The organism is Achromobacter sp. ACM04, from assembly GCF_014851465.1.
In the GTDB taxonomy this organism is placed as follows: domain Bacteria; phylum Pseudomonadota; class Gammaproteobacteria; order Burkholderiales; family Burkholderiaceae_B; genus Achromobacter; species Achromobacter aegrifaciens.
In genome coordinates, this window is the sequence record NZ_JACUZS010000001.1 from 785,636 (window position 1) to 843,306 (window position 57,671).

At 66.0% G+C, this 57,671-nt stretch carries 44 protein-coding genes (2 of these 44 running past the window's edge); 30 read left to right on the plus strand and 14 right to left on the minus strand.

What is annotated here, in order from left to right; translation table 11 throughout:
* On the plus strand, positions 1 to 64 hold the end of the coding sequence (locus IB259_RS03785; protein WP_054454785.1) for a tripartite tricarboxylate transporter substrate binding protein. 923 nt of this gene lie to the left of the window's left edge; only the last 64 of its 987 coding nucleotides appear in the window; its start codon lies off the left edge, out of view; its stop codon occupies positions 62 to 64.
* A 33-nt stretch (positions 65 to 97) separates the two neighbouring features.
* A complete protein-coding gene (locus IB259_RS03790) occupies positions 98 to 1,078 on the plus strand; it encodes a tripartite tricarboxylate transporter substrate binding protein (protein ID WP_244300399.1) in 981 nt (326 codons plus the stop codon).
* 21 nt (positions 1,079 to 1,099) lie between these two features.
* Here the strand turns inward: IB259_RS03790 and IB259_RS03795 are convergent, their stop codons facing one another.
* The 6 genes from IB259_RS03795 to IB259_RS03820 form a co-directional block, all read right to left on the minus strand.
* Positions 1,100 to 4,189 (minus strand): efflux RND transporter permease subunit, encoded by a 3,090-nt coding sequence (locus tag IB259_RS03795; RefSeq protein ID WP_175213278.1) that lies wholly within the window; start codon positions 4,187 to 4,189, stop codon positions 1,100 to 1,102.
* Positions 4,186 to 7,266, minus strand: a complete 3,081-nt coding sequence (locus tag IB259_RS03800; protein WP_192327569.1) for a multidrug efflux RND transporter permease subunit — start codon at positions 7,264 to 7,266, stop codon at positions 4,186 to 4,188. The genes IB259_RS03795 and IB259_RS03800 overlap by 4 nt, the downstream gene beginning before the upstream one ends.
* Positions 7,263 to 8,429, minus strand: a complete 1,167-nt coding sequence (locus tag IB259_RS03805; RefSeq protein ID WP_192327572.1) for an efflux RND transporter periplasmic adaptor subunit — start codon at positions 8,427 to 8,429, stop codon at positions 7,263 to 7,265. The genes IB259_RS03800 and IB259_RS03805 overlap by 4 nt, the downstream gene beginning before the upstream one ends.
* Before the next feature lie 104 nt (positions 8,430 to 8,533).
* Entirely contained in the window at positions 8,534 to 9,211 is a 678-nt protein-coding gene (locus IB259_RS03810; RefSeq protein ID WP_192327575.1) for an N-acetylmuramoyl-L-alanine amidase, read from the minus strand.
* A gap of 224 nt (positions 9,212 to 9,435) precedes the next feature.
* Positions 9,436 to 10,209: a hypothetical protein gene (locus IB259_RS03815; protein ID WP_175180849.1), complete on the minus strand. Its 774-nt coding sequence runs from the start codon at positions 10,207 to 10,209 to the stop codon at positions 9,436 to 9,438.
* A gap of 14 nt (positions 10,210 to 10,223) precedes the next feature.
* On the minus strand, positions 10,224 to 10,787 hold the full coding sequence (locus tag IB259_RS03820; RefSeq protein ID WP_054454773.1) for a hypothetical protein: 564 nt from the start codon (positions 10,785 to 10,787) through the stop codon (positions 10,224 to 10,226).
* A 370-nt stretch (positions 10,788 to 11,157) separates the two neighbouring features.
* Here IB259_RS03820 and IB259_RS03825 point away from each other — a divergent pair, with 370 nt between their 5' ends.
* Positions 11,158 to 12,003: a DUF4189 domain-containing protein gene (locus IB259_RS03825; protein WP_192327580.1), complete on the plus strand. Its 846-nt coding sequence runs from the start codon at positions 11,158 to 11,160 to the stop codon at positions 12,001 to 12,003.
* A 57-nt stretch (positions 12,004 to 12,060) separates the two neighbouring features.
* On the opposite strand, the gene IB259_RS03830 is transcribed toward IB259_RS03825, so the two are convergent.
* Positions 12,061 to 12,726, minus strand: coding sequence for a hypothetical protein (locus tag IB259_RS03830; protein ID WP_192327584.1), 666 nt, complete (start codon positions 12,724 to 12,726; stop codon positions 12,061 to 12,063).
* A 301-nt stretch (positions 12,727 to 13,027) separates the two neighbouring features.
* On the opposite strand from IB259_RS03830, the gene IB259_RS03835 reads away from it, so the two are divergent.
* The 6 genes from IB259_RS03835 to IB259_RS03860 all read left to right on the plus strand — a co-directional run bounded on the left by IB259_RS03835 (position 13,028) and on the right by IB259_RS03860 (position 23,586).
* Positions 13,028 to 13,495, plus strand: a complete 468-nt coding sequence (locus IB259_RS03835; RefSeq protein ID WP_192327587.1) for a YMGG-like glycine zipper-containing protein — start codon at positions 13,028 to 13,030, stop codon at positions 13,493 to 13,495.
* Between the two features lie 99 nt (positions 13,496 to 13,594).
* Positions 13,595 to 14,263: an RNA polymerase sigma factor gene (locus tag IB259_RS03840; RefSeq protein WP_054454765.1), complete on the plus strand. Its 669-nt coding sequence runs from the start codon at positions 13,595 to 13,597 to the stop codon at positions 14,261 to 14,263.
* Positions 14,260 to 15,312 carry a FecR family protein gene (locus IB259_RS03845; RefSeq protein WP_192327590.1) on the plus strand — a complete coding sequence of 351 codons (1,053 nt, stop codon included), beginning with the start codon at positions 14,260 to 14,262 and terminating at the stop codon, positions 15,310 to 15,312. Before IB259_RS03840 ends, IB259_RS03845 begins: the two co-directional genes overlap by 4 nt.
* 120 nt (positions 15,313 to 15,432) lie before the next feature.
* Positions 15,433 to 17,907 (plus strand): TonB-dependent siderophore receptor, encoded by a 2,475-nt coding sequence (locus IB259_RS03850; RefSeq protein ID WP_192327593.1) that lies wholly within the window; start codon positions 15,433 to 15,435, stop codon positions 17,905 to 17,907.
* A gap of 70 nt (positions 17,908 to 17,977) precedes the next feature.
* Positions 17,978 to 19,849 carry a PepSY domain-containing protein gene (locus IB259_RS03855; protein WP_192327596.1) on the plus strand — a complete coding sequence of 624 codons (1,872 nt, stop codon included), beginning with the start codon at positions 17,978 to 17,980 and terminating at the stop codon, positions 19,847 to 19,849.
* A gap of 263 nt (positions 19,850 to 20,112) precedes the next feature.
* Positions 20,113 to 23,586, plus strand: coding sequence for an autotransporter outer membrane beta-barrel domain-containing protein (locus tag IB259_RS03860; protein ID WP_192327599.1), 3,474 nt, complete (start codon positions 20,113 to 20,115; stop codon positions 23,584 to 23,586).
* A 78-nt stretch (positions 23,587 to 23,664) separates the two neighbouring features.
* Here IB259_RS03860 and IB259_RS03865 read toward each other — a convergent pair whose 3' ends face one another.
* The 4 genes from IB259_RS03865 to IB259_RS03880 form a co-directional block, all read right to left on the minus strand.
* A complete protein-coding gene (locus IB259_RS03865; protein WP_192327602.1) occupies positions 23,665 to 24,333 on the minus strand; it encodes a response regulator transcription factor in 669 nt (222 codons plus the stop codon).
* Positions 24,334 to 24,429: 96 nt separating this feature from the next.
* On the minus strand, positions 24,430 to 27,702 hold the full coding sequence (locus IB259_RS03870) for a hybrid sensor histidine kinase/response regulator (RefSeq protein ID WP_225596770.1): 3,273 nt from the start codon (positions 27,700 to 27,702) through the stop codon (positions 24,430 to 24,432).
* 17 nt (positions 27,703 to 27,719) lie between these two features.
* Entirely contained in the window at positions 27,720 to 28,934 is a 1,215-nt protein-coding gene (locus IB259_RS03875; RefSeq protein WP_192328845.1) for an EAL domain-containing protein, read from the minus strand.
* Positions 28,934 to 31,759 (minus strand): ATP-binding protein, encoded by a 2,826-nt coding sequence (locus tag IB259_RS03880; RefSeq protein ID WP_192327605.1) that lies wholly within the window; start codon positions 31,757 to 31,759, stop codon positions 28,934 to 28,936. The genes IB259_RS03875 and IB259_RS03880 overlap by 1 nt, the downstream gene beginning before the upstream one ends.
* Positions 31,760 to 31,883: 124 nt before the next feature.
* Between IB259_RS03880 and IB259_RS03885 the strand changes: the two genes are divergently transcribed.
* Positions 31,884 to 32,798 carry a hypothetical protein gene (locus IB259_RS03885; RefSeq protein ID WP_192327608.1) on the plus strand — a complete coding sequence of 305 codons (915 nt, stop codon included), beginning with the start codon at positions 31,884 to 31,886 and terminating at the stop codon, positions 32,796 to 32,798.
* Between the two features lie 43 nt (positions 32,799 to 32,841).
* Here the strand turns inward: IB259_RS03885 and IB259_RS03890 are convergent, their stop codons facing one another.
* Positions 32,842 to 33,747: a LysR family transcriptional regulator gene (locus tag IB259_RS03890; RefSeq protein WP_192327611.1), complete on the minus strand. Its 906-nt coding sequence runs from the start codon at positions 33,745 to 33,747 to the stop codon at positions 32,842 to 32,844.
* A 137-nt stretch (positions 33,748 to 33,884) separates the two neighbouring features.
* Between IB259_RS03890 and IB259_RS03895 the strand changes: the two genes are divergently transcribed.
* Positions 33,885 to 35,108, plus strand: a complete 1,224-nt coding sequence (locus IB259_RS03895) for an FAD-dependent monooxygenase (RefSeq protein WP_192327614.1) — start codon at positions 33,885 to 33,887, stop codon at positions 35,106 to 35,108.
* A gap of 22 nt (positions 35,109 to 35,130) precedes the next feature.
* Here the strand turns inward: IB259_RS03895 and IB259_RS03900 are convergent, their stop codons facing one another.
* Positions 35,131 to 36,216: a calcium:proton antiporter gene (locus tag IB259_RS03900; RefSeq protein ID WP_054454757.1), complete on the minus strand. Its 1,086-nt coding sequence runs from the start codon at positions 36,214 to 36,216 to the stop codon at positions 35,131 to 35,133.
* Between the two features lie 116 nt (positions 36,217 to 36,332).
* On the opposite strand from IB259_RS03900, the gene IB259_RS03905 reads away from it, so the two are divergent.
* From IB259_RS03905 to IB259_RS03925, 5 genes are all read left to right on the plus strand, one after another.
* Positions 36,333 to 36,803 carry a low affinity iron permease family protein gene (locus IB259_RS03905; protein ID WP_082401036.1) on the plus strand — a complete coding sequence of 157 codons (471 nt, stop codon included), beginning with the start codon at positions 36,333 to 36,335 and terminating at the stop codon, positions 36,801 to 36,803.
* Positions 36,800 to 37,882: a flavodoxin family protein gene (locus IB259_RS03910; protein WP_054454755.1), complete on the plus strand. Its 1,083-nt coding sequence runs from the start codon at positions 36,800 to 36,802 to the stop codon at positions 37,880 to 37,882. Before IB259_RS03905 ends, IB259_RS03910 begins: the two co-directional genes overlap by 4 nt.
* Before the next feature lie 40 nt (positions 37,883 to 37,922).
* Complete coding sequence (locus tag IB259_RS03915) at positions 37,923 to 38,189, plus strand: hypothetical protein (protein WP_119451151.1); 267 nt, start codon at positions 37,923 to 37,925, stop codon at positions 38,187 to 38,189.
* An 84-nt stretch (positions 38,190 to 38,273) separates the two neighbouring features.
* Positions 38,274 to 38,480, plus strand: coding sequence for a hypothetical protein (locus IB259_RS03920; RefSeq protein WP_125470364.1), 207 nt, complete (start codon positions 38,274 to 38,276; stop codon positions 38,478 to 38,480).
* A 130-nt stretch (positions 38,481 to 38,610) separates the two neighbouring features.
* Positions 38,611 to 39,372, plus strand: a complete 762-nt coding sequence (locus tag IB259_RS03925) for a hypothetical protein (RefSeq protein ID WP_310535635.1) — start codon at positions 38,611 to 38,613, stop codon at positions 39,370 to 39,372.
* Positions 39,373 to 39,375: 3 nt separating this feature from the next.
* On the opposite strand, the gene IB259_RS03930 is transcribed toward IB259_RS03925, so the two are convergent.
* Positions 39,376 to 40,626: an NnrS family protein gene (locus IB259_RS03930; protein WP_192327621.1), complete on the minus strand. Its 1,251-nt coding sequence runs from the start codon at positions 40,624 to 40,626 to the stop codon at positions 39,376 to 39,378.
* Positions 40,627 to 40,860: 234 nt separating this feature from the next.
* Here IB259_RS03930 and IB259_RS03935 point away from each other — a divergent pair, with 234 nt between their 5' ends.
* From IB259_RS03935 to IB259_RS04000, 14 genes are all read left to right on the plus strand, one after another.
* A complete protein-coding gene (locus IB259_RS03935) occupies positions 40,861 to 42,138 on the plus strand; it encodes a nitrate/nitrite transporter (RefSeq protein ID WP_225596771.1) in 1,278 nt (425 codons plus the stop codon).
* A gap of 10 nt (positions 42,139 to 42,148) precedes the next feature.
* Positions 42,149 to 43,537: a NarK family nitrate/nitrite MFS transporter gene (locus IB259_RS03940; protein WP_054454746.1), complete on the plus strand. Its 1,389-nt coding sequence runs from the start codon at positions 42,149 to 42,151 to the stop codon at positions 43,535 to 43,537.
* A gap of 154 nt (positions 43,538 to 43,691) precedes the next feature.
* Positions 43,692 to 47,432 carry a nitrate reductase subunit alpha gene (locus IB259_RS03945; RefSeq protein ID WP_119451154.1) on the plus strand — a complete coding sequence of 1,247 codons (3,741 nt, stop codon included), beginning with the start codon at positions 43,692 to 43,694 and terminating at the stop codon, positions 47,430 to 47,432.
* Positions 47,429 to 48,994: a nitrate reductase subunit beta gene (narH, locus tag IB259_RS03950; RefSeq protein WP_175160663.1), complete on the plus strand. Its 1,566-nt coding sequence runs from the start codon at positions 47,429 to 47,431 to the stop codon at positions 48,992 to 48,994. Before IB259_RS03945 ends, narH begins: the two co-directional genes overlap by 4 nt.
* A gap of 14 nt (positions 48,995 to 49,008) precedes the next feature.
* Positions 49,009 to 49,656, plus strand: coding sequence for a nitrate reductase molybdenum cofactor assembly chaperone (gene narJ, locus IB259_RS03955; RefSeq protein ID WP_192327623.1), 648 nt, complete (start codon positions 49,009 to 49,011; stop codon positions 49,654 to 49,656).
* 19 nt (positions 49,657 to 49,675) lie between these two features.
* Positions 49,676 to 50,359: a respiratory nitrate reductase subunit gamma gene (gene narI, locus IB259_RS03960; protein WP_054454742.1), complete on the plus strand. Its 684-nt coding sequence runs from the start codon at positions 49,676 to 49,678 to the stop codon at positions 50,357 to 50,359.
* A gap of 22 nt (positions 50,360 to 50,381) precedes the next feature.
* Positions 50,382 to 51,143 (plus strand): peptidylprolyl isomerase, encoded by a 762-nt coding sequence (locus IB259_RS03965; RefSeq protein ID WP_054454740.1) that lies wholly within the window; start codon positions 50,382 to 50,384, stop codon positions 51,141 to 51,143.
* Positions 51,140 to 52,138, plus strand: a complete 999-nt coding sequence (moaA, locus tag IB259_RS03970; protein ID WP_119451156.1) for a GTP 3',8-cyclase MoaA — start codon at positions 51,140 to 51,142, stop codon at positions 52,136 to 52,138. The genes IB259_RS03965 and moaA overlap by 4 nt, the downstream gene beginning before the upstream one ends.
* 1 nt (position 52,139) lies before the next feature.
* Positions 52,140 to 52,799, plus strand: a complete 660-nt coding sequence (locus IB259_RS03975) for a carbonic anhydrase (RefSeq protein ID WP_054454736.1) — start codon at positions 52,140 to 52,142, stop codon at positions 52,797 to 52,799.
* Complete coding sequence (gene mobB, locus IB259_RS03980; RefSeq protein WP_082401034.1) at positions 52,796 to 53,293, plus strand: molybdopterin-guanine dinucleotide biosynthesis protein B; 498 nt, start codon at positions 52,796 to 52,798, stop codon at positions 53,291 to 53,293. Before IB259_RS03975 ends, mobB begins: the two co-directional genes overlap by 4 nt.
* 79 nt (positions 53,294 to 53,372) lie before the next feature.
* On the plus strand, positions 53,373 to 55,310 hold the full coding sequence (locus IB259_RS03985) for a type IV pili methyl-accepting chemotaxis transducer N-terminal domain-containing protein (protein WP_054454726.1): 1,938 nt from the start codon (positions 53,373 to 53,375) through the stop codon (positions 55,308 to 55,310).
* A gap of 11 nt (positions 55,311 to 55,321) precedes the next feature.
* Positions 55,322 to 55,993, plus strand: a complete 672-nt coding sequence (locus IB259_RS03990; protein WP_088140396.1) for a response regulator transcription factor — start codon at positions 55,322 to 55,324, stop codon at positions 55,991 to 55,993.
* A gap of 78 nt (positions 55,994 to 56,071) precedes the next feature.
* Complete coding sequence (locus IB259_RS03995; RefSeq protein ID WP_192327626.1) at positions 56,072 to 57,088, plus strand: peptidase U32 family protein; 1,017 nt, start codon at positions 56,072 to 56,074, stop codon at positions 57,086 to 57,088.
* Positions 57,085 to 57,671, plus strand: partial view of a U32 family peptidase gene (locus IB259_RS04000; RefSeq protein WP_175181062.1) — the 5' portion only. Its footprint extends 307 nt past the window's final position; the window shows 587 of its 894 coding nt (coding positions 1-587); the start codon lies at positions 57,085 to 57,087; the stop codon falls past the right edge of the window. The genes IB259_RS03995 and IB259_RS04000 overlap by 4 nt, the downstream gene beginning before the upstream one ends.

A 57,671-nucleotide genomic window follows, 5' to 3' on the forward strand; every position in this document is an offset into this window, starting at 1 on the left:
CCAGGAAGAACAGAAGAAGTGGGCGCGCCTGATACGCGAAGCCGGCATCCAGACCGCCGCCTGACGCGCGCCGCAGACCATACCAGGAGACAAATCCGTGAAGCATCTTTTAGGAATTGCCGCGCTTGCCTGCGCTGTCGTGGCACAGCCCGCGCTGGGCAGTAGCGGGTCGCAATGGCCCGAACGTTCCATCCGTCTGGTCGTACCGTTTCCCGCAGGCGGTCCGACCGATATCGCCGCGCGCGTGGTCGGCAAGGCGCTCTCCGACCGCTTGGGCACGCCTTTCGTCATCGAGAACAAGGCCGGCGCGCATGGCTTCATCGGCGCAGGCGACGTCGCCCGCAGCAAGCCGGACGGATACACGCTGATGATGGCCAGCATCGGCACCATGGCGATCAATCCGGGGCTCTATCCCGACATTCCCTACGATGCGAACAAGGACTTCACGCCCCTGGCGCTGGTCCTTACGGTGCCCATCGCAGTCGTGATCAACCCGCAACAGATGCCGGCGCAGACCGTGGGCGAGCTCGTGGACTACCTGAAAGCCCACCCAGATCGCGTGAACTACGGCTCGGCGGGGAATGGCGGCTCTTCCCATCTGGTGCCGGAGTATTTCAAGTACAAGACCGGCACCTCCATGACCCACATTCCCTACAAGGGCTCAAGCCCGGCAGTGACCGATCTGGTGGCGGGTCAGGTCCAGGTCATGTTCGATACGCTGCTGACCAGCACGCCTTTCGTGAAGGCCGGCAAACTGCGCATGCTGGCTGTCACGACAGCGCAGCGGCTGCCGGACTATCCAGAAGTGCCAACCATGGCCGAGGCCTTGGGCGCGCCGGATTTCGAAGCGTCGTCCTGGTTTGCGATGTATGCGCCGGCAGGCACGCCGCAGGCGGTGCAGCAAAAGTTGTCCCTGGCCATCAACCAGGCCCTGGGCGACGCGGCGGTGAAGCAGCGCTTGGCTGAACTGGGCGCGATTCCGGCAGGCGGCACGCCGGGCGAACTGGCGGACTTCCAGCGGGCTGAGCAGCGCAAATGGGCGCAGGTCATCAAGGCGGCGGGAATACTCCCGGACTGACCCTGCAGGCTGGGCCATGCGTCAGGCCTCGGGGCCAGGACGCAGCCGGCCAGCCTTCCACTTCAACCGCAGCCTCTCCAGCGCCAGATACACGATCGGCGTGGTGTACAGCGTCAAGAACTGGCTGATCATCAGCCCGCCGACGATGGCGATGCCCAGCGGGCGGCGCAGCTCGGAGCCTTCGCCCATACCCAGCACCAGGGGCAGGGCGCCCAGCAGCCCCGCCAGGTTGGTCATGACGATGGGCCGCAGCCGCAGCATGGCGGCGCGGTGGATGGCCTGTTCCGGCGTGAGCCCTTCGCGCCGTTCCAGGCTGAGCGCGAAGTCGATCATCAGGATGGCGTTCTTCATGACGATGCCCACCAGCAGGAACAGTCCCAAGAGCGCGATCAGCGTGAATTCGATGCCGGCCAGGCGCAGCGCCAGCAGCGCGCCCACGCCGGCGGACGGCAAGGTCGACAGGATGGTGAGCGGATGCAGCGGGCTTTCGTACAGGATGCCCAGCACCAGGTAGATCGCTACCAGCACCGCCAGGATCAGCCAGGGCTGGTCCTGCAGGCTTTGCTGGAAGTTGCGCGCATCGCCGCCCAGGCGGGTCTGGATGTACGAGGGCACCATCAGCTCGGCCATGGTCTTGTCGATGGCGGCCAGGGCCTGTTGCAGCGATACGCCCTCGGCCAATGAAAAGCCCACGCCCACGGCGGCGAACAGGCCGTCATGGAACACGCGGTCGTTCACCAGGCCGTAGTCATAAGTGGCGAAGGCCGTCAGCGGCACGCGCGTGCCGTCGGCGGCGACCACCTGCACCTGCTCCAGCACCTCGGGGTCCTCGGTGTAGCGCGGGTCCAGCTCCAGCACCACGCGGTACTGGTTCATGGCGTCGTACAGCGTGGCGACCTGGCGCTGGCTGAACGAGTTGCTGAGCACGCTGCTAATGGTGCCCATGTCCACGCCCAGGCGCTGCGCGGCGGCGCGGTCTATGTCGATCACGACCTGCTGGGTGGCGCCGTCGCCTTCCGCGTCGACGTCGCGCAGTTCGGGGATCTCCTGCATGGCCTTGGAGATCTTGCGCGACCATTGCCGCAGCGCCGGCACGTCGCTGGCCATGATGGCCAGTTCATGGTCGCCCGAATTACCGAACCCGCCGGGCATGCGCAGGTCCTGGTCCACGTTCAGGAAGAACATGCCGCCCGGCACTGCCGGCGCATTGGTGCGCAGCCAGTTGATGACCTCGGTCGACGATTCCTGGCGTTCGGCGGCGGGCTTCAGGCGGATCAGGAACAGGGAATTGCTGATGCCCAGGCTGCCGCCGTTGTAGCCGATGACGTCCTGCACCGCCGGATGCTTGAGCACCAGTTGGCGGTACTGGTCGATCTTGGGCTGCATGACCTGGAACGAGAAGCCGTCGTCGCCGCGCACGAAGCCCACCAACTGGCCGGTGTCCTGCACCGGCAGGAAGCCCTTGGGCGCCTGCACGTACAGGTAGACATTCAGCCCTACCACGCCGGCCAGCAGCAATAGCGTCAGGCGGGCATGGCCCAGCACCCGCCACAGGGTGTTGCCGTACCAGGCATGCAGGCGTTCGAAGATCGCCTGCATGCGCGATGGACGCGCGTTCGCCATGTGCGCGGCGGGAACGGCGGGCCTGAGCCAGCGGGCGCACAGGCTGGGGATGATGGCGACCGAGACCACCAGCGAGATGACGGTGGCGGCGACCAGGGTGATGGAGAACTCGCGGAACAGCCGCTCGACCAGGCCGCCCATGAACAGGATGGATACGAAAACCACGCTCAGCGCCACGGTCATGGCCACCAGCGTGAAGCCTACTTCGCGCACGCCGCGCAGCGCGGCCTTGCGCGGCGAGAGGCCGCGCTCGATATGGCGCGAGATGTTCTCCAGCACCACGATGGCATCGTCCACCACCAGGCCGGCCGCGACGATCAGCGCCATCAGCGACAGATTGTTCAGCGAAAAGCCCCACAGGTACATGACGGCGAAGGTGGCGATCAGGCACACCGGAATCGCCACGCTGGGAATGGCCGCAGCCCGTGCATTGCCCAGGAACGCCCACACCACCAGGATCACCAGCGCGGTGGCCAGCCCCAGCGTGATGTGCGCTTCGCGCAAGGTGGCGTTGATGCCAGGCGAGCGGTCCAGCGCCACGGTCAGGTCCACGTCGGCCGGCATCAGCGCGCGCAGGCCGGGCAGGGCCTGGTTGATGGCGCCTATGGTTTCGATGATGTTCGAACCGGGCTGGCGGCTGATTGTCAGGACCACGGCCGGGTTGCGGTTGTGAAAGCCGCTGCTGTAGCGGTTTTCGACGGAATCGCTGACGCGTGCGATCTGCGACAGCCGGATCACGGCGCCGTCCTGGTGGCGCACGATCAGGCTTTCGTAGTCCCCCGCGGCGCGGGGTTGTTCGGGCGTACCGACTTCCCAGCGCCGGCTGGCGGAATCCAACTGGCCTTGCGGCCGCATGGGCGCGGCGTCGGCGATGGCCTGGCGCACTTCATCCAGCGCCACGCCATAGTGGGCCAGGGCGTTGGAATTGACCTGTACGCGCACCGCGGGCAGGGAGCTGCCGCCCATGGTTACTTCGCCCACGCCGTTGATCTGCGATATCTTCTGCGCCAGCACGGTCGAGCCCAGGTCGTAGAGTTCGCCCGCGGGACGGGTGGGCGAACTGAGCGCCAGTGCCATGATCGGCGCCTGGGACGGGTTGACCTTGCGATAGCTGGGATTGCCGGGCATGCCGGCGGGCAACTCGGCGCGGGCCGCGTTGATGGCCGCCTGCACGTCGCGCGCGGCCTCGTTGATGTCGCGATCCAGGTCGAACTGCAGCTGTACGCGGGTCGCGCCCTGGTTGCTGGAGGACGTCATGGCGCTGACGCCGGCGATGCTGCCCAGCGCGCGCTCCAGCGGCGCGGCCACGGTGCTGGCCATGCTTTCGGGACTGGCGCCCGGCAGTTCGGCGCGCACCTCGATGGTGGGAAAGTCGACCTGGGGCAGCGGCGCCACGGGCAGCAGCCGCCACGCGACCGCGCCCAGCAGGGTCAGCGCGATCGCCAGGAAGATGCAGGCGGTCGGGCGGTGCAGCAAGGCGCGGATCATGGCGCCGGGCCTTCAACCCCGGGCTTGGCGGCCGCGGCGCTGGGGCGCTGGCCCAGGCGGTGGAAGAACAGGTACACGACGGGCGTGGTGAACAGGGTCAGCACCTGGCTGACCAGCAGCCCGCCCACCATGACCCAGCCCAGCGGTTGGCGCAGTTCCGCGCCCGAGCCCGTGGCCAGCATCAACGGCAGCGCGCCGAACAGCGCGGCCAGCGTCGTCATCAGGATGGGACGCAGGCGCAGCAGCGCGGCTTCGCGGATGGCGGCCTGCGGCGCCAGGCCGCGCGAGCGTTCTGCCTCCAGGGCAAAGTCCACCATCATGATGCCGTTCTTCTTCACCAGCCCGATCAGCAGGATGATGCCGATGACGGCGATCAGGTCCAGCGGACGCCCGGTAAGCAGCAGCGCCAGGAAGGCGCCCACCGCGGCCGAGGGCAGGGTGGACAGGATGGTCACCGGGTGGATGGCGCTTTCATACAGCATGCCCAGCACCAGGTACATGGTGACCACCGCGGCCAGCATCAGCCACAGCGTGTTCGACAGCGAGGCCTGGAAGGCCGCGGCAGCCCCCTGCAAGCGCAGCTCCACGCTGACCGGCATGCCGATCTCCTGCCGCGCCGATTCGATGGCTGCGATGGCCTCTCCCAGGGAGCCGCCGGCGGGCAGGTTGAAGGACAGATTGACCGCGGGGAACTGCGACAAGTGGTTCACTGCCAGCGGCGCCGCGCGTTCGCTGACGGTGGCCAGCGCCGACAGCGGGATCGCCTGGCCGTCCTCGGTCTGCAGATGGATGCGTTCCAGCGCGTCCGGGTTCAGCGCCAGCTTGCGGTCCACTTCCAGCACGACCCGGTACTGGTTGGACTGCGTGAACAGGGTGGCCACCTGGCGCTGCCCAAAGGCGTTGTAGAGGGTCTGCGCCACGTCGTCCATGGTCACGCCCAGGCGGGCGGCGGCGTCGCGAGAGACCTGCAGGTAGGCCTGGCGGCCGTCGCCTTGCAGGTCGGTGGAAACGTCGGCCAGCGCGGGCGACTGCGCCAGGCGTTCGGCCAGGGCATGGGTCCAGCGCGCCAGCAGCGCGCTGTCGGGGGAGGTCAGCGTGAACTGGTACTGGCCGCGGCTGACGCGGTCCTCGATGTTGAGTTCCTGCACCGGCTGCAGATAGAGCGAGATGCCCTGGACCTCGCGGGCGCGCGCATCCAGCCGCGCCATGATGTCCGCCAGCGGCGCGCTGCGGTCCGACCAGGGTTTCAGGTTGATCAGCAAGCGGCCGGTATTCAAGGTGGTGTTCATGCCGTCGATGCCGATGAAGGACGACAGGCTGGCCACGTCGGGGTCGGCCAGCAGTGTCTCGGCCACCGCCTGCTGGCGCCGCGACATGGCGTCGAACGAGGTGCTCTGGGACGATTGCGTGACCCCTTGCAGCGTGCCGCCGTCCTGGGTCGGGAAGAAGCCCTTGGGCACGGCCAGGTACAGCAGCCCGGTCAGCGCCACCGTCGCCAGCATCACGGCCAGCGTCAGCCGTTGATGGCGCAAGGTCAGGTCCAGCCAACGGGCGTAGCCGGCCTGGATGCGGTCCAGCAGCCCCGGGCGCGTCGCTTCGTGCGCGGGCAGCAGCCGCGCGCACATCATCGGCGTCAGCGTCAGCGACACCGCCAGCGATATCAGGATGGCGACCGCCAGCGTCACCGCGAACTCGCGGAACAGACGGCCCACCACGTCTTCCATGAACAGCAGCGGAATCAGCACGGCGATCAGCGACAGCGTCAGGGACACCAGCGTGAAGCCGATCTGGCCGGCGCCCTTGAGCGCGGCCGACATGGGGCTGTGGCCTTGCTCGCGGTAGCGCGCAATGTTTTCCAGCATCACGATGGCGTCGTCCACCACGAAGCCCGCGCCTATCGTCAGGGCCATCAGCGTCAGGTTGTTGGTGGAGAAGCCCGCCAGATGCATGAAGCCGAAGGTGCCGATCAGCGACAAGGGGACCGCCAGGCTGGGGATCAGCGTGGCGGGCAGGTTGCGCAGGAACAGGAACGTCACCAGCACCACCAGGCCCACGGCGAAGGCCAGTTCCCATTGCACGCCGCGCACCGATGCGCGGATGCTCTCGGTGCGGTCCGTCAGCACGCGGACCTGCGCGGCGGCGGGCAGGCTGGCCGTCAGTTGCGGCAGCAGCGCCTTGACCTGGTCGGCCACGGCGATGACGTTGGCGCCCGGCTGGCGCTGGATGTTGACCAGCACGGCCGGCTGCTTGTCGACCCAGGCGGCCAGATAGCGGTCTTCCGCCCCGTCTTCGACCGTGGCGACCTGGCCCAGCCGCACCGGCGCGCCGTTGCGCCAGGCCACGATCAGTTCGCGGTATTCCTCGGCGCTTTGCAGCTGGTCGTTGGCATCCATGATGACCGAACGCACCGGCCCGTCGAAGCTGCCCTTGGGCTGGTTCGAATTGGCCTTGCTGATGGCTTCCTGCACGTCGGCCAGCTGCAGGCCGCGCGCGGCCAGCGCCATGGGATTGACCTGCACCCGCACCGCCGGCCGCTGGCCGCCCGCCAGGCTGACCATGCCCACGCCGGACAACTGCGACAGGCGCTGCGTCATGCGGGTGTCGACCAGGTCGTAGACCTGGGGCAAGGGCAGGGAATCCGACGTGACCGCCAGCGTCAGGATAGGCACGTCGGCGGGGTTGACCTTGCGGTACACGGGCGGCGTCGGCAGGTCATTGGGCAGCAGCGCGCCGCTGGCGCTGATGGCCGCCTGGACTTCCTGCTCGGCCACGCCCAGCGACACGTCCAACGCGAATTGCAGCGTGATCACAGAGATGCCGCTGCCGCTGGTGGAGGACATCTGCTTCAGGCCCGGTATCTGCCCGAAGCGCCGTTCCAGCGGCGCGGTGACGGTGCGCGCCGTCACGTTCGGACTGGCGCCGGGGTACTGCGTGGTCACCTGGATGATGGGGTAATCCACCTGCGGCAGCGCCGCCACGGGCAACATGCGCCACGCCAGGATGCCCGACAGCAGCAGGGCGATCATCAGGAAGGACGTGGCGACGGGGCGCAGGATGAAGGGGCGCGACAGGCTCATGATTTCTGCGATTCGACAATTTGCACGTCGCGGCCGTCGTGCAGGCGGTCCACGCCTTCGACCACCACGCGTTCGCCTTCGGCCAGGCCGGCCTGCACCACGATGCGGCCAGCGTTGGCCGGGCCCAGCTCCAGCACGCGGCGCGTGGCCCGCGTGTCCTCGCCGATCACGAACACGAAGGCGCCCTCGGAGCCGTACTGCACCGCGGCCGTGGGAATGGAAATGACGTTGTCCTGCTGTACCACAGCCAGCCGGATGTTCACGAACTGGTTCGGAAACAGCGATTCGTCGGCGTTGGCAAAGCGCGCGCGTAGCCGGACGGTGCCGCTGGCGGCCTGGATGCGGTTGTCCAGCGCCTCCAAAGTGCCTTCGGCCAGAAGGCGGCGGTCGTCCGCGTCCCAGGCCTGGACCCGCAGCGCGGCGTCGCGCGCCTGGGCCTGGCGCAGGATATCCAGGCGCGTTTCGGAAATGCTGAAGAGCGCCGAGATCGGCCGGGTTTGGACCAGCGTGGTCAGGCCGTCGGCGTCGGCCGCGCGCACGTGATTGCCGGCGTCGATGCGGCGCAGCCCGATGCGGCCGTCGTGGGGCGCAACGATACGGGTGTGGTCCAGCAGACGCTTCGCGTCGGCCACCTGGGCCTGGTTGCGTAGCCGCTGGGCCGCATAGGCGCGCACCTGGGCTTCGGCGGTATCCAATTGTTGACCCGACACCGCTTCCTGGCGCGCCAGCTTGCGGTAGCGCTGCAGATCGGCCTCGGCGTTCTCCAGCAGCGCCTGGGTGCGCGCCAGTTCGCCTTCGGCCGCGGCCAGCGCCGCAAGGTAGGGACGCGCATCGATCTCGGCCAGCAGTTGCCCGCGCGTCACGGCCTGGCCTTCAGTGAAATGCAGCTTCAGCAGTTCGCCATCGACCTGGCTGCGCAGGGTCACCTGCGCCAGGGGCGTGATGGTGCCAAGCGCATGCAGGTCGCGCTGCAGCGGACCGGCGCTGGCAGCCTCGACCGCGACGGCGACAGGGATCTGCCCATACTCGGGCGGACGCGCGGCGGGTGTGCCCTTGGACCCGACGTACCAGAGCGCCAGGGCAGCCAATATGACCAGCGCGGCGGCGATCAGGACCAGGCGTTTGCGTGGGAAATGAGGGCCCGTGGAAAGGGGCAGGGACATCGGGACTGCCAGGCTAGGGGGTTACGGACAGTCCGGATTCTATATGAATAAAAACTATTCGCGTTTTTAAGTCAGTGAAATGTCAGCTTCGAGCGGCTTCGCGATCAGGGCCCGCAGCAGTTCCCCGGATAATCGGCTCGCGGCGCGCCGGCATAGGCGGCAAACACAAGCGGGTTCCGTTGCGCTACCGCAGTATGGGACAACACCAGATTCTCCAGCTTGGACCAGGGAAAGTTGATTCCGGGATCCGACCGGCGATTCGGGTCCAGCTTGGCATGCGAAATGACATGCTTCAGGTTCGGATACTTGCTCCAGGCATAGGTAATGATCCGGGCCGTCGCTTCGATTTGCCAAGCCGAATAGGGGTCCTTGTAATTCTGGACATCCTGGGTGTTGACGATCTCGATCCCCAGGCTGCGGTTGTTGACGTTCGGACCCTGGCCCAGATGCGGCGCGTAGTTGACGTCCCCGACATGGAATGCCGCCTTGGCTTCGGCGACCACGGACCAGACGAAGTGGCCATGCTGCGGCTCGTCTTCATCCGGGACGATCCAGTGGGCGCTCGCCTTTCTGACTTTCCAGTTGTCAATGGCGTGCCGCGTGGCATAACCCGCCGTCGCGTGGATCACGATCGTGTCGATGACCGCGAAGACGTCCGCTCCGCGCGACCGAGCGCGATTCGCGGTCAGCCAGGGGAAGTCGGGGTGTACCTCCTCGTTCAGCGGGCTGAATGACGGGCGCTTGTCCGCTGGAAGCAGGAAATGAAAACTCTTGGGGTCCATGGCGACACCTCCTGATTCCTCGTGCTCATAAGTAGTACTTGGGGGAGGGGCCTGCGGCATCATGATCGACGACGCGGTGGCCCGGGAACCGCTGTCAGCGACTTTTGCAGTTCTGGCGTGGCCGGGCAATACTCCAAATCGAGTATCCGCGATCGTCGGATCTGGACTAGGGCATGGGAGCAAAAGACGTGCTTCACGCCTCGTTGGACGGCCTGCACTCGGGCTCAAGAACGGCTGGAGAGTGTCCGCGCAGCCGGTTCGCAGGAATCGCGATAGGCAACCGCATACATCGTTGCCACCACAAACACGAGGGGGACGCAGAGCAGTGCGCTCATCGCTGCCCGCGCCAGTCCAACGTCCGGGTAGCCGTACGCGAGCATGCCCAGAATGTAGCCGGCATGGCCGGCCGCCGCGATCAACATAAGCAGCGCCAGCATCAGCGGCCACGGCTTGTACGGCATGGCGGCGCGCGCGGCGTGGAAACGGTACTCGCCGGCTACCGCCGCGCGCGGCAGGCTCAGTCCGTACATTGCCAGCGCGTACAGCGTGGGCACCCAGATCAGCGCCAGCGCGGCGCACAAGACGCTCCAGAACACGGCGTCATTCGATCCCGCCAGCACCATGTAGATCACATAGGGCAGGTCCCCGGTGGCGCGGGCCATCGCAGTGCCTGCAATAACGAGCGCGCAGAGCAACGCCAGATGACGGGCCTGCGCCGCGCTGCCGCGGGTGGCGCCGACGTCCGTCAAGTCCGCCGGCTGGACGACGCGATGCCAGGCGCAGGTCATGCGCGCCAACGCAATCAGGTTGATCAGCGCCAGCGCCATGAACAGCCCATTCCCGTACGGAAACAGGTTGGTGATCAGCAAGGCGAAAGGCAGCGACAGGATGAATAGCGCCAGCGACAAGGGGGCCGCGGCCAGCATGGCGCGGCCCTGCTGGCGCATGGCGTCAGCCGTCGCCGCGAGGAAATGGCGGGCTCCGAGTTTGTTCGACAAGAGGGGGCGCTGCCTTAATTGCTGCGGTAGTTGTTGGCTTCACGCTCGCCCGCCCACTTGCGCAGCGCGGCGATGAATTCGGGGCAGACATTGCCGTCCACCTGGCTGTCGATGATGACGCTGTTCTGCATGCGCATCACCACGGTGCATTCGTAGACCTTGGTGCGGTTGTTGTAATAGCCGTGGTTGGTGTTCTGGAAGACGGGGGTCGCGGCGCTGGTCGAGGTGGCCGGGATCATGCCCACCACCTGCTGGGAGGTGCCGGTCGAGACCCATTCGGTGTAGGGCGCGGTCTGGTAGTCCGACCAGATGAGCTCCATCGTGTTGCCCACGCCGCGCTTCTTCGACGGTTCGCCCAGCGCCGTGATGGCGTCGCCGACCGGACGGCCCTTCATGTTCTTGGCCACGTTCACGCTGGGCGAGAACGACAGCCCGGACGAAAAGATGTTGGTCAGCGAGGGCAGCGTGGAACTGCCGCCCGTGGGCATCGGCGCGCAGCCGGCCAAGGCGGCAAGGACCAAGGCCGCCGGCAGGGCGCGGCCCAGCAACCAGGTCGAACGGAGTCGCGATTTATTCATGCTGAGCCCTAGCTCCCTCAAAGATCCGGCGTGCCGGAACATAATTCAGCGGCCGCAAGATTTTGTCTTGTTTTAGTTTCGTTTCGTGACTAGTCGTATCGCGGCGCCCGAGCGCTGGCAGTGCGGCGTACACCTGCAGGCGGTCGTCTGACGCTGCGCTGCGAGGGCAGAATGTTAACGAAAAAATAGTGGCGCATCGGCTTTCTCCCGCTGAAAAATTGGTTACGTAATACCTGGAAACGTGAGAAAGCGAGGAGAGGAAGACAAACTGTAACGTGCTACGATCCGCGCGTTCTGCGCCCCGGGGGGCACCTTGGCGATGGCAGATCGCGAGGCGCACGGCGCCACAACCACTGGATATTGCACACCCATGATGCTCGCGCGATTGCTCGTTCAGTTCCGTTCCACCGTGGCCGCATTGGCCGGCGCAGGCGCGCTGGCGCTGGGCTTGGCTGCCCCAGCGGCGCATGCCGACACGCTGTACGGCGCCGTGGCCACCGACGAAGCGCACGCCAAGCTGTATTGGGTCATGCCCGAAACCTCCACCAAGGAAGCGCAGGACGCCGCGCTGGCCAAGTGCAACAAGGCCGGGGGCAAGGGCTGCAAGAGCGTCACCTCATTCTCCGACAGCTGCGTGGCGTTCTCGCGCAATTCGCGCGGCGACCTGTTCTGGGGCGCCAGCGTGTCGTCGGAGGTCGCCGCGAAGAAGGCCATCCGCACCTGCACCAACGACAGCGCCGACGGCAAGTGCAAGCTTGCCGTCATGCCCTTGTGCGTCGGCCCGGGCTACAGCGAAGCCGACCTGAAGGCGCCCGACACGGCCACGCCCGCCCAGCTCGAAGCCCTGTCGGCCAAGCTGGATTCGCGCGGCTACTGGGGCTCCGTGGCTGAAAAGGACTCGGGCCAGCTGACCTATGCCGATGGCTATCCGAGCGAGAAGGAAGCGGTCGACGCCTTGCTCAAGTGGGAAGACTGCGTGGGCTGCCGCACGGTGCTCACCTATACCGACACCTGCGTCGGCATGGCCTGGGGCAAGGGCAGCAAGGGCCGCGGCACCAGCTTTACCGCGAAGAATCCCGACCCCGTGGCCGCGCGCAACGAAGCGCGCGCCATCTGCGACGCCAAGAGTGGCGGCCTGACCTGCGTGGCCTTCGTGCGCTGCTCGGGGCGGGCTTATATCAGCGGTTACAAGGGCGAGGACGAGAAGGCGAATTAAGCCCCGGGGCCTGGAGGCCGTGGGGCGTCCAGGCATGTCATGCGGCGGCGCGTGGCGTCACTCTGCAAGACCGGCGAGCCGGTTGAACTCGGTGATGTGCGTGGTGCGCTCTTTGTCGGCCCGGTCTGCGGTGTGTTGCTTCAGGGCCTGCCCCAGCGGCATCAGCAATTTGTCGAGCGCATCCAGAGTCAGGCTCTCATCGCGGATCCGCTCCACGCGATCAAGATAGAGTTGATATCCCTCGGACGTGCTTGCGCCGCTGGCCGAGGCTTTCCATTTTCCATCCCTAGTGGCCAGGAGGCTGCGGCATAGTCCGATCTGGCCATGGGTCATGCTGCTGTCGATGGCCCAGAGCGCGCGCAGGGCGTGCTGGTCGTAGATGGGCCGGGATGAATTCGCAAGATGCTTTGCGAACGCGTAGAAAACAACGTCGGTGGTCTTTGGCGCGCTGTTGGCATCGGCGACATATCCGACGAACGATCTATAGACTTCCCACTTGCCCATTTTCCACAGCAGGGCCTCAGCCAGGGATTGCGGAGCGTCCTGCAAATCGGTGGGCCAGGCGTGGTTGGAAGGAAGCGCGGGAAACCGGGCCACGTCGTATTCGTATCCGGCAGCGGCAAGCATGCCAGTCATCGAACTGACGATGCCGGCGCCGAGCCTGCCGGTGGTCAGCCGTTCGCGTAGCGAATGAATAATCTCTCGTAGATTGTTGCTTGTCACGGTCCGTGGGTGCCTGGAAATGGATGGCCAAAAGGAGCGGCGAAGCTGCGCTTGATCTATTGCTCACACTACTGAAGTGCTTACGTGCAGCAAGGCTGCCTGCTTCAATATTCCAACCCGCTCCAGGTCGCGCCCCGCATTGTTCCAGCTTGCCGGAATGCCAAATCCGTTCATCAATCAAGCGGTTTCAGCGTTAATCAGGCATTTGACATAGGATTTCGCTGCGCAGTTCCTGGGCTGGCTTCGATGTGCGGCGCTAAACTCGAAGGTGGTGGGTTTCTTGTCTTCAATGGAGTTTTTCATGAAAAAGTCCATACGCCCCTGTACCGCGACGCTTCTTTCCTTGTTCTGCCTGTGCGCCACCGCACAGACGGTAACCCCGCTCAAAGGGCAATCGCCCCAAACCACCCAGCAGGACATCAGCGCATGCCAGGCTCTGGCAGGCAGCGGCGCCAGCACCAGCACGAACGATCCTAAATCCGGCGGACGGGTCCGTGGCGCCGCTGCGGGCGCGGCTGCGGGTGCGGCGGCAGCCAGCGCGCGCGGCAATCAGCACGAGGAGGTCTACGACCGGATGAGCGACGATGCCAAGCAGCAGTACCGGCAGAACCAGGCGAAAGACGCGGCGGCGGCGGGGATGGTCGTGGGCGGTTCGCGGCAACGCCAGGACCGCCGCCAGGATCGCGCCGAAGCGTCGCAGCAGAATGCGGCAGCGGCCTCCACATATAGCAATTGCATGCAGCAGCGCGGGTATCAAGTGGCGCCGTGAGGCGCGAGGGTTGACCGGTGAACGGGCTGGGGGTGCGCTGCATTGCGACTGAGAATAAATCTCAGTACAATCCGGCCACTTTCAACCGACCCGCGCCGCATGAGCCGCAACCCTTTGCTGGCGTCCGACACGACGCCCGCATCCGCCGACGACCAGAACGGAAATTCCAGCGCGATCGCCAAAGCCTATGCGCGCTGGCGCTTGCCGCTCATGCGCGGCCTGGCCCGCTTCAAGGGCAGCATCGGCAGCGCCGAGGACGCGCTGCACGATGGCGTCGTCAAATGGGTGGCGGCCAATCCCGCGCTGGATTCTTCCGATGAGCAGGGCGCGTACCTGCGCAGGACGGTATTGAACGGCGTGGCGGACGAATTCCGCGAGCGCAAGGCGGGGCGGCGCCTGCAGACCGTGTCGCTCGATGAAGCGGAAGAGGGCGTGCGGGCCCTGGCGGCGGGCGATGCTTCATGCCCCATGCGCGCTGCCGCGCATCAGCAACGGTTGGCGCGCCTGGGCGAGGCCTTGCAGGAACTCCCCGAACGCCAGCGCGAAGCCTTTGTGCTGAGCCGTTTCGATGGATTGACACAGGACGAAGTCGCCGCCCGCATGCAGATATCGCGGCGCATGGTGGTCAAGCATCTGGCGCGGGCAATCGCTTACTGCGAGGTCCGCGTGCACTATGCTACGGTTGCCCAGATGCAGCAATTGCATCGGCCCGCTGGCGATGACGCCGGCCTGGACAAGAACAACAATAGCGACTCCGCCTCGTCATGACCGAACCGTCTTCCTCTGCCTCGCCGGACACGCTCGCCTTGCACGAAGCGGCGGCTGAATGGCTGGTGCGTCGCCAGGACGCCAGCTGGTCGGACGCTGATGAGCAGGAATTGCATGCCTGGCTGGCCGCCCAGCCCGCGCATCGGCAGGCCTATTCGCGGGTATCGCGAACGTGGGATGACCTGTCGCAGGCGCCTCGCCCCGTCTTGGCCCGCGACGCGCAGGCGGCCAGCCGTCCATCCCCGCGCTTGCCGCGACGCGCCTCGCGGAAGGCCTCCACCCAGCCGCGTTTCTGGGGCGCGCTGCTGGGGCAACCCGTCTTTTCGAAGACCTTCGCCGCCGCCTGTGCGGCGCTGGTCGTGGGCGGCGGCTACGGTTGGTATCGCTGGGACAACACGCCCGGTTATGTGTTGAGCGTGAACACGGCGGCGGGAGAGGTGCGTCAGCTGGACCTGCCCGACGGCTCCCATGTCGCGCTGAATTTCGGCAGCACGCTGGAGGTCCGCTACTACCCGCGGCGCCGCGAGCTGGTGCTGAACCAGGGCGAAGGGTTCTTTGACGTGGCGCCGGATACCAGCCGTCCGTTCACCGTCGATGCACGGCAAAGCCGGATCACCGTGGTGGGCACGGCCTTCAATGTGCGCAACACCCCGGATCAGGTCGTCGTCAAGGTGTCGCATGGCCGTGTGCGTGTGCAGCCCGATCGCGACAAGGCCACGCCGGAATTGTCGCTGAACGCCGAGCAAGGCGTGACCGTGGATGCGCGAAACGCCACCTATCAGGCAGTGGCAGCGGTGCCGGACGGCGTGGGCGGGTGGCGCAATGGCCGTCTGGTGTACCGGCGCACGCCGCTGGGCGAAGTGGTCCAGGAAGTCGCGCAGTACCTGGGCAAGCCGGTGGCGCTGGCCAGCCCGGGCCTGAAGTCCCTGCCGGTCTCGGGCTTTGCCGCGACCAATGCGCCCGCCGCATTCCTGGAAGCCTTGCCGGATCTGCTCCCGGTGCAGGTCAAGCGCGCGCCCGACGGCGGCTACCTGATCCTGGATCGCTGAGCGTCCAGGCGCCTGCCTGAAAATTATTTTTATTCGCATGTGGTGTGCGGGTTCCCAATCCCGCCCCGGAATCCGTTTACTCCCGCAAGGCCGGTAGCGGCCAACAACGATGGAGCGGGAATGGGACGGGGATTGTTGAAGGGCGCGCTTGTTGGCGGCGCGTTGACGACGGGCATGCAGCTCAGGGCGATGCCGGCAATGGTGGCGGGCGCGCTGGCTGCGCTGGCATGGCCCGCTGCGGTGCATGCGCAGCCGCAAGCGTCGCAGGTGGATTTCAGCATTCCGGCTCAGCCGCTGGAGCATGCCTTGAGGATGTTTTCGGAGCAGTCCCGGCATCAGGTGCTGTTCGACGAGGCCGTGGTGGCGGGCAAACGCTCGCCAGCGGTCAACGGCCGTTACACGCCGCGGGAAGCGCTGGACCAGTTGCTGTCCGGTAGCAACGTGCGTGTGAACAGCGCCAGGCCGAATGTGTACACCTTGACGGTGGTCGGGCAAGCCTCGGGCGATGCTGTCACGCTGCAGTCGGTGACAGTCACCGGCAGCGGCGTGGGCAATCCCACCACCGAAGGAACCGGCTCATACACGAGCGATGCCATCACGATCAGCAAGATGACACAGTCGGTCAAGGAGACGCCGCAATCGGTCAGCGTGCTCACGCGCCAGCTGCTGGACGACAAGAACCTGACCACGCTGGACGAGGCGCTGGCGCAGACCACCGGCGTGACCAAGACGGCAAGAAACTTCGGCAACCACAAGTTCTCGATCCGCGGCTTCACGGTGGACGACAGCAATTACCTGGTCGACGGCGTGGCCGGCGTGGTCTATGCCCCGGTGGGCTGGCTGCCCATCGACACCGCTGTCTTCGATCGTGTGGAAGTGCTGCGCGGCGCGGCCGGCTTGATGCTGGGCTCGGCGGATCCCAGCGGCGCGATCAACATGGTGCGCAAGCGTCCGCGCGGCGAAGGCCATTTCGAGGGCTCCACCACGGTGGGATCCTGGGACAACTACCGCATGGAACTCGATGGCGGCGGCCCGCTCAACGAGTCCGGCACGGTGCGCGGCCGCCTGGTGACCGCCTATCAGGACCGCCATTACTTCTACGATGGCACGAAGTCGAAATCGCCCCTGGTCTACGGCGTGATCGACGCCGATCTCGGGCGCGACACGACGCTGACGTTCGGGGCGCGCCACCAGGCCACCGATACGGACGGCTATTGGTTGTTCGGCCTGCCGCGCTATACCGACGGCGGCGCGCTGGACGTTTCGCGCTCGACCTCGCTGATCCAGGATTGGAACCGGCAGAAGGGCCAGGTGAACGAAGTGTTCGCCGAAGCCGAGCACCGGCTCGACAAGGACTGGAAAGTGCGCCTGTCGCTCAATCACACCGAGGTCGACCTGGACCAGCGCGTGGCCATTCCGGTCGGCGGCGTGGATCGGGCGACCGGCGTGGGTTCCAGCTTCTATACCATCTATTTCAACAATGCGAGCGTGAAAAGCGATGGCATCGATCTGAACACCACGGGCAGTTTCCAGGCGCTGGGCGGCACGCACCAGATTCTGCTTGGCACCAGCTGGTCGCGCCAGCGCGTCAACCAGAAGTCGGCGAATCTGGACAGCGACTCGCCCATCAACGTGTACGACCCGGACCATTCCTCCATTCCTGAGCCCACGCGTCCAGCGTGGGGCAGCAAGGAAACGTCGCGTTTGGAGCAGACCAGCCTGTACGGCAGCATGCGCCTGCAATTGGCGGACCCGTTGCATTTGCTGCTGGGAGGCAAGTTCAGCTGGCTGAAGTACCGGTCCGACGATGGTCTGACGGGCGCGAGAACCCGGGACTATGAGCAGAAGCACGAATTCACGCCCTATGCCGGACTGGTCTACGACCTAGACCAGCAATGGTCGGTCTACACCAGTTATGCGGACACCTACCAGCCGCAGAGCACCTACGTAACGTCTTCGGGCAAGCCGCTGGACCCGTCCATCGGCGCCAACTACGAGGCGGGGGTGAAGGGCGAACTCTACGACGGACGCTTGAACCTATCCGCAGCGGTATTCACCGTGAAGAAGTCCGGCATCGCAGTGGAGGACTTGTCTGCCCCCGGAAACTGCCCGGGTTCGCTGGCCTCGCCCAATTGCTATCGCAACGGCGGGACGCTGCGCAGCAAGGGCTTTGAACTGGAAGCCAGCGGGGAACTGTCGCCGGGTTGGCAAGTGATGGCCGGCTACACCTACGTCACCAGCCGCGACGACGAAGGCGAGACGATCAGCGCGGAAACCCCGCGCCATCTGTTCCGCCTGTCCACCACGTACCAGCTGCCGGGGCGCTGGAACGCCTTCAGCGTCGGCGGCGGCGTCTCGGCGCAAAGCGGCTACTCGTACAAGGCCTATGACGACATGTCGGTGCGGATGGGCGCGCCCGGCCGCGCGGTGTGGGACCTGCGCGCGGGCTATCGCATCAACAAGCACTGGTCCGCCAGCCTGAACGTGGCGAACGTGTTCGACAAGGACTACTACGGCATGGTCAGCCAGATCCGGCGCGGCAACCACTACGGCGAGCCTCGCAACGTGATGCTGACCTTGCGGGGTACGCTGTGACCGGCCGCGTGTCGGCCGATGATCACGGCGGCCTGCGGACCCGGTTGTGAAAGGGGGATTTCGCCAAAGCATGTCATGGCTGCACACCTGGTGCGGCCTGACCTGCGGCTGGCTACTGTGCGCGATCTTCCTGACCGGCACGCTCAGCGTGTTCCGGGAACCCATCACGCGTTGGATGGAAGCAGGGCCGCCGGCCGATCCCGCTGCCGCGGCCGTGGACGCCCGGCAGTGGCTGCCGCGCGCCACGCAGGAGCTGTCGTCCCGCGCGGCGGCGGCTTCCGCCTGGGACATCTCCCTGCCGGTCCGGCCCGGCTGGCCGGCGCAACTTTCCTGGCGCACCGACGACGGCGCACGCCAAGAGATCTGGCTGGACTCGCGCACGGGCGCAGTGCAGCCGCCGCCCCAGATCCGCGAGACCGAGGGCGGCCGGCATTTCATGTCCTTCCACTACACCTTGCACGGCGGCTTGCCGGGCTACTGGCTGGTGGGCTGGATATCCATGTGCATGCTGGTCGCGCTGGTCTCCGGCGTGGTGGTGCACAAGCGCATCTTCAAGGACTTTTTCACTTTTCGTCCGGGCAAGGGACTGCGCAGCTGGCTGGACGCGCACAACGCCACGGCAGTGCTGACGCTGCCGTTCCTCTTCATGATCGGCTACACGGGCCTGGCGTTCTTCTACACCAGTTACATGCCCTGGCCGCTGCATGCGGCGTATGGCGGAGACGCCGGCGCCTATCGCCGCTACCAGGCCGAGCTCGCGCCAGCGCAGCCTGTGCCGCGCATCGCGGGGCCGGGTTTGGACGGGGTTCCGGATCTATACCCGTTGCTGTCGCGCGCGCGCGAACTGACCGGGCAGGAAGCGGCGCGCCTCACGATAGAGCGTCCCGGCGATGCGCGCGGCATCGTCCTGGTGTCCGGGCGCAAGCCCCTGGCCGGCGCCGCCCCGCGCCTGCTCACAGATGCCAGCCGCGTCGTGTTCGATGGCGCGAGCGGAGCGGTCTTGCAGGTCGTGCCCGCTCATCACGAGGGGTTTGAAGCAAAGCAGGTCCATGAGACGATCGAAACCCTGCACAAGGCAGACTTTGGCGGATGGACCATCAAGTGGCTGTATTTCTTCAGCGGCCTGATGGGAACCGCCATGATCGCCATCGGCACGCTGCTGTACTCCATCAAGCGGCGCAAGAAGAGCGAGCATGAATTCGGCGGGGCCACGGCGCGGGTTTACCGTTGGGTCGAGGCGCTCAACGTCGCTGCGCTGGCAGGTATTGCGCTGGCAAGCATCGCCTACTTTTACGGCAACAGGTTGATTCCGGCGTCCTGGCCCCAGCGCAGCGCCTGGGAGATCCAGTTCTTTTTCGTGGTGTGGGCCGCCTCATTGGCCCATGCGTTGTGGCGCCAGCCCCGACAAGCGTGGATGGAGCAACTGGCCATGGCCGCCGCGCTATGCCTGGGTTTGCCGGTGTTGAACTGGGCGACGACGGGGCGGCATATGCAGGCGTATGCCGTGAGCGGGGAGGGGCAGCTCGCGGCGGTGGAACTCACGGCGCTCGCCTTCGGCCTGGCGCTGGCATACATGGCATATGCGCTGCGGCGCCATTGGCAGGTTGAGCCAACGGCCGCGGCGCCGCAGCCACAGAAAGCGCGGTCCGCCAGCGACGGAACCGCGGCGCAGCGATGGCGGACCGGCGGGCGCGTGCTGGCCGCGGCGGCCGGCGGCTATCTGCTGTCGGCCCTGGCGATGTCGGCATTGGCGTTGATCTTGCCGGCTGTGGCCGGCGCGTCGCCGGCCGTGGGCGTACTGATTGGAACGCTATTGAGTTTTGTCGCATACGCGGCGATTGCGGTGGGCGTATTCGGCGCGCGTAGTGCAGGGCGGGCGTGGGCGACGCTGGCAATGGCTTGCGTGGCGGCTTGGGCACTGTTGCTGTGGTTGAGCACGTAGAAAGAAGTTGCCGGCCGGGCGAGGGGTCGCAAAACATGGCAAATCATTGCGCAATAAATGCAAATCTGATCTTGTCATTTCGTCAGATGAGGGGATTTTAATAATCCTATGATTCTTGATGGTGCCCCGATTCCAGAGAATGAAGCCTCTTATTCATTCTCTCCTTGTCCGGGTCGCAGGCTTATTGATCGTCAGGCAATGCACTATCGCGAGTGATTTGCGATGTTCATCGGCGGACCTTGGCAGGGGCCAAGGAATCCACCATGAACCAGCATCTCACCCCCATCATGATCGGCATACTGGCCGCCACGCTTCCCGCTTACCCCGTCGTGGGCGTCGCGGCGGAACTCGGCCAGGTGGACGTGTCGGATCCCACGGGCGGCACGCAGATGACGTTGGAGTCCGGGGCTACGGTCACCCATGCCGGCGCCGGAGCGGCCATCACGGTCTCCGGCGCGGGCAACAAGGTGATCGGAGACGGCATCCGCATCACCGCGGGCGGGGCTGGCGGCCAGAACACCCCGGGGGTCAAGGCCAGCCAGGGCGGGGCGGTGGAACTGTCCAACGGCAGCGTGCAGACCGTGGGCACCGGGTACTACGCATATGGCTTGCATGCGACGGGCGCGGGCAGTTCGATATCGGCCGTCAACACCGAAATCAGCACGGCGGGCCTCTATTCCCATGGGGCTTACACGCAGTCGGGCGGAAAAGTCACGCTGAAAGGCGGCAGCATCTCGCTGACCAACAACGGCAGCACCGGATTGCGCGCGGAAGGCGCAAACTCTCTCATCACGGCGGAATCCGTCGACATCACCACGGCCGCCAACAACAGCGCCGCGGTGTATGTCGATAACGGCGGCCGGGTCGAACTGACAGGCGTCAACGCCAGCGTTAGGGGCAATACGATCGCCGCCATGACCGCGAGGGGGGCCGGGTCGACGCTGTCGCTCAAGGACACGCACCTCACGGCTGTATCCGGCCGCGGCATCGACGCGGAAAGCGGGAGCCTCGTGATGACGGGCGGCTCGGTGACTGCCTATGGCGACGCGATCATGGCAAACAGGCTTTACGGCGTCCAGGGCGGCGCCGTGGAGGTCAGCGACGCCACGCTGTCGAGTTCGAACGGGTACGGCATCAACCTCAACGCGGACGGCGCTTCGGCCAAGCTGCGCAACGTCTCCATCTTGGCAGAGCGTTCGTGGGGAGCGGGGATCTGGCTCATCGGCGTCGATAGCGAACTGGACGCCGTCGACTTGCATATCGACTCCCAGTCGCTCGGTATCGACAACCGGCGGGGCCGCGCGGTCCTGCGCGGCGGCTCCATCACCACGCGCGGCAACAATGCGTATGGGCTGTATGCGTCGCGCGAAGGGGGAACCCAGGCCACGATAGAAACCTACGGCACGCGGATCCAGACCAGCGGAACAGGTTCGGTTGGCGCATTGGCGCGGGTATCCGGCGCCAGCATTTCGTTGACGGACTCCACCGTCGATACCGAAGGCGCCAAGGCGCACGGGCTCTTTTCCAGCGGCACCAATTCGAAGGTCAGCGCGACGGGAACCGTCGTGCGCACTCGCGGCGCCGACGCCACGGGCCTCGCCATGAGCAACCGGACCATCGTGATGCTGGACAGCACGCAGCTGAGCACCGAGGGCGCCGACGCCTACGGCATCTGGAGCTACGTGACCGGGGACGACATCACCAATACGCTGTTCCTCACGAACGGAAGCCGCGTCGACACGCAGGACGCCGCCGCGTTGCTGGTCACGGGCGGCAACCACGACTTCACGCTGCGCGACGCGCACGTCACGGCCCGCCAGGGCGGCGTCGAGGACGGCGGCTTGCTCCTGCACTCGCGGGCGGTCGATGTCACCAGCGGCGGCACGACCACGACCATCGAAGCGGGGCAGGTCAACCTGGACGCCGCAGGCTCGACCCTGACGGGCGACGTCCTGGCCGACAGCGGCGTCGTGGATATTTCGCTCAAGGATGCCAGCGTGTTGACCGGCGCGCTCATCTCCCGCGGCGGCCGCGTCAATAGTCTGGGCGTGGACGCCACCAGCACCTGGAACGTCCGCGGCAATTCTTCTTTCGGCGTCTTGAACAACGCGGGCACGGTGAGGTTCGTCGCGCCCGACGCTCACGCGGGCTTCAAGACGGTCACTGTCAACGACTACGCTGGCGGCGGCACGCTGGTCATGAACACCAGGCTGGGCGATGACAGCTCCCTGACCGACAAACTGGTGATTGACGGCGGTTCCACCTCCGGCACCACGGCCATGTGCATTATCAACGCGGGCGGCGCGGGCGGGCAGACCACGCAAGGCATCCGCCTGGTGGAAACGATCAACGGAGGCACCACCACTGCGGACGCGTTTCGCCTGGACGCGGGATCGACGGGTTACCGGGGTAGCGCGGGAACAATCGCGATCAATGGCTACGACTACAGCCTGGTACGCGGCGGCGCCAATGGCGTGGCGTCCGATTGGTACCTGACTTCCGTCTATACGCCAGGCGAGGTCGACCCGGAAACGCCCGAGCCGCCGATCACGGATCCGGGAGGCGAGGTCGACCCGGGCACGCCGGAGCCGCCGATCACGGATCCGGGCGGCGGCGTCGACCCGGAAACGCCGGAGCCGCCGATCACGGACCCTGGCGGCGAGGTCGATCCGGGAACGCCGGAACCGCCGGTCACGGAGCCGGGCGGTCCGGTGACGCCGCCCGAAATCACCCCGCCCGGCGGCGAGGGCTACGTCAACGTCTCACCGGAAAGCGGCGCGTACCTGGGCAACCAGTTGGCGGCGACACGGATGTTCATGCACAGCCTGCATGACCGCGCGGTGGGTCGGATTACGTCGGCCGACGATGCGGATAGAGCCGGCAATGCGCTCTGGGCGCGCGTGAAGGGTAGCCATGACAGCGGCCTGCGCTTGACGCAGGGCAAGGTTGACGTCGACACGGACAGCTACGTCATGCAGTTGGGCGGCGATGTGCTGCACGCCCGCGCGGGGCAGGACGGCGTGATTCTCGCCGGCGTGATGGCGGGTTATGGCGATGCGCGGGCGAATTCCACGTCGCGGCTCATGGTGCCTGGCTCGAACACGTCCGTGAACGCGCGGGCACGGGGCAAGGTCACGGGCTATTCCGTCGGCGTGTATGCCACGGCGTACGCCAATGACGTCACACGCCTGGGCGCCTATGCGGACTCCACGCTGCAGTACGCCCGCTACTCGAATCAGATCAGCAGTGAACTGGGATCGGCGCGCTATCACGCCAATGCCTGGATGGCTTCGGTCGAAGCCGGCTATGCCGTGCAGCCGTTCGCGCCCGGCTCGGCGCTGGCCGCCGTGGTGGTTGAGCCTCAGGTTCAAGTGGCCTACACCCGCTACGACGCCGAAGATGCCACGCTGCCGGGCATGAAGCTGGAGAGCGGCGGCGCGGATTCGGTGACGACGCGGGTCGGCGCACGCGTTTATCCGCTGGGCAAGTCCGAGGCCAGCGCGACGGTGCGTCCATTCCTGGAGGCCAATTGGCTGCACAACACGGGCGCCCCGCGGGTCGAGATCGGCGATGGACGCTTCAGCGCCAAGCCGCTGCGGGACGCGGCTGAGTTGAAGCTGGGCGCCGAGGGTAGGATCGGCAAGTCCCTTTATCTGGCGGGCCAGGTGTCTGGCCTGGCCGGCAATGGCGACCAGCGCGGAGTTGGCGGGATGTTGAACGTGACCTACCGCTGGTAAGGGCAGGTCCGCGTCAAGCAACGCCCGGTTGTGCGATGCGCGCAGCCGGGCGTTGCGCGTAGGTGGGCGGGACGGCGCTCAGGCGAATCCTTGTTCGTCGGCGTAGCGCAGCAGTTCGGCGTTGCTGTCGATGTTGAGCTTGCGCATGGCCGACTGCTTCTGCGTGCCGATGGTTGCGACGGACCGGTTCAGCCGGCGCGCGATCTCCGTCACCGACAGCCCCAGCGCGAACAGGCGCACCACTTCGAGCTCCTTGGGCGACAGGTTCTTGGTGCGGCCAGCGCCGCCCATCGTCACATCATTCTGGCTGAGCCGCTTGTCGACGCCGGCCGACAGGATCGTCTCTTCGCCGGTCATGGCGCGCAGGCATACCGCCACCAGCTTGTCGATGGGTTCGTCTTTGCCGACGATGCCTGCCACGCCCAGTTGCCGCAATTGACTGAGGATGCCGCTATTGGTCAGCATCGTGAATACCACAATCGGGACTTCCGGAAACTGGCGCTGCAGGCGCTCGATGAGGCGCAGGCCGTCCTCGTCCGCTGTGTCGGACTGCATCGTGAAGTCGGTCACGATCAAGTGGCAGGAGTGGCTTTGGACCGCTGCAAGGAGCTCCAGTCCGGAGCGGGCGGTCGCCACGACGCTGAAGCCTGGCACTCCGTTGAGAGATTCGGCCACGGCAAGCGAGATGATCGGATGATCATCGGCGACGATGATACGTACATCCTGTCCAGATAAGGGCTTGCTCATGTATGGGCTATCGAATGCGCGGCTTCCGAAGCCATCCAGGCTTCCGAGTGTGCTCATTCTAATCCAAGTTCCTGGCGGGAAAGGGCGAAAACGGGTTCAGATATCCGCCAACATTCGCCGCAGCGCTGCGGTCAGGGCTTCCGCTTCGCCGAGGGTCACCGCGTTCAATCCTTCTTTGTGCAGCGCCGCTTCCAGCGCTTCCAGCCTGCGGGTCAGCGCCGCCATGTGCACGACGCCGACCGCCCCCCGGATGCGGTGCAGCGTTTTTTGCAGCAGATGCAGGTCGCCGGCCGCCAGCGTCTGTTCCAGCTTCTCCAGATCGTCCTGCATCGTACTGATGAAAAGCGCGCGAAACTTGACGGACGCCTTGGGCGGTATGCCAGGCGCGGCGGGAAGCAGCCGGGTCACGGCCGTCGCGATGCCCGAGGCGCCGTCGTTGTGGCGCTGCAGATGGCGCCGCAGCGTGCGCAATTCGATGGGCTTGACGAGCCATGACGTCATGCCTGCATCCAGGCAGCGCTCTTCCTCTTCGCGCATCGCGTTTGCCGTGACGCCGATGATCGGGACCTTGACGCCCTTGGCGCGCAGCTCGCGAGCCAAGTCGTAGCCGTTCATGCGGGGCATGTTGACGTCGGTCAACAGCACGTCGTAGGTTCCCAGTCCCCAAAGCGTCAGTGCTTCGGCGCCATTCGGGGCCACTGTCACGGCACAGCCCAGCTGTTGCAGCTGATTCTGCAACGTTGCCTGATTGATCGGATTGTCTTCGGCGACCAGGACCCGCAGCCCCAAGGGCGTGAAAATGGCCGCGTCAGCAGCGCCTGGCGGCGCCGCCAGGTGGCCTTGCAAGGCGCCCAGGATGCCCGCGGCGATCTGGTCCACGCCGGGTATGACCCGGATGGTGCGGGCGGAGGGCGCCTTCACGCCAGCGGCGGCCAGCACGTGGTGGCCGGCCCAGTCCAGGGCATCCAGGTCGGGCCCGCTGAACAGCACGTCCAGCAGAACCTCGCCGGGCGCGCCCAAGGGCAGGGGGACCGGAGCGGGGGTGGCCTGCGCGCCCCAGAGATTCAGCCACAGGCAAACGTTGTCGGTCAGCTCGCGATTGGGGCTGCGCACCAGGACACGAGCGCCGCGCAGATCGGGCGCATTCAGGGGCCGGCCAGGAACCGTCCGCAGCGGCAATTCCAGGGAAAAACTGCTGCCCAGCCCCAGTTCGCTGGTCACCCGTATCTCGCTGCCCATCAGCTTGGCCAGGCGCGCGCAAATGGGCAGGCCGATCCCCGTGCCTCGTACCGTGTGCGATGCGCCATCGATCTGGTAGAAGGGCAAAAAGAGCTGGGTCTGTTCGTCCTTGCCGATACCGATGCCCGTGTCGACGACCTGGAGCGTGAGGTTGGCTCTGTCTGCCTCGGCGCTTGCAACCTTCAGGCGTGCGATGACATGTCCCGATTCGCTGAACTTGATGGCGTTGCTCAGCAGGTTGCCCAGTATCTGCCGGATTCGGGCAGCGTCGCCCGTCACCCAGGCCGGCACGTCGATGTCCACGCAGCAGAACAGCAGCAGGCCCTTTTGTTCGGCCATCGCCGCATAGGAGCTGGTGCAGCTCTGCACCAATTCACGGGGGTTGAACTCCGTGGACTCCAGCGCAAGCTGGCCGGCTTCGATCTTGGTGATGTCGAGGATGTCGCTGATGAGCTGGAGCAGGATCGCCGACGAGCTTTGCATGCGTTCCAGATGCTGCCGCTGTTCGCGGTCCAGCTGCGTCAACCCCATCAGTTCCAATGTCCCCAGCACGCCATAAAGCGGCGTGCGGATTTCGTGGCTCATGGTCGCCAGGAACGTGGACTTGGCTTCGCTGGCTTTATCCGCTTCCCGCTTGGCCTGCGCAAGCGCGCGTTCTATCGACGCCCGGGCGCTGATGTCGGAAAAAGCGCACAGCACGACATCCCGGTTGTTGTAGCGCGTCGGCGCGTAGGCGACATACAGCGGGCGGCCGTCGGCGGCATGAAAATTGGCGATCGTGCCCGGCCCCGTCGCCGCCAGCACCTGGCGCAGCAGCAGATTGGCCTCGGGCGTGTTTTCCAGGGGTTGGCCGGCTGCGACGCCCAGCCATTGCAGCGCCAGGCCGTTGCCGAACACGATGTCGCCGGTGGGGCGCGCCAGCAGGCAGAGCGCCACCGGCGCGGTTTCGATCAGCGTGCGGCTGAACTCTTCTCGTTCGACGATTTTGTGCTGGGCATTCTGCGCGGGCGCGATCACGCTGCGGTTGAACCAACGCATGAAGGCAAAGCCGCCGCCCAGGCTCAGGAGCAGGAGCAAGGCGGCGGTGATCGGCAGCCAGAGATTGTCCTGGAAGAAAACGGGATAGTCGACCCGATAGATGCCGGTCCAGACGCCGGTCGAGTCGGTCGTGCGCAGCACCAGTCCGTCAGTCGTATAGTGCAGCCCGTTCTCGCTCACCGTTGGACGGTCGCTGTCGCCCAGCAGTATGCCGGCGTCGCGGTGCGACAGCCAGAATCCGCCGTATAAAGGCCGGCTCATCGCTTTTTCGAAGATGCTGATCCGGTGGTGGCTGAGCAGCGTGGCGGCATAGATGGCGGGCGTGGTTCCCGGTCTTCCGCTCCATGCCGATTGCGGGACGTTGGCGTAGATCATTCCCAACATGCTGCCCGGCAGCTCCGCCGTGCGGAACCAATGAATGCGGCCCGCGCTGGCTGGCCCCGGCAAGCCGGGCAGATCCTGATCGATCAGGCGTTGCTGGACCGCATCCAGTTGGCGCAGTTCCGCGCGTATGGCGTCCGTGGCCGCCAGGAAGTGGCGCGGGGTCAGCATCTCGTAGCCGGACGGCGCGTCGACCGCCGGGACGCTGAGGCTGATGCTGTCGTTCTGGTTGACCAGGAAGCTGGTGGACGCGGGGAAGTAGGACGACGCCCAATAGGTGGAATAGAAATTCGCCAGATAGCCGCCCAGGCCCGCCAGCCGGCGGCCGGCCTGGGGACAGTCGGACGGGTCTACGCACGCCAGGGAGAACGCCATTTCGGCACTGCTGTTCTGCCCATCGAGGAGCTGCACCCCGAAGCGTTCGCGGACGTTCGTCGCGTGCAGGGAAATCGTGGTCGAGGCGTTTTCGGGAGGCAGCGATGCGCTATGGGAGCGCAGCTTGTTCAGGAACTGCTCCTGGGCGTGGACATAGCCGATGAGTATGGTGAAATCCAGGTTCAGGCGTTCGCGCTCTTGTTCGATGATGCGCTGCAGGCCCCAGAAAAACGCGCTGCCCAGTACCAGCACCAGCGGCAATATGCCGAACAAGGCGAGGTTCAACCAGCGCGAGGTGCGTGTAATCCTGCCGAATGGCGTGTCCTGCAAGGGCATGAACGGCTTCCTCGACGTTAGGATGGGTTCATCGCCTGGCGCTCCAGGGCCAGCAGATTGCTGAAGGCTTCGGCGTCGACCGCGGCGGAAATCAGAAAGCCCTGTGCGCAGTCGCAGCCGATGCGCCGGAGAAACTCAAGGTCCTTGCTGGTTTCGACGCCCTCGGCCGTGATCTGGAGTCCCAGCTGCCGTCCCAACTGAACCGAAGACACAAGCGCGGCGGCGCGGCCTTCGTCATCGGCGGCGCCGCTGACAAAGGCCCGATCGATCTTCAGCTCGGTGAACGGAGTGCTGATCAAGCTGTACATGGAGCTATATCCTATGCCGAAATCGTCTTGCGCCAAGCCGAATCCTTTCAGCCGCAACCTGCTCGCGCCCATATAGTATTGGCCTTGGACCGAGGTTGTCTCGTCTTCCAGCAATTCAAATGAGATTTCTTGCGTCGCCACGTCCGCGGCCAGCACGATGCGCTCGAGTTCGTCGGGCAGGTGCGGGTCGTCCAGCAGCTGGGTCGGCAGGTTCACGGAAACGGGCATCCGGTATCCCTCGCGCCGCCAACGCGCATATGCCTCGAGGGAGTCTGCGAGCATCCGCAGGAGCAGCGAGCGATCCAGCGAGTGACGCCTCACCGCGGACAGGAACGATCCCGGCAGCATGAATCCGAATTCGGGATGCTGCCACCGGACCAGCGCTTCAGCGCTGACGATGCGGCCGCTGGCCAGCGCTTTCTTGGGCTGGAACCAGGCCCGCAGCTGCCCCTGGCGCAATGCGTGTTCGAGGGTTCCGCGGTCGAACAAGGCCTCGGCATTGGCCAGCAAAGCCGGACCGCGCGGTTCGGCCCGGCTTTGCCGCAGTTGGCTGGTCAACTGCCGCGCGTGGTCCGCCGTCAGCGGTTTTGCAAACGTGCCCAGCACCGCCAGGCCTTTCTCCTTTGCCATCAACGCCACGCTGTTCATGATGCGGCGCGGGCACGCCGACACGATAGCCAGCATGGGATTGTGATGCAGCGTGGCGAGGCGGTCGATGAACTGCACGCCATCCATGCCCGGCATGTTCAAGTCGATCAGCACAAGGTGATACGGCGCTACGCCGATCATCTCCAGCGCGGCTTCGGCGGAAGTGGCGACGTCCGCTGGGGCGAACCCGGCGGCTTCCAGCAGCGTCGTCATGTGGACGCATTGGAGGGGGTGGTCTTCCACGACCAGAATCCTGTAGTCGGCGAGCTGCTTCATCATGAGGCTTCCTTAAGGGCAACGAGGGTTTGGCGCAATGCGTCAATGGGCAAGGGCTTGAGCAGGACCTTGGTCATGCCGGCGGCGGCGCTGCGCCGCAGGTCGTCGGTGAATGCGTTGGCGGTGATGCCGACGACTGGACGGGTATAGCCCTGGCTGCGAAGGGCCTGGGTCAGTTCATGGCCGTCCATCTGCGGCATCTGGAGATCGGTCAGGATGGCGTCGAACGCGGTCACGTCCGGGCGGGCCAAGGCTTCGCGGCCGTTGGCGGCCAGCACCACGGTGCAGCCCAGATGCTCCAGCTGTTCCCGCAAGATATGCTGGCTGACCGGGTTGTCCTCGACCACCAGCAGGTGCATGTCCAGAACGTCGCGCACTGCCTTGGTTTCCAGGGATTCCTTGGCCGCCGCGCCATCCTGCGCCTGGCGCACCGCGGCGGCGATATCGGCCAGGCTGTAGGCGTTGGCTATCCAGCTGCTGCGCGCCTGATCCTGACGGGGGCGCGTGCCGGGGGGGTGCGCAATCACCCGGGCCCCTGACCAGTGCGACGGGTTCGGGATCTGCGGCCAGGCGTCCACCAGCACGCTGGCTTCCGCCTGGCTGTGGTCTTCCGCCTGGTAAGGCAGGGCCAGGGCGCCCCAATGACGCAGCCAGTGGCACAGGTTGTTGACGACTTCGTTCACGGCGCCGCGCACGAAGACCGGCGTGGCCTCCAGGTGGATCCGCGTGCCATCGCGGACGCCGCCGACCAAGGGCAGCGTCAGTTCAAGCGATATGCTGGTGCCGAGGCCGGGCTCGCTGACGGCATGGAGGGATCCACCCATCATCTCGGACAGGCGCGCGCAGATCGCCAGTCCCAGTCCGGTGCCGGGAACGGCGCCGGGCCGGCCCGATTCGGCGCGATAGTAGGGCTCGAACAGCTGGGCGTGGTGTTCCGGCGGAATCCCGACGCCCGTGTCCGCGACCTGGAATCTCAGCGTCGCGGCCTCGGTGTCGCTGCGCAAGACTCGCAAGCGCAACACGATTTGGCCCGAATCCGTGAATTTGATGGCGTTGTTGACCAGATTGTTGAGTATCTGCCGCGTGCGCGTCAGATCGCCCAGCACCGACGCGGGCGCTTGCACGTCGGCCACTGCGTAGAGGTGCAGGCCCTTGCTTTCGGCGCGCGCGGCATAGCCGCTGACCACGGCGTCCAGCAGTTCCGCCGGAGAGTAAGCCTCCGACTCCAGCTCCAGGTAGCCGGCTTCGATACGGGACAGGTCCAGCGTGTCATTGATGGTGCGCAACAGCGTCGACGAGGACTGCTGCATGGTTTCCAGATATTGGCGCTGCTGGTTGTCGACGGCTGTCAGCTCGAGCATTTCCAGCGTGCCCAGGATGCCGAAAAGAGGCGTCCGGATTTCATGGCTCATGGTCGTCAGGAAGACAGTCTTGGCGTGGTTCGCGGCGTCGGCGTCGAGCTTGGCCCGCATGATCGAGCGCTCGACCTGCTTGAACGGGGTGATGTCGTTGATGCCGCACAACACCACCTCCTGGCCGCGGTAGGTGATGCCGGCAAACGTGATGTGGACATTGCGGCCGTCCTGCAAGGCGTACTCGCGCGTCGAGTTGAGGCCGGCGGAGGTGGCCGCGCTGCATAGCAGGCCGGCGTCGCTGAGCAGCCATTGGCGGGCTAGTTCATTGGACAGGATGAGCTTGTGGTCGGCGCGCCGCAGCAGGCACAGGCCCACTGGTGCCACCTCGACGAGCTTGCGGGTCAGGGACACGCTGTCGGCCAACGCTTCGTATTGCCGGATGGCCGGCGCGATCAGCTTTCTCTTGATGTGCCTCGCGCCGAGAACCACCGCCGCGATCAGCAGGACCGTGGCGGCCAGCGTCGCCTGGACCGCAAAGGCGGTGTTGGCGAGAATGCGGCTGATTGGCGTGTGGTAGACCAGCCGCCACCCAGCTTCACCAACGGATTTGTTCAGCACCACATACTCGGGCAGCAGCCCAGGCCCCCCCCAGCCGAAGGAGTCTTCTTGCGCGCCGCGCGGGCTGGACATGGCCAGGAACGAGGCGGCCGGACTGTGCAGGACGGGCGCGCCGTCCTGGTCGTACAGGGCGTAGCTGCCGCCGACCAGGGGCGACAGATCCATGGCGGCGTCGATATCCACCACTTCCAGGCCGATCCACCCCGAGTCCGGTGCGGCGGAATCCATGGGGGTGTAAAGGTACAACCGGTTTGTCTGGTCCATCGGCGGCTTGAGCCAGACGATGGGATGGCGGCCGGCGGGATCCAGGCCGGGATCGGCTGCCGCCAGCGTACGCGCGATCCAGCGCTGCTTGGCCGCGTCCATCTCGTTCTGTTCATGGCCAGGCAGCGGTACCAGCAGGGAGGTCTGGCCCGTGCGCACCGAGCTGTACAGCAGCTGGGTATGGGCAAGACCCACGTCGTTCAGGTCGCGGGGAGTGAGGATCAGGGCCCAGTCGTAGGCGTCCTGCTCTTCCAGCAGAGGAAATACCTCGATCTGCCGCGTATTGCCAAAGAAGCGCGGCGTCTGGGAGACCGGCGCGCGGTCCGTGTTGCGCACCGCGGAAGAGGACAGGGAGCGCAGCAGGATCTCCCGTTGGTCGAAAAAAAGCTGCGCGTTGTAGGCCGCGGCATTCATCTGGCGGCGATAGGCCGAAACGGTGTCGCTGAATGCCCAGTAGAGGGAAAAGGCCGCCGCGGCCGCGATGCACGCCAGGAGCGCGAGGGCGAACAGATGCAGCAATAGTGTCGGCGCCCTGGGAGGGGCCTCGACATCTTCATGCGAGAGGGGTTGGGATTCCTGGACAGGCATGAGCCTATCGTAGAAATGGGGGGCGGCACGGAACATCAAAAGATTTTGAAAATGCCGTCCGCCATGCGTGTCCAGGCGCGTCCGACCGCAGGGACGCTGCCAGGACCAGGAGAATCAGAATCTTATGATGGGCGCGCCTTGCGGTGGTCCGTACTCTGGCGCCAGCAACCTGAGCGCGGCCCCCGCGCCGGCGGAATCACTGAAAACACGCATGAACGTCAATGATAGGGCCGAAGTCACGCCATGCCCGGGCAGTTCGCTGAAGATTCAGCCCATTCTGGACGCGAGTGGCGCCATCTGCGAAATGGCGCTGGCGGGGGATTGGATGAGCCGCCTGCCCATGGAAGCATCGCATGCAGCGGCGGCATCCGCGTTGCGGGCCGCAGGCGACATCCTCCAGGAGAGCGGCAGCCTGGCGCTGTTGAGCATGGACCATCCGCTCAACGTGTACACCGGGAGGAGCCTGGCCGAACAGCTTTGCCTGGATCTGCGCATAGCGCAGGTCGGCGGCAACTTGCTGTCGGATGAGCGTCTGGTCCGAGAAAGGCCGCAGCCGATTTACCCGAGCGCGCGCGTCGTGTTCAACGTCCCGCTGAGCAGCCGCATCGCCGAGGGCGCCGAATTCTTCCGGCGCTATGGTGACTTCAAGGCCACGCTGCGCGTCCGCCTGCTGCCCTGTAGCCGGGACGGCGCGCCCACGCCATTCGGCGTCCTGCGCGCGGTGGGCCTGCGCGTCGACATCCCCGCGGGCATCAGCCAGGCCAATGCGTGGCAGGAGCAGTTCTTCAGTTTGCTCGGGCACGCGTCCAGAAGGGGTGTCAAAGTGCTGGCCTGCAGGATCCGGACCATCGAGGACTTCAATTGGCTGCGGTTGCAGCCTGATCTGCGATTCCAGGGCGACGTGCTGTCCACCGCCTTGAGCCTGTGCTACGTCCGGCATTGGCTGTCAGGCCCCGGCACTGACTGGCGCGCATTCCGGATGGGAGAAAAGGTCGATCCAGCCCGCTCGGCGCCCGACCAGGCGCCACACGGCGGCTAGCGCGCGTGGCGCGGCATCGTCAGGGTTTTGCGGTCGCCTGTGGTCACACTTTGCTCAACCGCAGTTGCATCAACTCGAGCAGCGCCCGCACCCGTGCAGTGACTGAATGGCGATGGCTGTATGCCCCCAGCAGTTGCAGCGGCGCCGGCTGCAGATCCAGCGCCACCTCCACCAGGCGGCCCGCAGCAAGGTCTTCCTGGCAACCAAACGCCGCCAGTATCGCGAAACCTATGCCTTGCCGCGCGCCCGCGCCTGCGAGTTCGCCGCTGTTGACGCGGTAGCGGCTGCGGACCGGCACTTTGACGATCTCGCCGGCGGCGTCGATGAATTGCCAGGGCTGGCCTTTCAATGCGCTCAGGGTGGTGATGCAGGGCAGGGACTTGAGTTCTCGTACGTGGCGAGGCGTTCCGGTCCGGGCAAGCAGGCTGGGCGCCGCGACCACGATGCTGGGCAGGGTCGCCAGTTCACGCGTGATGAAGGCGCTGTCGTCCTGCCGGCCGCGATGGAAAACGATGGCCAGGTCCACGTCCTCTTCCCGCAATGACTCCAGCCCGCTCATGCGCGTATCGCATTCGAGTTCCACGCCGGGGTGCAGGCTGCAGAACTCGGCAAGGATAGGGGCCAGCAGTCGGGGCGCTTCGCCCGGCATGCACATTCTCAGGGGGCCGCGCAGCTCGCGTTGCACCGCGCCCAGTTCTTCTTCGGTGGCGAGCAAGGTATCGAGCAGGGGCTTGGCGCGTTCGTACAACAGCCTGCCGGCTTCCGTCATGCGCAGATGGCGGGTGCTGCGCTCGAGCAGGCGTACGCCCAGCCTGCGTTCCAGCGACGCGACATGGCGGCTGACGTTGGACGAAGGCAGCGCCAGCAGCCGGGCGGCGCCGGCGAAGCTCTGTTCGTCGACGACCGCCGCATAGACGCGGACGGTGTTCAGGTCGAGGGCAGCGCTCATGATTGTCCCATTTAAGGTAATAGGTCAGCCCATTTTTACATGCTAGTTCTCAAAATTGACGGAATCTAAAATGCCGTCATCGTCCGAAAAGCGCCGTCGGCGGCGCGTCGAGACGGGTTCTACTGGAGAGCATCGGCATGGAAATCGGAATACTGGGCGGCGGCATCGCGGGCTTGAGCGTGGCGCTGGCTTTGCGCCAGCAGGGGCACGGACTTCGCGTGTATGAACGCAGGACGCAGCCGGCGACCATGGGGGCCGGCGTGACCTTGTGGCCGAATGCCGGCTTCGTGCTGGACGAGTTGGGCTTGCTGCCGGACATCGCGGCAGCGAGCGGGAGGCCGGTTGCGGCGCGCCGCGAGGATGCGGCAGGCAATCCGCTGGGCGGAATCGATATCGCCTTGCTGGATCGGATGATGGGATATTCCACCCACACGATTCTGCGTCGGGATCTGCAGACGGTGCTGTTGGACCATGCGGCGCGGGCAGGAATTCCGGTGGAGTATGGGCATCGGGCGGTGGCGATCGATCTGCACGAGGATGGCCGGGCCGAGGCGCGCTTCGAGAATGGCCGGAGCATCCGACCGGACTTGCTCATCGGCGCCGATGGCCGCATGGATTCGGTGGCGCGCCGATTCGTCGCGGGAGACAACGCGCCGGTTTATCAGGGCTTCGTGAATTGGATAGGCGTGGCGCAGGCGGACGGTGTGCTGGTCGACGAAATCGCCATCCAGGACTATTGGGGCGCGGGCGAGCGCTTTGGCGCCGTGGCGGTGCGGCCGGGCCTGGTCTACTGGGCGGGCGCGCAGGCGCGGCCCTTGTCCGCGGCCGGGCCTGCGGCGGACCTGCGCCAGGAGGTCGAGGCGTTGTTCGGAAAATGGCCCGACCCTGTCGCCCGCATCATCCGCGCGACGCCGGCGCACGCCATCCGCCTGATCGCCGTGCACGACCGCGATCCCCTGACAAGCTGGAGCCGGGGCAACGTGCTGCTGGTGGGCGACGCCGCGCACGCGCCCCTGCCGACCTCGGGGCAGGGCGCGTGCCAGGCGCTGGAGGATGCCTGGCACCTGGCCCGATGCCTGAACGGCCCGGACGCGGGCCTGGCGGCGGCTCTGAGTGAATTTGCGCAGATACGCATTCCCAAGACCACGCAGTTGATCGAACAGGCGCGGGTATCTGCGCGCGGCCTGTTCGCCACGGACCCGCAGACCTGCCGCATCCGCAACGAGCACGCCAGGACGGCAGATCCCGTGCATGTTGCGCAAGCCCTGGCGGCGGGTTGGGCCCAAGAATTGCCTATGCCCGGACTCGGGAGCGGCGCGCCTGTTCACGGCGCCGGATTCGGCCGCCTGGCCCGCATCTGAACGCCTGAGCCGGGTCAGAACGCTACAAGCCCAGTCCCAGCAGCATGAGGAAGGTGCCAAACAGGATGAAATGGGTCATGCCCTCGATCGCGTTGGTCTGGCCGTCATTGAGGTTGATTGCCGCCACCAGCAGGGTGACGAGCATCATCAATGTCTGCGCCGGCGTCATGGCCATGACGATGCGCTGACCTGTGATCAAGGCCAGGGCCTCCATCGCCGGCACGGTCAGTATCACCGTGGACAACGAAGCGCCAAGCGCGATATTGACCACCGATTGCATCCGGTTCGCGAGCGCCGCGCGCAATGCGGTCAGCATTTCCGGCGCGGCGGAAATGCCGGCCACGATCAGTGCCACCAAGCCAGGAGGCACTTCGATGCCTTCCAGGCTGCGATCGAGGGAATGGGACATCAGTTCGGCAAGCGCGCCCACGGCAATGATGCCGATCGCCATGACCGCCGCCGATTGGCCTCGGGTTGGGTAGCCTGAGGTTGGCAGGGGCCTGCGGGTTTTCTTGTCCGGATAGCTGTAGCTGAAGAAGTAGCTGTGCGGGCCGGTCTGCATGCGCAGGAACACGCCGTACAGGAGCAGCATGGCCGCAATCGTGAAACTGCTATACGCGCGCCAGCGCGACTGAGGAATGAACTCGGGAATGATCATCGAGACCGTAACCGCGGTCAGGATCATCACGCTGTAAGTTCGGGCGGAATCATCGTTGTATGCCTGCTCGCCGTGCTTGAAACCGCCGATCAGGGCGGCTACGCCCAGGATGCCGTTGATGTCCAGCATGACGGCCGAATAGATACTGTCGCGCACCAGCGTGGGTGAGTGGGCCTTGGTGGACACGATTGCCAGCACGATGACCTCGACCAGCACGGCGGATAGCGTCAGGATCATGCTGCCGTAAGGGTCGCCAAGCTTCTGCGCGACACGCTCGGCGTGGCGGGCGACGCTCAGCGAAGCGGCCAGGATGGCGGTGATCAAAACGGCAGTCTCGACCAGGCTGGCAAGGCGGCCGTAACCGCTTGCGCCGGAATCGGCCAGGTATCCGGCGGCGGCCAGCGCGCAGGCCAGCAACAGGAGCTTTTCGGACTGCAGAATGGATTTCATCTGGGCTCCGCCGGCCGCAATCCTGTCAGCCTAGCACGCCGCATGTCTTCTTTCCCTGGCCGGGGGCGGGCACGGAACTTGCTGAACAGGATGTCCCGTGGAGCAAGGGGGCCAGCATGCTCAACACTCGCGTACCCAGGCGGCGTCCGGCGCCGAAGCGTTCGGCTGCACCCGACGCGGGCGGTGCTGACCATCCGGTAGCGCGCTTCTTTGATCATTTTGCCGCGCATGTGACCAAGTGGGTGGGGTCGCCCATCGCCTTCGGATTGGCGGTCATCACTGTTGTGCTGTGGGGGGCCTCCGGTCCTGCGTTCGGCTATTCCGAAGTGTGGCAATTGGTGATCAATACCGGCACCACCATAGTCACGTTCCTGATGGTGTTCCTGATTCAACAAAGCCAGAACAAGGACAGCGAGGCGTTGCACCTCAAACTCGATGAATTGCTTATTGCGCTGGAGGGCGCGGACGAAGGGCTGGTCGACGCGGAGCGCCTGGACGAAGACAAGCTGCTCGCCCTGGCCGCGGCCTGTACCGCTCGCGCCAGACAGGAACGCCGCCGCCGCGCCCGCAAAAGGAGGCAGCCATGATCGGAATCAAGCCCACGGTCCGCAAGGGCCAGTACGACGGCCCGCTAGCGCGGGAAGAATTCCGCCTGCGCTTCATGCGGCGCTTTTACGATCCGGCCTTCGAGGCCGAGCGCGACGCGCTGGAGCGCCTGGAAGCGATTGCCTGGGAAGGCTACGAAGCAGGGCGCAAGGCGCCTGTCACGGTGAAAGCCGGCCAGGGCTACGCCGATCCCGATTACGATCTTTCCCAGGAGTGGAAGGAAACGCGCGACCGCCTGGAGCGCGCGGAGGCAGTTCAGCGCGATCCGGACACCCCGTCTCGCGTCCTGGTGATCGTCGGCGCCGCGCGCAATGACGGCACCTGTCCCGGGGAGGTCTCCAAGAGCTGGCGGCTGGCGCGCCTCGTCCTGGATGAGCTGCAGACGGCCGGCGTGCAGACGGACCTGTTGGATCTCAGCCGCCTGGTTTCCGAATATGAGTACCGCATCCATCCCTGCAAGGGCTGCGTGTCGACCGCGATGCCCCTGTGCCATTGGCCATGCAGCTGCTATCCGAACCACTCGCTGGGACAGTCCAACGACGCCATGGCCGGGATCTACGAGCAATGGGTCGCGGCACATGGCGTGATCCTGGTGGCGCCCACGTACTGGTACCAATCGCCCAGCCCCTTGAAGCTGATGATAGACAGGCTGGTGTGCGCCGACGGCGGCAATCCCGATCCCACGCTGACTGGCGGCAAGGATCCGCTCAAAGCCAAACAGGTCGAGCTTGCCGGTTGGCCATACCCCAAGCATCTGGCCGGCCGCGCCTACGGCCTGGTGGTGCATGGAGACGTGGCCGGCGTCGAGGCGCAGCGGCGCGGGTTGGCCGATTGGCTGGACTGGATGGGGCTGATGGACGCGGGCGCGGCGTCGCGGCTGGACCGCTACATCAGCTATTACCGCCCGTATGCCACCAGCCACGACGACCTGGACCAGGACCAGGCGGTGCAGCAGGAAGTGCGCAACGTGGCGCAGGCCATGGCCAATTTCCTGCCGCGCCTGCGGCGCGGCGAATTCGAGGGACTGGATCAGGGCATCCGCGATCCCAGGCCGAAGTAAACCGCAGTAGCATGAAGGCAGGATTCGACAGGAGGCCCCTATGGAACACGCCAGTTGGGATTTCGAGCTCGAGCGTCCGGTTGAGCATCAGGGCAGCTGGAGCATCGCTTATGTGCTGGTGCCGCCGGCGGCGGGAGCGCCGCAGGAGCGGATAGCCGTCGAGGAGCGCTTCGCCTCGGCCCAGGTTGCGATAGACGAGGCGACGCGGCTGGCCCAGATCCACGTCGCGGACTTGAACGGGGATACCGCGTCGTTCGAGAAGCCGACAGACACGGAAGTGCCGTTCGGCAAGAATCCACGGTTCTGACGCCTCTTGCGCGGGCGTTGTGGCATGGCGCTTGCTGATACCGGGCTGCGGCGGATTTCGCCGCACTTCCTGATAGGTGCTGCGATGCCCCAGATCCAATTCGAGTTGGCTTTGCATCCGATAACGATGGCGTCCGTGCCGCCGCCCGGGACCCCAGCCCATCGGCCGCCGGCGCAGAATCCGGATGACGCCAACGACAGCGCTCAAGGCGATGAGGTGCCCGACGAGGACATCGAGCCCGCCGACACGACGTCCAAGGACAACGCCGCCGAGGGTTCGGCGGACAGGTAACCTAAAATGGCGCTCCGATCATTTCAAGGCGCCTATGGCGCCGCCTGCCCAGGTTCCCTCCATGCAAGAAAACACGTCCGCCGCGCAGCCGGCATCCGGAACGCCGCAACGTCAGAGATTCGAGTCGCTCGTGCGCACGCTCGAAGCGCAGCGCGCCCGCCTGCGCGGCTGGCAGGCCGTGCTGCCGGAATACCAGAAGAAATACGAAGACGTGCTGGCGCCGCTGGAGACGGTCGAGGTCGAACTGAAGGCCAAGCTGGTGGCCTGCTTCGACCATGCCTGCAAGCAGAAGGAACTGACCAAGGCGGAACGCGCCCTGGCGTCGGAGATCGCTGCGCAGCTGGCACAGGAAACGCTGGACGCCATCGTGCTGGATGGCACGCCGGCCGAGTGCGACACGGACAGGCTGAAGGCCTTGTATCTCAAGCATGCCGGCTCGGACTACGACGCCGGCGCGGAAGACGGACAGGACGAGGACGATGCCGAAGCGCTGCTGACCCAGGCGGCGGGCGATAGCCCCGCTCCCGCGCCCGAAACGCTGGCGGAAATCGAAGCCTTGGCCGCTGCCGGTCCGGATCGTCTGGCTGGCGTCGATGAGGAACGCTACGCGCAGTACATCCAGGCGCTGGACGCGCAGCTCGCCAAGCTGGCCGGCGAAATCGCAGCCGCGGAAGACGGCTTCAAGGCCAAGTACCATTTCGATCCCGCGCAATCCATAGACCCTTCCGAACTGATGGAAGACCTGGACGCGGAGATCGCCGATGCCGAGGAATACATAGGCGAACTCGAATTCGAGCTGTCGCAGTTCGTCGACATGCAGCAGGTCAAGGCCTGGCTCAAGGCCATGAAGCAGCAGCTGGCGGCCACACGCCGGCGCGAGGGGCGCGGCTGAGGTTCAGGCGGCCGGACGCCGAGCGACCGGCACCACCTTCATCGCCGGCGCGGCCGTCTTGCCCGCATCGGCCCGCGGCCGGATCATCATCGGGAAGAAGCGCCAAAGGTATAGCGCGAAGGCCAGCGCCCAGGCGGTCGCCGAGGCATGCAGGAAGCCGATGGTGGCGGCGGTCGGGAGCAGGGCGGCCAGGCGCAGCAGGGCCGCCAGAATCATCAGCGCATAGCTCAACACCATGCTGCGGTCGGTCTGCAGCGGCCGGCCCAGGTGGCCGAGCGCGGTGCGCGTGACCATGCCCAGGATCAGCACCGAGAATCCGGCCACGCCGATCACGTGGGCGGGCCAGGCGGGCCGCAGCACATAGCCGGCCAATTGCGCCGCGCCTGCCAGCAGGCCGATGCCCAGGCCGCAATACCCCGCATACAGGATCCACAACAGCGGCACCTTGCGCACCGCCCAGGGCTTCCAGGATATCCATTGCGCCAGGGCGATCAAGCCGGTCGCGGCCAGCGCCAGCGCCGCAGCTTGCGGCTGGCCGGCAAGCAGGCAGGCGATGGCGACGATGCCCGTACCCAGCTGCCAGTGGCCGCTGCGGGTGTGCGGCGGGATGTCCAGTCCCGCCACGGCGCGCTTGGCGAAGAAGGGGATGACCCGGCGCGCGATCAGCAGCGTCAGCACCGCCATGCACAGCAATCCGGCATTGAAGTAGCGCATCAGCGCAAAGTAGTCGCCCTGGACCGAGGCCCAGAGGTAGAGCGCGTTGGTGGCGGCCAGGCCCAGCAGCAGGAAGGGTATGCCGTAGTTGCGCTGGTTGCGCGTGACGGCGACGGCGCGGCCCAGCGCGCCCGCGGCCCACAGGAAGAACAGCAGATCCGCCGACGCGGCCACCACGAAAGCCGGACGTCCGGGTACGAGATAGCCCGCGCGCGCCACGATCCACACCGCGCACAAGATGGCCAGGGGCGTGCCGCGCAAGGGGTTCTTGCCGGTCCAATTGGCGCCCGCCGTCAGCAGGAAGCCCACCGCGATGGTGGCGACGAAGCCCCACAGCATCTCGTGCGCGTGCCAGAACATGCCGTTCAACACGCCCGTGAGGCGTGCCGGCGCATGCACCCATAGCAGCACGGACGCCAGCGCCCAGAAGCAGCCGGCCAGGTAGAGCGGCCGGAAGCCCATTTCCGTGAAGGCGCGCCATTGGGGCCGCGGACGGGGAGGGGCAGCGGCGGGTTCTTCGATGCTAAGCAGCGTGCTCATGAGGGCAGTCGCGGCGCCGTTTCGGCTTCGCGTTTAAAGGTGTATTTGAAATGCATATTAATGCCTCCCGCGCGTTGCCGCCAGCGCGGCCGCTTGATCCAGCGCAAGCCGGGCCGCCAGGAAAGGGGTGACTAGTCACATCGGCAAGGGGCTTCTGGTCGGCTGGCGAATGGTCCGCAAGGCCCGCCATGCCTAGGCTAGCCACATGTCTTCGTGAGTAAAGCGAGAGTAACCATGGCATCAAGTCAACCTTCCGCCGGCGCGCCGATGCGGGTCCTGATTTCAAGCACATTCGCCTTCACCATCTGTTTCGCGGTGTGGATGATCTTTGCGGTGCTGGGCATTCCCATCAAGCAGCAACTGGGCCTGTCCGAAACCGAGTTCGGCCTGCTGGCCGCCATGCCGGTGCTGACCGGTTCGCTGGTGCGGGTGCCGCTGGGCATCTGGACGGACCGCTACGGCGGCCGGCCGGTGTTCTTCATCCTGATGCTGCTGGCGGTGGTGCCGATCTGGCTGCTGTCCTATGCCACCGAGTACTGGCAGTTCCTGGTGCTGGCGCTGTTCGTCGGCCTGACTGGCGGCTCGTTCTCGGTCGGCACGCCCTACGTGGCGCGCTGGTTCCCGCGCAACAAGCAGGGCCTCGCGATGGGCGTGTTCGGCGCCGGCAACTCGGGCTCGGCCATCACCAAGTTCGTGGCCCCCGCCCTGATCGCGGCGGCGGGCGGCGCCTGGGTCATCGTGCCCCAGGTCTATGCCGTGGCGCTCCTGGTCACGGCCATTCTGTTCTGGCTGTTCTCTTCTTCCGACCCCGCGCACCGCGTCAAGAGCGGCGCCAGCCTGTCGGCCCAGATGGCCATGCTGAAGGACCCGCGCGTCTGGCGCTATTGCCAGTACTACTCGGTGGTGTTCGGCGGCTACGTGGCGCTGGCGCTGTGGATGACCAAGTACTACATCGGCGAATACGGCTTCGACATGAAGCTGGCGGCGCTGCTGGCAGCCTGCTTCTCCCTGCCCGGGGGCGTGCTGCGCGCCGTCGGCGGCTGGATCTCGGACCGCTACGGCGCCTACAAGACCACCTGGTGGGTGATGTGGGTGTGCTGGGTGGCGTTCTTCCTGCTGAGCTATCCGCAGACGGAATTCACCATCGTGACGGCCAACGGTCCGCGCAGCTTCGGCATCGCGCTGGGGCCGGTCACCTTCACCGTGCTGCTGTTCGTGGTCGGCATCGCCATGGCCATCGGCAAGGCCTCGGTCTTCAAGTTCATCTCGGACGAGTTCGGCGAAAACATCGGCGCCGTTTCCGGCATCGTCGGCCTGGCCGGCGGGCTGGGCGGCTTTGTGCTGCCGATCATGTTCGGGATCCTGCTCGACCTGACGGGCGTCCGCTCCAGCGCCTTCATGCTGCTGTACGGCACCGTCTGCGTCTCCCTCATCTTCATGCACTTCAGTTTCCGGCCGGAAAGCGCGGCCATTGCCCGGCAACACGCCGCCTCTCCCTCCACCACCTCCTGAGAGTATCCCTATGTCTTCCACTCAAGTCCTTGCGCGCTGGGAGCCGGATAATCCCGGTTTCTGGAAGCAGACCGGCGCCCGCGTCGCCAACCGCAATCTCTGGATCTCCATTCCGGCGCTGATGCTGGCGTTCAGCATCTGGATGCTGTGGAGCGTGGTGGTGGTCAATCTGGACCGCGCCGGCTTCATGCTGTCCAAGAACCAGATGTTCTGGCTGACGGCGCTGCCCGCGCTGTCGGGCGCGACCCTGCGCATCTTCTATTCCTTCCTGGTGCCCGTCTTCGGCGGGCGCAAGTGGACGGCCATTTCCACGGCTTCGCTGCTGATTCCGGCGCTGGGCATGGGCTTCGCCCTGCGCGACCCGACGACTTCGTTCCCGACGCTGCTGATCCTGGCGCTGCTGTGCGGCCTGGGCGGCGGCAACTTCAGTTCCAGCATGGCCAACATCAGCTTCTTCTTTCCGAAGGAGAAGAAGGGCCTGGCCACCGGGCTGAATGCCGGTATCGGCAACCTGGGCGTGTCCCTGGTGCAGTTCGTGGTGCCGGTGGTGATCTCCATCGGCGTATTCGGCGTGGCGGGCGGCGAGCCCCAGGTCATCAACGCCAATGGCGCGCAGCAGAACCTGTGGCTGCAGAACGCCGGCTTCATCTGGGTGATCCCCATTGCGCTGGCCTCGATCGCCGCGTGGTTCGGCATGAACGACATCGCGGATGCCCGCGCCTCGTTCGCGGACCAGGCCGTCATCTTCAAGCGCAAGCACAACTGGCTGATGTGCTGGCTGTACGTGGGCACCTTCGGTTCCTTCATCGGCTTTTCGGCCGGCTTCGCCATGCTGACCAAGACGCTGTTCCCGCAGGTCGACCCCATGGCCTATGCCTTCCTCGGCCCGCTGGTGGGTTCGCTGACGCGGCCGTTCGGCGGCTGGGTGTCGGACAAGCTGGGCGGCGCGCGGGTCACGCTGTTCACCTTCGCGGCGATGATCGTCGCGGTGCTGGGCGTGGTGATGTTCCTGCCGGTCGCCGGACAGCCCGGCAACTTCAACGGCTTCCTGGCCATGTTCATCGTGCTGTTCGCGCTGACCGGCGTGGGCAACGGTTCGACCTTCCGCATGATTCCCGTGATCTTCCTGCGTGAACGCACGCAGGCGGCCGAAGGCAAGGGCGCCGCGGCGCAGAAGCAGGCCCAGGCGGACGCCGCCAAGGAGTCGGCCGCGGTGCTGGGCTTCTCGGGCGCGATCGGCGCATACGGCGGCTTCTTCATCCCGCGCAGCTTCGGCACCTCGCTCGAGATGACCGGCAGCGTGCAGGCGGCCCTGTATTGCTTCATCGGCTTCTACGCCACCTGCATGGTCATCACCTGGTGGTACTACGCCCGCCGCAATGCGCCGGTGCCTTGCTAGAGCGAAACGGACGCGGCCGGAGTGACTAGTCATTCTGCCGCGCCCGGCCTGTGCCACCGGCGAATGGTCCGGCAGGCGGGCCGCGCCCACAATGGATTCAACAGCATTGATCGCAGTACGCGCCGGCCGGACCGGCGCTCTTGGAGAATAGAGAATGAGCCATTTTCTGGACCGCTTGAAGTTCATGTCGCGGGTGAAGTCCACCTTCGCGGACGGTCACGGCGAAACGGTCAACGAGGACCGCAAGTGGGAAAACGCCTACCGCGCCCGCTGGCAGCATGACAAGGTGGTGCGTTCGACGCACGGCGTGAACTGCACCGGCTCCTGCTCCTGGAAGGTCTACGTCAAGAACGGCCTGATCACCTGGGAAACCCAGCAGACCGACTACCCGCGCACGCGGCCGGACCTGCCCAACCATGAACCCCGCGGCTGTCCGCGAGGCGCTTCGTACAGCTGGTACGTGTATTCGGCGCAGCGCGTGAAGTACCCGATGATCCGCGGTCGCCTCATGGAAATGTGGCGCGAGGCCCGCAAGACCATGGACCCCATCGCGGCCTGGGAATGGATCAGCCAGGATCCCAAGCGCGCCAAGCGCTACAAGGCCGTGCGCGGACTGGGCGGCTTTGTGCGCGCCGACTGGGATACGGCGATGGAAATCGTGGCCGCCGCCAACGCGCTGACGATCAAGAAGTTCGGCCCTGACCGCGTGATCGGCTTTTCGCCGATCCCGGCCATGTCCATGGTCAGCTACGCCGCTGGCGCGCGTTACCTCAGCCTGCTGGGCGGCGCCTGCCTGAGCTTTTACGACTGGTACTGCGACCTGCCGCCCGCCAGCCCGCAGATCTGGGGCGAACAGACCGACGTGCCGGAATCGGCCGATTGGTACAACTCGACCTACCTGATGGTGTGGGGTTCCAACGTGCCCCAGACCCGCACGCCGGACGCGCACTTCTACACCGAAGTCCGCTACAAGGGCACCAAGACGGTGGCCGTGTCCAGCGACTTCGGTGAAATGGTCAAATTCGGCGATATCTGGCTGGCGCCCAAGCAGGGCACCGACGCCGCGCTGGCGATGGCCATGGGCCATGTGATCCTGAAGGAATTCCACCTCTCCGGCGCGTCGGACTACTTCCGCGACTACGTGCGCCGCTACACCGACATGCCCATGCTGGTGCAGCTGAAGGAGCGCGACGGCTTCTACGCGCCGGACCACTTCCTGCGCGCCTCGCACCTGGACGGCGCGCTGGGCGAACAGAACAACCCCGATTGGAAGACGCTGGTGCTGGACGCCAAGAGCGGCGACCTGGTCGCGCCCAACGGCAGCATCGGCTTTCGCTGGGGCGAGGGCGCGGTCAACGGCGGCGAAAAGGTCGGCCGCTGGAACCTGGAGTCCAAGGACGGCGGCAGCGGCCGCGAGATCGAACCCACGCTGAGCCTGCTGGACCAATCCGACGCCGTGGTCGGCGTGGGCTTCCCGTATTTCGGCAGCGAGCATGGCGAGCTGCAGGTGCGCAATGTGCCGGCGCGCCGCATCCGCCTGGCCGACGGCAGCGAAGCCCTGGTGGCCACGGTGTACGACCTGCAGATGGCCAACTACGGCCTGGACCGCGGCCTGGGCGGCGGCAACGTCGCCAGTTCCTATGACGATGACGTGCCTTACACGCCCGCCTGGCAGGAAAAGCATACCGGCGTGCCGCGCGCGCAGGTCATCCAGGTGGCGCGCGAATTCGCGCAGAATGCCCACGACACCGAAGGCAAGTCCATGGTGATCGTCGGCGCCGGCCTGAACCACTGGTACCACATGGACATGATCTACCGCGGCATCATCAACATGCTGATGATGTGCGGCTGCGTGGGCAAGAGTGGCGGCGGCTGGGCGCACTACGTGGGCCAGGAAAAGCTGCGTCCGCAGTTCGGCTGGGCCCCGCTGGCCTTCGCCGCGGACTGGGTCCGTCCGCCGCGCCAGATGAACGGCACCTCGTTCTTCTATGCGCATACCAGCCAGTGGCGCCATGAAAAGCTGAACGTCCAGGAGATCCTGGGTCCGACGGCAGACCGGGGCCGCTACGGCGACCTCAGCATGATCGACCTGAACGCCCGCGCCGAGCGCATGGGCTGGCTGCCGTCGGCGCCGCAATTGCGCACCAATCCGCTGGACGTGGTGGCGCAGGCCGAAAGCCAGGGCAAGGATCCGGTGGCATTCGTCGCAGAGCAGCTCAAGTCGGGCGAATTGCGCATGTCGTGCGAGAACCCGGACGATCCGGCCAACTTCCCGCGCAACATGTTCGTGTGGCGCTCCAACATCCTGGGCTCCAGCGGCAAGGGCCATGAGTATTTCCTGAAGTACCTGCTGGGCACGCAGAACGCGGTGTTCGGCGACGAAACCGAGGCGATCAAGCCCACCGAGGTGACCTACCAGGAAGACGCGGCCGAAGGCAAGCTGGACCTGCTGACGGTGCTGGACTTCCGCATGAGCACCACCTGCCTGTACGGCGACATCGTGCTGCCCACGGCCACCTGGTACGAAAAGGACGACCTCAATACCTCGGACATGCACCCGTTCATCCATCCGCTGAGCGAAGCCGTGCAGCCCTTGTGGGAAAGCAAGACCGACTGGGAGATCTACAAGCTGCTGGCCAAGAAGTTCAGCGAGATCGGCGGCCCCTACCTGGGCAAGCGCCGCGACGTAGTGCTGACTCCTCTGATGCACGACACCCCGGGAGAACTGGGCCAGGCCTTCGAACCCAAGGACTGGAAGCTGGGCGAATGCGACCTGGTTCCCGGCAAGACCGCGCCCAACATGACCGTGGTCGAGCGCGACTACAACGACATCTACCGCAAGTTCACGTCGGTGGGGCCGTTGCTGGACAAGCTGGGCAACGGCGGAAAGGGCATCAACTGGAACACCGAGCACGAGGTGCATGAGCTGGCCGGCATCAACGAGGCCGTGACCGAGCCGGGCGTGAGCCAGGGCCGGCCCAAGCTCGACACCGCCATCGATGCGGCCGAGATGATCCTGACCTTCGCGCCCGAGACCAACGGCCACGTGTCGGTCAAGGCCTGGGAAGCCCTGGGCAAGATCACCGGGCGTGACCACGCACACCTGGCCATCGGCCGCGAGCACGACAAGATCCGCTTCCGCGACATCCAGGCGCAACCGCGCAAGATCATCTCCGCACCCACCTGGTCGGGCCTGGAAAGCGAAGAGGTCAGCTACAACGCCGGCTATACCAACGTGCACGAGCTGATCCCATGGCGCACGCTGACCGGCCGCCAGCAGTTCTACCAGGACCATCGCTGGATGCTGGACTTTGGCGAAGGCTCCTGCGTGTACAAGCCGGCCATCGACACCAAGACGGTCGCGCCCATGCTGGGCCGCTACCCGAACGGCGAGAAGGAATTGGTCCTGAACTGGCTGACGCCGCACCAGAAGTGGGGCATCCACAGCACGTACTCGGACAACCTGCGCATGCTGACGCTGAGCCGCGGCGGTCCTCACGTGTGGATTTCGGAAGCCGAGGCCAAGCAGGCCGGGCTGGTCGACAACGACTGGGTCGAAGTCTTCAACGTGAACGGCACCCTGACGGCGCGGGTGGTGGTGAGCCAGCGCGTGCCGGTGGGCATGTGCCTGATGTACCACGCACAGGAAAAGATCGTGAACGTGCCGGGCGCCGAAACCAGCGGCAAGCGCGGCGGCATCCATAACTCGGTCACGCGCACGGTGCTCAAGCCCACGCACATGATCGGCGGCTATGCCCAGCAGGCCTACGGCTTCAACTACTACGGCACGGTGGGCGCCAACCGCGACGAATTCGTGGTGCTGCGCAAGATGAAGAAGGTGGACTGGCTGGAAGGTCCGCTGGTTGAAACGCAACAAGAAGAGAAGCAATCATGAGGATACGCGCCCAAATCGGCATGGTGCTGAACCTGGACAAGTGCATCGGCTGCCACACTTGCTCGGTCACCTGCAAGAACGTCTGGACCAGCCGCGACGGCGTCGAGTACGCCTGGTTCAACAACGTGGAAACCAAGCCCGGCATCGGCTATCCCAAGGAATGGGAGAACCAGGAAAAGTGGAAGGGCGGCTGGAAGCGCACCGCCGCCGGCAAGCTGGAACCGCGCCAGGGCGGCAAGCTGCGCATCCTGGCCAATCTCTTCGCCAACCCGAACCTGCCGCAGATCGACGACTACTACGAGCCGTTCACCTTCGACTACGAGCACCTGCAGAAGGCGCCGCTGTCGCAGACGCCGCCCACCGCGCGTCCGGTGTCGGTGCTGACCGGCAAGAAGATGGACAAGATCCATTGGGGCCCGAACTGGGAAGACGACCTGGGCGGCGAATTCAGCGCGCGCAGCCGCGACGCGCTGTTCGAGGGCGTGCAGAAGGAGATGTACTCGACCTTCGAGAACACCTTCATGATGTACCTGCCGCGCCTGTGCGAACACTGCCTGAACCCGGCCTGTGTCGCCAGCTGCCCGTCCGGTTCCATCTACAAGCGTGAAGACGACGGCATCGTGCTGGTCGACCAGGACAAGTGCCGCGGCTGGCGCATGTGCATCTCCGGCTGCCCGTACAAGAAAATCTATTACAACTGGAGCAGCGGCAAGGCCGAGAAGTGCACCTTCTGCTATCCGCGCATCGAGGCCGGCCAGCCCACGGTGTGCTCGGAAACCTGCGTGGGCCGCATCCGCTACCTGGGCGTGATGCTGTACGACGCCGACCAGATCGAGCACGCCGCGTCCACCGCCAGCGAGCAAGACCTGTACCAGTCGCAACTGGACCTGTTCCTGGACCCGCATTCGCCCGAGGTGATTGCCGCCGCGCGCGAACAGGGCATCCCGGAATCGTGGCTCGAAGCCGCCCGCAAGTCGCCGGTCTACAAGATGGCGGTGGAGTGGCGCGTCGCCTTCCCGCTGCATCCGGAATACCGCACCTTGCCCATGGTCTGGTACATCCCGCCGCTGTCGCCCATCCAGACGGCTGCCGAGTCCGGCCAGATGCCGCGCCGCACGGTGGGCAAGAGCGGCATGATCCCCGACGTCTCCAGCCTGCGCATCCCGGTGCGCTACCTGGCCAATCTGCTGACCGCGGGCAAGGAAGCGCCGGTGGTGCAGGCGCTGGAACGCATGCTGGCCATGCGCGCCTACAAGCGCTCCGAGACCGTGCACGGCGAACGCGACACGGCCTTGCTGGACCAGGTCGGGTTGACGGAGGCCACCGTGCAGGACATGTACAAGATCATGGCCATCGCCGACTACGAAGACCGCTTCGTGGTGCCCAGCAGCCACAAGGAAGTGGTCGAGGACAGCTTCAACGAGAAGGGCAGTTGCGGCTTCACCTTTGGCAACGGCTGCTCGGGCGGGGTGTCGGAAGGCACCTTGTTCGGACGCAAGCCCCAGGGCAGCGAGATCTTCATCGAGATGCCGAAATCCCGCAAGAAGGCCGCCTCGGTCTAGGAAAGGAGAAAAACATGAGTCTGTACCGTCTGCTTTCCGCCTTGCTGTGCTACCCGGAACCCGAGCTGCTGGACGCGCTGGGCGAAGTCGAGACCGCCTTGGCCGACTATCCCGACGCGGAGGAAACCCTGCAGCCGCTGGTCGGCTACCTGGCCACCAGCGACCTGATCGCGCTGCAGGAGAACTACGTCGCCACGTTCGACCGCAACCGCTCGCATTCGCTGCATCTGTTCGAGCATGTGCACGGCGAAAGCCGCGACCGCGGCCAGGCCATGGTGGACCTGCTGGATACCTACCGCGAGCACGGTTTCGAGCCGGTGGTGTCCGAATTGCCGGACCATGTGCCGCTGTTCCTGGAGTTCCTGGGCGTCATCGACCCGGCCCAGGCTCAGGATCTGCTGGACGACGCCATCCACGTGCTGGCCGCCATCGGCGCGCGCCTGGCCAAGGGCGAAAGCCCCTACGCCTGCATTTTCGCGGTGTTGCGCGCGCAATCCCGCGTGGTTCCGCGCGAGCAGACCGAGGCGCCCGTGCGCGACATGGACGAGGCGATGGAAACGTTCGGCATAGGCGCGGACGGCGTGGAACCGCTACTGCGGCCGTTCTCGGGCGATGGCGCGCAGACCGTGCGCTTCTATCCCCGCGCGCCCGCGGCTCATTAAATCTTCAGGACGACGCATCATGAACTCCCTGAATCAGTTCTTCTTCGGCATCTATCCCTACATCGCGCTGACGATCTTCCTCTTGGGCAGCCTCGTGCGCTTCGAGCGCGAGCAATACACCTGGAAGACGGACAGTTCGCAGTTGCTGCATCGTGGGCAATTGCGGTTGGGCAACATCCTGTTCCACATCGGTATCCTGGGTCTGTTCTTCGGCCACTTGGCTGGCTTGCTGACGCCGGTGGTGGTGTGGGACACGCTGGGCGTATCGCACACGCTCAAGCAGACCGTGGCCATGGTGGCCGGCGGCGTCATGGGCGGCCTGTGCCTGATCGGCCTTCTGATCCTGATCCATCGCCGCCTGAGCGACCCGCGCATCCGCGCCACCACGCGGCCCGGCGACAAGCTGTTGCTGCTGTGGATCCTGGTCACGCTGTTGCTGGGCCTGTCCACCATCGCGCTGTCTGCAGGCCACATGGACGGCGAAATGATGGTGCGCCTGATGACCTGGGCGCAGCACATCGTCACCTTCCAGGGCGACGCGGCCAGCCATGTTGCCGACGTGCCACTGCTGTTCAAGGCGCACCTCTTCATGGGCCTCACGCTGTTCGTGATCTTTCCGTTCACGCGCCTGGTCCACGTCTGGAGCGGCTTCGCGTCGGTGGGCTACCTGGGCCGCGCCTGGCAGCTGGTCCGCCCGCGCTGATTCCCTGTCCCAGGAGCCGAACATGCCTGTCATCGTCAATGGCGTCGAACTGAACGACGCGGATCTGGAACGCGAACTGCCGCTGCATGCAGAGGCCGGCAACCCCATGCGCGAGGCGATCACTGCCCTGGTGTTGCGCCGCGTGCTGCTGGACGAGGCTGGCCGCCTGGGCCTGGACGCCGCGGACGAGGAGGGCGCCATCGGCGCCTTGCTGGCCCGCGAGGCGCCCGCGCCCGTAGCCGACGAGGCCGCCTGCCGCCGCTTCTATCAGATGCATCCGCAGCGCTTCATGGTGGGCGAGCTGATCGAGGCGGATCACATCCTGTTCCAGGTCACGCCGGGCGTGAATCTGGACATGCTGCGGGCCCACGCCAACGTGGTGTTGGCCGAGCTGCTGGAAGATCCCTCGCGCTTTGCGGAGGTAGCGCGCGAGCAATCGAACTGTCCGTCCGCCGCGCTGGGCGGCAGCCTGGGACAACTGGGCCGGGGCGACACGGTGCCGGAGTTCGAGCGGGCGGTATTCGCGCTGCCCGCCGGCGGCCTGCTGCCGCAGCTGCTGGAAACCCGCCACGGCCTGCATATCGTGCGGGTGACGCGCCGTATCGAGGGCCGCATGCAACCCTACGAGCATGTGGACAAGCAGATCGCTGCCGCGCTGTCGTCCATGAGCCGCGATACTGCCTGGCGCCAGTATGCCAAGCTGCTGGTGGAGCGCGCCGATATCCAGGGCATAGATTTGCAGGGCGAGGAGCCCGAGCGCGTCTACGGCGGGAGCGCCGCATGATGGACGAGCCGGCTGCGGGACCTCTAACGGATGGCTACGGACGCCGCATCGACTATCTGCGCGTCTCTGTCACGGACCGCTGCGACCTGCGTTGCAGCTACTGCCTGCCCAAGGATTTCAAAGGTTTTGAAACTCCCGCAAACTGGCTGCGCCACGAGGAAATGGCGCGGCTGGTGGGGCTGTTTGTCGGGCTGGGCGTGCAGAAGGTCCGGCTGACCGGCGGCGAGCCCCTGCTGCGCCGGGGCGTGGCCGGACTGGCCGGCGTCATCGCCGCCATGCCGGGATTGCAGGACTTGTCCGTGTCCACCAACGGCACCCAATTGGTCCGCCATGCCCAGGAACTGCGCGCCGCCGGCGTGGACCGGCTGAACATCAGCCTGGACACGCTGGATGCTGCCGCCTTCAGCCAGATTACGGGCCGGGATTGCCTGGAATCGGTGCTGGCGGGGCTCGCTGCAGCCAAGGACGCGGGCTTTGCGCCGATCAAGCTCAACAGCGTGGTGCACGCGGCCACGCCGGAGGCCGAAGTGCGCAGGCTGCTGGACTACGCGATGGCACAGGGCTTCGTGCTGCGCCTGATCGAGCCCATGCCCATGGGCAGCTGCGGCCAGGGCTACGCCCACACCGACCTGAACGCCATGGGCGCGCGGCTGGCCGCCGAAACCGGCCTGGTTCCCGCGCTGAACGGGGCGGGCGCGGGACCGGCGCGCTACTGGACCACGGGCCATGGCACGCCGGTGCTGGGTGTGATCACCCCCATGTCGCGCCACTTCTGCGCAAGCTGCAACCGCGTCCGGCTGGGCGTGGACGGCACCCTGTACCTCTGCCTGGGCCAGGAAGACCAGGTGCCGTTGGGTCGCCTGCTGCGCGCGGGCGCCAGCGACGCCGAACTGGTAGCGGCGATCCGGGCCGGTATCGCCGCCAAGCCGGAGCGCCATGATTTCGTGGCCCGTCCGGAACGCATCGTGCGCTTCATGGCGCAGACAGGAGGCTGACATGCGCGATATCGAACGGCTGGTCGACGGCTTCCAGCGCTTTCAGCAGCAGTACTACGAGGACGCGCCATCGCTTTACCGCAATCTGCGCGAAGGCCAGCACCCCAGCACCTTGCTGGTCGGCTGCTGCGATTCGCGGGTGGATCCGGCCATGCTGCTGGGCTGCGACCCTGGCGACATCTTCACGGTGCGCAACGTCGCCAATCTGGTGCCCCCGGCCAGCACCGACCGCGGCCTGCAAGGCGTGCTGGCCGCGATACAGTTCGCGGTGGAGCAGTTGCAGGTCAGCCGCATCATCGTGCTGGGCCACGCCCACTGCGGCGGCATACGGGCGCTGATGGACCGACGCACCCGGGGCGACGGCGAGACCGACTACCTGGAACGCTGGATGGACATCGCCGAACCGGCCCGCAGGCAGGTGCTGCAACAGATGCCGCAGGCAACCGCGGCCGAGCGCCGGCGCGCCTGCGAACAGGCCTCCATCCTGATTTCGCTGCGCAACCTGGAGGACCTGCCCTTTGTGCGGCGTGCGGTGGAGGCGGGCAGCCTGACGCTGCACGGCTGGTATTTCGACCTGGTGGCAGGCGCTTTGCTGGCATACTCGGCGCGGGCGGACGCATTCCTGCCCATCGTATGCCCATTGTTCACGGAGCTTGCATGACCCCAGTTTTCGGCATCGCCGGCCGTTCCGGCAGCGGCAAGACCACCCTGATCGAGGCGATGCTGCCGCTGCTGGCCGCGCGCGGCCTGCGGGTCAGCGTCATCAAGCACAGCCACCACGATTTCCAGATGGAGCCGCCCGGCAAGGACAGCGCGCGCTTCCGCCAGGCGGGGGCCCTGGAGGTGATGGTGGCCTCGCCGTTCCGCTACGCCATCGTCCACGAGCTGCGCGACGCGCCCGAACCCACGCTGGACGAGCAGCTGGCGCGCCTGTCGCCGGCCGACCTGGTGCTGGTCGAAGGCTTCAAGCAGGCCGCGATCCCGCGCATCGAGGTGTACCGGCCCGCCGTGGGCAAGCCGCCGCTGCATGCGGAAGACAGCAGTTTCGTGGCGGTGGCCACCGACGCGCCGCTGGATACCGGTTTGCCCTGCCTGCCGCTCAACGAGCCGGCGCAAGTCGCGGATTTCATTTGCCGTACCCTGGGGCTGGCTTGAGGGCCTGGCTCGGGAGCAGGAGGCGCAGCGGCTACACTGGAAGCCGCAGCATTCCTACAGCAAGATCGCGTTGAAAGCCATGAAGCCCACCGATACCGCCGCCCCAGCCGACGGCCTGCCTTCGCCCTGGCATCGCCTGTCCACGCGCATCGTCATCAGCTCCCTGGTGGCGCTCGTGGTGGTGCTGTCCATGGTCAGCTGGACGCTGTGGCTGTCCTGGCAGCTGGAAGGCGCGGGCGCGGCCATCAACGATACGGGCAGCCTGCGCATGCGGGCCAACCGGGTGGCGGTGGAGCTGATGCGGCCGCAGGCCGGGCGCGAGTTCCGCACCAACGAGCAGGTGCAGCTCATGGATGACACCATCGCCCGCCTGGCGCGCGGCAATCCTGCGCGCCCGCTGTTCATTCCCAACGACGAAGCCATCCGCAAGCAATGGCATGACGTGGCCGCCTACTGGTACGACGTCATGAAGCCGGCCGCCACGCGCGCCCTGGCGCAGCCGGATGCCGCCACCTATCTGGAGACCCTGCCGGAATTCGTGGCCCGGGCCGACACGCTGGTGCGCATGATCGAACAGGACAACGCCGGCAAGACCACCTCGCTGCGCCTGTCGCAGGGCGTGCTGGCGGCCATTGCCAGCGCCGGCACGCTGGCGATGATCTATCTGTTGTATCTCTGGATCATCTCGCCGGTGCTGCGCCTGCGCGACGGCCTGCAGCGCATGGCGGCCAGGGAATTCAGCACCCGGCTGCCGGTGGAAAGCCAGGACGAGTTCGGCGTGCTGGCGCGCGGCTACAACCGCATGGCCGATGAATTGCAGGACCTGTACACCGGCCTGGAGCGGCGCGTCGAAGAAAAGACCGCGCAACTGGCCGCGCAGAACCGCGACATCGGCGCGCTTTACGACATGGCTGCCTTCCTGAACCAGCCCAACGAGATCGAAGCGCTGTGCGACGGCTTCCTGCGGCGCGTGATGCTGCAGTTCGACGCCGAGGGCGGCAGCATCCGGGCGCTGGATCCCAACAACGAAAAGCTCAACCTGATGGTGTCGGTGGGCTTGTCCGACGAACTGGTCGAGTCCGAGCATTGCATGCGCGTTAACGACTGCTATTGCGGCGTCGCCACGCGCCAGGCCGGGGTCATCGTCATCCAGGATTTCCGCGAGTCGCCGCCAGCCATGGAACTGAACTGCCAGCGCGACGGCTTTGCCAGCGTGGCCGTGTTCCGCATCGTCACGCGCGACGAGGTGCTGGGCTCGTATTCCTTGCATTTCCGCCAGCAACGCCGCCTGTCGCCCGCAGAATCGCAGCTGCTGGAAACGCTGGGCCAGCATCTGGGCGTGGCCCTGGACAACCGCCGCCTGAGCGCGCAGGCGCGCCAACTGGCGGTGGTGCGCGAACGCGGGCTGGTGGCGCAGGGGCTGCACGACAGCCTGGCGCAGGGCTTGAACTTCCTGAACCTGCAATTGCAGATGCTGGACGCTGCCGTCAAGCGCGGCGACCAGGCGGAGATCGACGAGATCCTGCCGCTCTTGCGTACTGGCGTCGACGAAAGCTACCAGGACGTGCGCGAACTGCTGACCAACTTCCGCACCAAGCTGTCACAGGGCGACCTGCAGGCCGGCATCGAAGACACGGTGGCGCGCTTCCGCCGCCAGACCGGCATCGAGACCGAACTGCGCTTCGGCCGGGGCGAGGGCGCGCCGCTGCCGCCTGACGAGCAGTTGCAGGTGCTCTTCATCCTGCAGGAAGCGCTGTCCAACGTGCGCAAGCACTCGGAAGCCAGCCACGTGCGCATCGACGTCTCCAATGACCGCGACTTCAGCCTGGTCATCGCCGACGATGGCCAGGGCTATGACCCCGCGGAGGTGGCCGAGCGCGGCGAATCGCATGTGGGCCTGCACATCATGCGCGAACGCGCCGCGCGCATGCGCGCCGTGATAAAACTTGAATCGCAGCCCGGCGCCGGCACGCGCGTCGCGCTGACCTTGCCCGGCAGCGAACGCCAGGCCGCTTGAACTTTCCCACCATGCCCATCCGTATCCTCCTCGTCGACGACCACACCCTGTTCCGCTCGGGCGTGCGCCTGCTGCTGCAACGCCAACCCGACTTCGAGGTCGTGGCCGAGGCCGGCGACGGCGTCGAAGGCCTGAAACGCGCCAAGGAACTCAAGCCCGACGTGGTGCTGCTGGACCTCAACCTGCCCGGCTTGTCCGGGCTGGAAACGCTGCAGCTGCTGACGCAGGAGTTGCCGTCTTGTGCGGTCATCATCCTGACGGTGTCGGAAGAGGCAGACGAACTGGGGCAGGCGTTGCGCGACGGCGCGCGCGGCTATCTGGTCAAGAACATCGATGCCGAGGCGCTGACCGCCGCGATCCGCCGCGCGGCGGGCGGCGAGCCGGTCATCGCCGAGAGCATGACCGCCAAGCTGGTCGAACAGTTCCGCGGACAGGCCAGCCTGGCCGCGCAAGCGCCGCAGCCGGGGGGCAGCGGCGAGCGCCATCGCCTCACCGCGCGCGAGACCCAGATCGTGCAATGGCTGGCGCGCGGCGCCAGCAACAAGGTCATTGCGCGCGAACTGGACGTCAGCGAAAGCACGGTCAAGATCCACGTGCAGAACGTTTTGAAAAAACTCAATCTCACCAGCCGGGTGCAGGTCGCGGTGTACGCGGTCGAGCACGGCCTGTACACGGAAGAATAGGGCGGCATGCGGCGTTCGGCATAGGCCGTTTGATCTGCGACAAGGCCAGGGGCGTGACGGCCCCATAGACTGGCCGGCATGGAAACTCGAACCTCTCCCCTGGAGCTCGTGGCCCCCGCCGGCAGCCTGGCCGCGCTGAAGGCCGCCATCGATGCCGGCGCCGACACCGTCTACCTCGGGCTCAAGAACGCCACCAATGCCCGCAACTTCGCGGGACTCAACTTCACCGAAAGCGATATCCGCGCGGGCGTCGAACTGGCCCACAGCCGCGGACGACAGGTGCTGTTCGCCATCAATACCTTTGTGCAGGCCGGACGGGCGCCCGAATGGCGCGCCGCCGTCGACGCCGCCTACGGGCTGGGCGCCGATGCGGTCATCATGGCCGATGCGGGGCTGCTGGCCTATGCCAGTGACCGCTATCCGGACTTGCGCCTGCACCTGTCGGTGCAGGGTTCCGCCACCCATACGGACGCCATCGAACTGATGAAGGAACAGTTCGGCATCCGCCGCGTGGTGCTGCCGCGCGTGCTGACGCTGGCGGAGATCGCGCGCATCTGCGCCAACGTCAGCCTCGAGGTCGAGGTGTTCGGCTTTGGCAGCCTGTGCGTCATGGCCGAAGGCCGCTGCCTGTTGTCGTCCTACGCCACCGGCGATTCTCCCAATAACAAGGGCGTCTGTTCGCCCGCGCATGCGGTGCGCTGGTCGGAAGAGAACGGCCGCATGGACGCACGCCTGAACGGCATCCTGATCGACCGTTACGAGCCGGGCGAACCCGCCGCCTATCCCACCCTGTGCAAGGGCCGCTTCGACGTCGACGGCCAGGCCGACCATGCGCTGGAGGAACCCACCAGCCTGAACGCCATCGGCCTGTTGCCGCGCCTGGCGGAGATGGGCGTGTCCGCCATCAAGATAGAAGGGCGGCAGCGCAGCCCGGCCTATGTCACCCAGGTGGTGTCGACCTTGCGCGCCGCGCTGGACAGCGCGCATGCGGACGCTTCCCGCTTTTCGCCCCGTCCCGAATGGAACGCCATGCTGGCGCGCCATTCCGAAGGTTCCCAAGTCACGCAAGGCGCATTCGAACGTCCATGGAAATGAAACCTAGCGCGTACCGGATATCGGTCGCACCGTTGCAGTATTACTGGCCGCGCCAGCACACGCTGGATTTCTACGCGTCGCTGGCCGACAGCCCCGCCGACATCATCTACGTGGGCGAAACCGTCTGTAGCCGCAGGCACGAGCTGCGCGCAGAGGACTGGATGGAGCTGGCGCGCGACCTGCGCGCCGCGGGCAAGGCGGTGGTGCTGTCGGGCCGCACGCTGATCGAGACCGGGGCCGAGGCCAGCGCGCTGAAGAAGCTCTGCGGGCAGGACGACTTCATGGTCGAAGCCGGCGAGCTGGGCGCGGTGCGTCACCTGAACGGCCGCGCCTTCGTGGCGGGGCCCCATGTCAACGCCTATCACGGCGGCACCCTGGAATGGCTGGCCGCACGCGGCGCCGCGCGTTTTGTCGCACCGCTGGAAATGGACAGCAAGACGCTGGCTCTTCTGATGGCGGAAAAACCCGCCGGTCTGGAGACGGAAGTCATGGTCTGGGGCCGCATGGCGCTGGCGTTCTCCGCACGCTGTTTCACGGCGCGTCATTTCCGTTTGAAGAAGGACGACTGCGGCTTTCGCTGCAT

Bases quoted from the DNA above. Each gene is read 5' to 3' on its own strand.
- IB259_RS03795 (WP_175213278.1), bottom strand. From the start codon at position 4,189: ATGATCCGCGCCTTGCTGCACCGCCCGACCGCCTGCATCTTCCTGGCG.
- IB259_RS03800 (WP_192327569.1), bottom strand. From the start codon at position 7,266: ATGAGCCTGTCGCGCCCCTTCATCCTGCGCCCCGTCGCCACGTCCTTC.
- IB259_RS03805 (WP_192327572.1), bottom strand. From the start codon at position 8,429: ATGTCCCTGCCCCTTTCCACGGGCCCTCATTTCCCACGCAAACGCCTG.
- IB259_RS03810 (WP_192327575.1), bottom strand. From the start codon at position 9,211: ATGGACCCCAAGAGTTTTCATTTCCTGCTTCCAGCGGACAAGCGCCCG.
- IB259_RS03820 (WP_054454773.1), bottom strand. From the start codon at position 10,787: ATGAATAAATCGCGACTCCGTTCGACCTGGTTGCTGGGCCGCGCCCTG.
- IB259_RS03825 (WP_192327580.1), top strand. From the start codon at position 11,158: ATGATGCTCGCGCGATTGCTCGTTCAGTTCCGTTCCACCGTGGCCGCA.
- IB259_RS03835 (WP_192327587.1), top strand. From the start codon at position 13,028: ATGAAAAAGTCCATACGCCCCTGTACCGCGACGCTTCTTTCCTTGTTC.
- IB259_RS03840 (WP_054454765.1), top strand. From the start codon at position 13,595: ATGAGCCGCAACCCTTTGCTGGCGTCCGACACGACGCCCGCATCCGCC.
- IB259_RS03845 (WP_192327590.1), top strand. From the start codon at position 14,260: ATGACCGAACCGTCTTCCTCTGCCTCGCCGGACACGCTCGCCTTGCAC.
- IB259_RS03850 (WP_192327593.1), top strand. From the start codon at position 15,433: ATGGGACGGGGATTGTTGAAGGGCGCGCTTGTTGGCGGCGCGTTGACG.
- IB259_RS03855 (WP_192327596.1), top strand. From the start codon at position 17,978: ATGTCATGGCTGCACACCTGGTGCGGCCTGACCTGCGGCTGGCTACTG.
- IB259_RS03860 (WP_192327599.1), top strand. From the start codon at position 20,113: ATGAACCAGCATCTCACCCCCATCATGATCGGCATACTGGCCGCCACG.
- IB259_RS03865 (WP_192327602.1), bottom strand. From the start codon at position 24,333: ATGAGCAAGCCCTTATCTGGACAGGATGTACGTATCATCGTCGCCGAT.
- IB259_RS03870 (WP_225596770.1), bottom strand. From the start codon at position 27,702: ATGCCCTTGCAGGACACGCCATTCGGCAGGATTACACGCACCTCGCGC.
- IB259_RS03875 (WP_192328845.1), bottom strand. From the start codon at position 28,934: ATGAAGCAGCTCGCCGACTACAGGATTCTGGTCGTGGAAGACCACCCC.
- IB259_RS03880 (WP_192327605.1), bottom strand. From the start codon at position 31,759: ATGCCTGTCCAGGAATCCCAACCCCTCTCGCATGAAGATGTCGAGGCC.
- IB259_RS03885 (WP_192327608.1), top strand. From the start codon at position 31,884: ATGATGGGCGCGCCTTGCGGTGGTCCGTACTCTGGCGCCAGCAACCTG.
- IB259_RS03890 (WP_192327611.1), bottom strand. From the start codon at position 33,747: ATGAGCGCTGCCCTCGACCTGAACACCGTCCGCGTCTATGCGGCGGTC.
- IB259_RS03895 (WP_192327614.1), top strand. From the start codon at position 33,885: ATGGAAATCGGAATACTGGGCGGCGGCATCGCGGGCTTGAGCGTGGCG.
- IB259_RS03900 (WP_054454757.1), bottom strand. From the start codon at position 36,216: ATGAAATCCATTCTGCAGTCCGAAAAGCTCCTGTTGCTGGCCTGCGCG.
- IB259_RS03905 (WP_082401036.1), top strand. From the start codon at position 36,333: ATGCTCAACACTCGCGTACCCAGGCGGCGTCCGGCGCCGAAGCGTTCG.
- IB259_RS03910 (WP_054454755.1), top strand. From the start codon at position 36,800: ATGATCGGAATCAAGCCCACGGTCCGCAAGGGCCAGTACGACGGCCCG.
- IB259_RS03915 (WP_119451151.1), top strand. From the start codon at position 37,923: ATGGAACACGCCAGTTGGGATTTCGAGCTCGAGCGTCCGGTTGAGCAT.
- IB259_RS03920 (WP_125470364.1), top strand. From the start codon at position 38,274: ATGCCCCAGATCCAATTCGAGTTGGCTTTGCATCCGATAACGATGGCG.
- IB259_RS03930 (WP_192327621.1), bottom strand. From the start codon at position 40,626: ATGAGCACGCTGCTTAGCATCGAAGAACCCGCCGCTGCCCCTCCCCGT.
- IB259_RS03935 (WP_225596771.1), top strand. From the start codon at position 40,861: ATGGCATCAAGTCAACCTTCCGCCGGCGCGCCGATGCGGGTCCTGATT.
- IB259_RS03940 (WP_054454746.1), top strand. From the start codon at position 42,149: ATGTCTTCCACTCAAGTCCTTGCGCGCTGGGAGCCGGATAATCCCGGT.
- IB259_RS03945 (WP_119451154.1), top strand. From the start codon at position 43,692: ATGAGCCATTTTCTGGACCGCTTGAAGTTCATGTCGCGGGTGAAGTCC.
- narH (WP_175160663.1), top strand. From the start codon at position 47,429: ATGAGGATACGCGCCCAAATCGGCATGGTGCTGAACCTGGACAAGTGC.
- narJ (WP_192327623.1), top strand. From the start codon at position 49,009: ATGAGTCTGTACCGTCTGCTTTCCGCCTTGCTGTGCTACCCGGAACCC.
- narI (WP_054454742.1), top strand. From the start codon at position 49,676: ATGAACTCCCTGAATCAGTTCTTCTTCGGCATCTATCCCTACATCGCG.
- IB259_RS03965 (WP_054454740.1), top strand. From the start codon at position 50,382: ATGCCTGTCATCGTCAATGGCGTCGAACTGAACGACGCGGATCTGGAA.
- moaA (WP_119451156.1), top strand. From the start codon at position 51,140: ATGATGGACGAGCCGGCTGCGGGACCTCTAACGGATGGCTACGGACGC.
- IB259_RS03975 (WP_054454736.1), top strand. From the start codon at position 52,140: ATGCGCGATATCGAACGGCTGGTCGACGGCTTCCAGCGCTTTCAGCAG.
- mobB (WP_082401034.1), top strand. From the start codon at position 52,796: ATGACCCCAGTTTTCGGCATCGCCGGCCGTTCCGGCAGCGGCAAGACC.
- IB259_RS03985 (WP_054454726.1), top strand. From the start codon at position 53,373: ATGAAGCCCACCGATACCGCCGCCCCAGCCGACGGCCTGCCTTCGCCC.
- IB259_RS03990 (WP_088140396.1), top strand. From the start codon at position 55,322: ATGCCCATCCGTATCCTCCTCGTCGACGACCACACCCTGTTCCGCTCG.
- IB259_RS03995 (WP_192327626.1), top strand. From the start codon at position 56,072: ATGGAAACTCGAACCTCTCCCCTGGAGCTCGTGGCCCCCGCCGGCAGC.